The sequence below is a fragment of the Devosia crocina genome (genome assembly GCF_900116545.1).
In the GTDB taxonomy this organism is placed as follows: Bacteria; Pseudomonadota; Alphaproteobacteria; order Rhizobiales; family Devosiaceae; genus Devosia; species Devosia crocina.
The window spans coordinates 508,720-564,107 of sequence record NZ_FPCK01000003.1; the positions used below are offsets into that span (position 1 = coordinate 508,720).

General features: G+C 62.6%; 55 protein-coding genes and 2 tRNA genes (2 of these 57 only partly in view). 21 read left to right on the forward strand and 36 right to left on the reverse strand.

Features of this window, described 5'->3' with window-relative positions:
* The 3 genes from BM364_RS15675 to tsaB form a co-directional block, all read right to left on the reverse strand.
* Window positions 1-242, reverse strand: the 5' portion of a protein-coding gene (locus BM364_RS15675) for a Fur family transcriptional regulator (RefSeq protein WP_244542915.1). Its footprint begins 157 nt before the window's first position; the window shows 242 of its 399 coding nt (coding positions 1-242); it begins with the start codon at window positions 240-242; the stop codon falls past the left edge of the window.
* Between the two features lie 87 nt (window positions 243-329).
* The gene (gene rimI, locus BM364_RS15680; RefSeq protein ID WP_092426191.1) at window positions 330-809 is read right to left on the reverse strand and encodes a ribosomal protein S18-alanine N-acetyltransferase; all 480 of its coding nucleotides are present in this window, start codon (window positions 807-809) and stop codon (window positions 330-332) included.
* On the reverse strand, window positions 809-1,420 hold the full coding sequence (gene tsaB / locus BM364_RS15685; protein ID WP_092426192.1) for a tRNA (adenosine(37)-N6)-threonylcarbamoyltransferase complex dimerization subunit type 1 TsaB: 612 nt from the start codon (window positions 1,418-1,420) through the stop codon (window positions 809-811). Before tsaB ends, rimI begins: the two co-directional genes overlap by 1 nt.
* A 127-nt stretch (window positions 1,421-1,547) precedes the next feature.
* On the opposite strand from tsaB, the gene lnt reads away from it, so the two are divergent.
* Window positions 1,548-3,179: an apolipoprotein N-acyltransferase gene (gene lnt / locus BM364_RS15690; protein WP_092426194.1), complete on the forward strand. Its 1,632-nt coding sequence runs from the start codon at window positions 1,548-1,550 to the stop codon at window positions 3,177-3,179.
* Window positions 3,180-3,220: 41 nt separating this feature from the next.
* Here the strand turns inward: lnt and BM364_RS15695 are convergent, their stop codons facing one another.
* Complete coding sequence (locus BM364_RS15695; protein WP_092426195.1) at window positions 3,221-3,424, reverse strand: CsbD family protein; 204 nt, start codon at window positions 3,422-3,424, stop codon at window positions 3,221-3,223.
* A 157-nt stretch (window positions 3,425-3,581) separates the two neighbouring features.
* On the opposite strand from BM364_RS15695, the gene BM364_RS15700 reads away from it, so the two are divergent.
* Window positions 3,582-3,773, forward strand: a complete 192-nt coding sequence (locus tag BM364_RS15700; RefSeq protein ID WP_092426197.1) for a hypothetical protein — start codon at window positions 3,582-3,584, stop codon at window positions 3,771-3,773.
* A gap of 56 nt (window positions 3,774-3,829) precedes the next feature.
* Here the strand turns inward: BM364_RS15700 and BM364_RS15705 are convergent.
* Both BM364_RS15705 and BM364_RS15710 read right to left on the reverse strand, forming a co-directional pair.
* Window positions 3,830-3,914, reverse strand: a tRNA-Leu gene (locus tag BM364_RS15705).
* A 56-nt stretch (window positions 3,915-3,970) separates the two neighbouring features.
* On the reverse strand, window positions 3,971-4,333 hold the full coding sequence (locus tag BM364_RS15710; RefSeq protein ID WP_092426199.1) for a GFA family protein: 363 nt from the start codon (window positions 4,331-4,333) through the stop codon (window positions 3,971-3,973).
* Between the two features lie 142 nt (window positions 4,334-4,475).
* On the opposite strand from BM364_RS15710, the gene BM364_RS15715 reads away from it, so the two are divergent.
* The 3 genes from BM364_RS15715 (at window position 4,476) to BM364_RS15725 (ending at window position 7,233) form a co-directional block, all read left to right on the forward strand.
* Window positions 4,476-5,474 carry a complex I NDUFA9 subunit family protein gene (locus BM364_RS15715; protein WP_092426200.1) on the forward strand — a complete coding sequence of 333 codons (999 nt, stop codon included), beginning with the start codon at window positions 4,476-4,478 and terminating at the stop codon, window positions 5,472-5,474.
* 64 nt (window positions 5,475-5,538) lie between these two features.
* Window positions 5,539-6,732, forward strand: a complete 1,194-nt coding sequence (locus BM364_RS15720; RefSeq protein WP_092426202.1) for a class I SAM-dependent RNA methyltransferase — start codon at window positions 5,539-5,541, stop codon at window positions 6,730-6,732.
* A 108-nt stretch (window positions 6,733-6,840) separates the two neighbouring features.
* Window positions 6,841-7,233, forward strand: coding sequence for a hypothetical protein (locus BM364_RS15725; protein ID WP_092426203.1), 393 nt, complete (start codon window positions 6,841-6,843; stop codon window positions 7,231-7,233).
* Window positions 7,234-7,279: 46 nt separating this feature from the next.
* Here BM364_RS15725 and BM364_RS15730 read toward each other — a convergent pair whose 3' ends face one another.
* The 4 genes from BM364_RS15730 to BM364_RS15750 form a co-directional block, all read right to left on the reverse strand.
* A complete protein-coding gene (locus BM364_RS15730; RefSeq protein WP_092426206.1) occupies window positions 7,280-8,104 on the reverse strand; it encodes a sugar phosphate isomerase/epimerase family protein in 825 nt (274 codons plus the stop codon).
* Entirely contained in the window at window positions 8,101-9,270 is a 1,170-nt protein-coding gene (locus BM364_RS15735; protein ID WP_092426207.1) for a dihydrodipicolinate synthase family protein, read from the reverse strand. The genes BM364_RS15730 and BM364_RS15735 overlap by 4 nt, the downstream gene beginning before the upstream one ends.
* 251 nt (window positions 9,271-9,521) lie before the next feature.
* On the reverse strand, window positions 9,522-10,673 hold the full coding sequence (locus BM364_RS15745) for a Gfo/Idh/MocA family protein (protein ID WP_092426210.1): 1,152 nt from the start codon (window positions 10,671-10,673) through the stop codon (window positions 9,522-9,524).
* Between the two features lie 89 nt (window positions 10,674-10,762).
* Complete coding sequence (locus BM364_RS15750; RefSeq protein ID WP_092426212.1) at window positions 10,763-11,509, reverse strand: sulfite exporter TauE/SafE family protein; 747 nt, start codon at window positions 11,507-11,509, stop codon at window positions 10,763-10,765.
* Window positions 11,510-11,729: 220 nt separating this feature from the next.
* On the opposite strand from BM364_RS15750, the gene BM364_RS15755 reads away from it, so the two are divergent.
* Genes BM364_RS15755 through BM364_RS15770 form a run of 4 tightly spaced genes read left to right on the forward strand, consistent with a single transcriptional unit; the run spans window position 11,730 to window position 15,563 of the window.
* Window positions 11,730-12,779 carry a Bug family tripartite tricarboxylate transporter substrate binding protein gene (locus BM364_RS15755; protein ID WP_092426213.1) on the forward strand — a complete coding sequence of 350 codons (1,050 nt, stop codon included), beginning with the start codon at window positions 11,730-11,732 and terminating at the stop codon, window positions 12,777-12,779.
* A gap of 54 nt (window positions 12,780-12,833) precedes the next feature.
* Entirely contained in the window at window positions 12,834-13,388 is a 555-nt protein-coding gene (locus BM364_RS15760; RefSeq protein ID WP_092426215.1) for a tripartite tricarboxylate transporter TctB family protein, read from the forward strand.
* 11 nt (window positions 13,389-13,399) lie between these two features.
* On the forward strand, window positions 13,400-14,920 hold the full coding sequence (locus BM364_RS15765) for a tripartite tricarboxylate transporter permease (RefSeq protein WP_092426216.1): 1,521 nt from the start codon (window positions 13,400-13,402) through the stop codon (window positions 14,918-14,920).
* Window positions 14,895-15,563, forward strand: a complete 669-nt coding sequence (locus BM364_RS15770) for a TetR/AcrR family transcriptional regulator (RefSeq protein ID WP_175528635.1) — start codon at window positions 14,895-14,897, stop codon at window positions 15,561-15,563. Before BM364_RS15765 ends, BM364_RS15770 begins: the two co-directional genes overlap by 26 nt.
* Window positions 15,564-15,716: 153 nt before the next feature.
* Here BM364_RS15770 and BM364_RS15775 read toward each other — a convergent pair whose 3' ends face one another.
* The 4 genes from BM364_RS15775 to BM364_RS15790 form a co-directional block, all read right to left on the reverse strand.
* Window positions 15,717-16,412 (reverse strand): PadR family transcriptional regulator, encoded by a 696-nt coding sequence (locus BM364_RS15775; RefSeq protein ID WP_092426220.1) that lies wholly within the window; start codon window positions 16,410-16,412, stop codon window positions 15,717-15,719.
* Between the two features lie 143 nt (window positions 16,413-16,555).
* On the reverse strand, window positions 16,556-17,347 hold the full coding sequence (locus BM364_RS15780; protein WP_092426221.1) for a substrate-binding periplasmic protein: 792 nt from the start codon (window positions 17,345-17,347) through the stop codon (window positions 16,556-16,558).
* Window positions 17,348-17,432: 85 nt separating this feature from the next.
* A complete protein-coding gene (locus BM364_RS15785) occupies window positions 17,433-17,723 on the reverse strand; it encodes an Rdx family protein (protein ID WP_092426223.1) in 291 nt (96 codons plus the stop codon).
* Between the two features lie 20 nt (window positions 17,724-17,743).
* On the reverse strand, window positions 17,744-20,440 hold the full coding sequence (locus BM364_RS15790; protein WP_092426225.1) for a transglycosylase domain-containing protein: 2,697 nt from the start codon (window positions 20,438-20,440) through the stop codon (window positions 17,744-17,746).
* A 322-nt stretch (window positions 20,441-20,762) separates the two neighbouring features.
* Here BM364_RS15790 and BM364_RS15795 point away from each other — a divergent pair, with 322 nt between their 5' ends.
* The gene (locus BM364_RS15795) at window positions 20,763-21,113 is read left to right on the forward strand and encodes a hypothetical protein (protein ID WP_092426227.1); all 351 of its coding nucleotides are present in this window, start codon (window positions 20,763-20,765) and stop codon (window positions 21,111-21,113) included.
* A gap of 62 nt (window positions 21,114-21,175) precedes the next feature.
* A complete protein-coding gene (locus tag BM364_RS15800; RefSeq protein ID WP_092426229.1) occupies window positions 21,176-21,697 on the forward strand; it encodes a hypothetical protein in 522 nt (173 codons plus the stop codon).
* A gap of 37 nt (window positions 21,698-21,734) precedes the next feature.
* On the opposite strand, the gene BM364_RS15805 is transcribed toward BM364_RS15800, so the two are convergent.
* The 8 genes from BM364_RS15805 to mutM all read right to left on the reverse strand — a co-directional run bounded on the left by BM364_RS15805 (window position 21,735) and on the right by mutM (window position 32,529).
* A complete protein-coding gene (locus tag BM364_RS15805) occupies window positions 21,735-22,757 on the reverse strand; it encodes an LLM class flavin-dependent oxidoreductase (protein WP_092426231.1) in 1,023 nt (340 codons plus the stop codon).
* Between the two features lie 143 nt (window positions 22,758-22,900).
* Window positions 22,901-25,354, reverse strand: a complete 2,454-nt coding sequence (gene gyrB, locus BM364_RS15810; protein WP_092426232.1) for a DNA topoisomerase (ATP-hydrolyzing) subunit B — start codon at window positions 25,352-25,354, stop codon at window positions 22,901-22,903.
* Between the two features lie 248 nt (window positions 25,355-25,602).
* Window positions 25,603-26,715, reverse strand: coding sequence for a DNA replication/repair protein RecF (recF, locus tag BM364_RS15815; protein ID WP_092426234.1), 1,113 nt, complete (start codon window positions 26,713-26,715; stop codon window positions 25,603-25,605).
* A gap of 165 nt (window positions 26,716-26,880) precedes the next feature.
* On the reverse strand, window positions 26,881-28,005 hold the full coding sequence (dnaN, locus tag BM364_RS15820) for a DNA polymerase III subunit beta (RefSeq protein WP_092426235.1): 1,125 nt from the start codon (window positions 28,003-28,005) through the stop codon (window positions 26,881-26,883).
* 117 nt (window positions 28,006-28,122) lie between these two features.
* A complete protein-coding gene (locus tag BM364_RS15825) occupies window positions 28,123-28,500 on the reverse strand; it encodes a hypothetical protein (RefSeq protein WP_139232606.1) in 378 nt (125 codons plus the stop codon).
* 193 nt (window positions 28,501-28,693) lie between these two features.
* The gene (gene dnaA / locus BM364_RS15830) at window positions 28,694-30,166 is read right to left on the reverse strand and encodes a chromosomal replication initiator protein DnaA (protein WP_092426238.1); all 1,473 of its coding nucleotides are present in this window, start codon (window positions 30,164-30,166) and stop codon (window positions 28,694-28,696) included.
* A gap of 905 nt (window positions 30,167-31,071) precedes the next feature.
* Window positions 31,072-31,338, reverse strand: a complete 267-nt coding sequence (gene rpsT / locus BM364_RS15835; RefSeq protein WP_092426240.1) for a 30S ribosomal protein S20 — start codon at window positions 31,336-31,338, stop codon at window positions 31,072-31,074.
* 303 nt (window positions 31,339-31,641) lie between these two features.
* Window positions 31,642-32,529 (reverse strand): bifunctional DNA-formamidopyrimidine glycosylase/DNA-(apurinic or apyrimidinic site) lyase, encoded by an 888-nt coding sequence (mutM, locus tag BM364_RS15840; protein WP_092426402.1) that lies wholly within the window; start codon window positions 32,527-32,529, stop codon window positions 31,642-31,644.
* Window positions 32,530-32,643: 114 nt separating this feature from the next.
* On the opposite strand from mutM, the gene ubiE reads away from it, so the two are divergent.
* The 5 genes from ubiE (at window position 32,644) to BM364_RS15865 (ending at window position 36,970) form a co-directional block, all read left to right on the forward strand.
* On the forward strand, window positions 32,644-33,408 hold the full coding sequence (gene ubiE / locus BM364_RS15845) for a bifunctional demethylmenaquinone methyltransferase/2-methoxy-6-polyprenyl-1,4-benzoquinol methylase UbiE (RefSeq protein WP_092426242.1): 765 nt from the start codon (window positions 32,644-32,646) through the stop codon (window positions 33,406-33,408).
* Complete coding sequence (ubiB, locus tag BM364_RS15850) at window positions 33,405-34,955, forward strand: 2-polyprenylphenol 6-hydroxylase (protein ID WP_425284906.1); 1,551 nt, start codon at window positions 33,405-33,407, stop codon at window positions 34,953-34,955. Before ubiE ends, ubiB begins: the two co-directional genes overlap by 4 nt.
* A 223-nt stretch (window positions 34,956-35,178) precedes the next feature.
* On the forward strand, window positions 35,179-35,781 hold the full coding sequence (locus BM364_RS15855; protein ID WP_092426246.1) for a hypothetical protein: 603 nt from the start codon (window positions 35,179-35,181) through the stop codon (window positions 35,779-35,781).
* Window positions 35,778-36,236 carry a dUTP diphosphatase gene (gene dut / locus BM364_RS15860; RefSeq protein ID WP_092426248.1) on the forward strand — a complete coding sequence of 153 codons (459 nt, stop codon included), beginning with the start codon at window positions 35,778-35,780 and terminating at the stop codon, window positions 36,234-36,236. Before BM364_RS15855 ends, dut begins: the two co-directional genes overlap by 4 nt.
* A 2-nt stretch (window positions 36,237-36,238) precedes the next feature.
* Window positions 36,239-36,970: a HesA/MoeB/ThiF family protein gene (locus BM364_RS15865; RefSeq protein WP_092426250.1), complete on the forward strand. Its 732-nt coding sequence runs from the start codon at window positions 36,239-36,241 to the stop codon at window positions 36,968-36,970.
* Window positions 36,971-37,159: 189 nt separating this feature from the next.
* Here BM364_RS15865 and infC read toward each other — a convergent pair whose 3' ends face one another.
* On the reverse strand, window positions 37,160-37,696 hold the full coding sequence (gene infC, locus BM364_RS15870) for a translation initiation factor IF-3 (protein ID WP_175528642.1): 537 nt from the start codon (window positions 37,694-37,696) through the stop codon (window positions 37,160-37,162).
* A 165-nt stretch (window positions 37,697-37,861) separates the two neighbouring features.
* Between infC and BM364_RS15875 the strand changes: the two genes are divergently transcribed.
* Complete coding sequence (locus BM364_RS15875) at window positions 37,862-38,629, forward strand: alpha/beta hydrolase (RefSeq protein ID WP_092426252.1); 768 nt, start codon at window positions 37,862-37,864, stop codon at window positions 38,627-38,629.
* Between the two features lie 11 nt (window positions 38,630-38,640).
* Here the strand turns inward: BM364_RS15875 and BM364_RS15880 are convergent, their stop codons facing one another.
* Genes BM364_RS15880 through BM364_RS15890 form a run of 3 tightly spaced genes read right to left on the reverse strand, consistent with a single transcriptional unit; the run spans window position 38,641 to window position 40,868 of the window.
* Entirely contained in the window at window positions 38,641-39,291 is a 651-nt protein-coding gene (locus tag BM364_RS15880; protein WP_092426253.1) for a GNAT family N-acetyltransferase, read from the reverse strand.
* Window positions 39,288-40,157 (reverse strand): NAD-dependent epimerase/dehydratase family protein, encoded by an 870-nt coding sequence (locus BM364_RS15885; protein WP_092426255.1) that lies wholly within the window; start codon window positions 40,155-40,157, stop codon window positions 39,288-39,290. Before BM364_RS15885 ends, BM364_RS15880 begins: the two co-directional genes overlap by 4 nt.
* Before the next feature lie 33 nt (window positions 40,158-40,190).
* Window positions 40,191-40,868, reverse strand: coding sequence for a glutathione S-transferase family protein (locus tag BM364_RS15890; protein ID WP_175528636.1), 678 nt, complete (start codon window positions 40,866-40,868; stop codon window positions 40,191-40,193).
* Between the two features lie 108 nt (window positions 40,869-40,976).
* Here BM364_RS15890 and BM364_RS15895 point away from each other — a divergent pair, with 108 nt between their 5' ends.
* Window positions 40,977-41,789: an undecaprenyl-diphosphate phosphatase gene (locus BM364_RS15895; RefSeq protein WP_092426258.1), complete on the forward strand. Its 813-nt coding sequence runs from the start codon at window positions 40,977-40,979 to the stop codon at window positions 41,787-41,789.
* Between the two features lie 56 nt (window positions 41,790-41,845).
* Here the strand turns inward: BM364_RS15895 and BM364_RS15900 are convergent, their stop codons facing one another.
* From BM364_RS15900 to BM364_RS15925, 6 genes are all read right to left on the reverse strand, one after another.
* The gene (locus BM364_RS15900) at window positions 41,846-42,478 is read right to left on the reverse strand and encodes a LolA family protein (protein WP_092426260.1); all 633 of its coding nucleotides are present in this window, start codon (window positions 42,476-42,478) and stop codon (window positions 41,846-41,848) included.
* A 301-nt stretch (window positions 42,479-42,779) separates the two neighbouring features.
* On the reverse strand, window positions 42,780-45,350 hold the full coding sequence (locus BM364_RS15905; protein WP_483088808.1) for a DNA translocase FtsK: 2,571 nt from the start codon (window positions 45,348-45,350) through the stop codon (window positions 42,780-42,782).
* Between the two features lie 440 nt (window positions 45,351-45,790).
* On the reverse strand, window positions 45,791-47,170 hold the full coding sequence (locus tag BM364_RS15910; protein WP_092426262.1) for an ammonium transporter: 1,380 nt from the start codon (window positions 47,168-47,170) through the stop codon (window positions 45,791-45,793).
* A gap of 21 nt (window positions 47,171-47,191) precedes the next feature.
* A complete protein-coding gene (locus BM364_RS15915; protein ID WP_092426264.1) occupies window positions 47,192-47,530 on the reverse strand; it encodes a P-II family nitrogen regulator in 339 nt (112 codons plus the stop codon).
* Window positions 47,531-47,842: 312 nt separating this feature from the next.
* Complete coding sequence (locus tag BM364_RS15920) at window positions 47,843-49,225, reverse strand: ammonium transporter family protein (protein ID WP_092426266.1); 1,383 nt, start codon at window positions 49,223-49,225, stop codon at window positions 47,843-47,845.
* A 22-nt stretch (window positions 49,226-49,247) separates the two neighbouring features.
* Window positions 49,248-49,586: a P-II family nitrogen regulator gene (locus BM364_RS15925; protein WP_092426268.1), complete on the reverse strand. Its 339-nt coding sequence runs from the start codon at window positions 49,584-49,586 to the stop codon at window positions 49,248-49,250.
* A gap of 279 nt (window positions 49,587-49,865) precedes the next feature.
* Between BM364_RS15925 and BM364_RS15930 the strand changes: the two genes are divergently transcribed.
* Entirely contained in the window at window positions 49,866-51,080 is a 1,215-nt protein-coding gene (locus tag BM364_RS15930) for an FAD-dependent monooxygenase (protein ID WP_092426270.1), read from the forward strand.
* 10 nt (window positions 51,081-51,090) lie between these two features.
* Here BM364_RS15930 and BM364_RS15935 read toward each other — a convergent pair whose 3' ends face one another.
* Genes BM364_RS15935 through BM364_RS15945 form a run of 3 tightly spaced genes read right to left on the reverse strand, consistent with a single transcriptional unit; the run spans window position 51,091 to window position 52,948 of the window.
* Window positions 51,091-51,324: a Trm112 family protein gene (locus tag BM364_RS15935; protein ID WP_092426272.1), complete on the reverse strand. Its 234-nt coding sequence runs from the start codon at window positions 51,322-51,324 to the stop codon at window positions 51,091-51,093.
* On the reverse strand, window positions 51,324-51,989 hold the full coding sequence (locus tag BM364_RS15940; RefSeq protein WP_092426274.1) for an LON peptidase substrate-binding domain-containing protein: 666 nt from the start codon (window positions 51,987-51,989) through the stop codon (window positions 51,324-51,326). The genes BM364_RS15935 and BM364_RS15940 overlap by 1 nt, the downstream gene beginning before the upstream one ends.
* 14 nt (window positions 51,990-52,003) lie before the next feature.
* Window positions 52,004-52,948, reverse strand: coding sequence for a thioredoxin family protein (locus BM364_RS15945; RefSeq protein WP_092426276.1), 945 nt, complete (start codon window positions 52,946-52,948; stop codon window positions 52,004-52,006).
* Between the two features lie 194 nt (window positions 52,949-53,142).
* Here BM364_RS15945 and BM364_RS15950 point away from each other — a divergent pair.
* Window positions 53,143-53,217, forward strand: a tRNA-Gly gene (locus BM364_RS15950).
* A gap of 180 nt (window positions 53,218-53,397) precedes the next feature.
* A complete protein-coding gene (locus BM364_RS15955) occupies window positions 53,398-53,742 on the forward strand; it encodes a hypothetical protein (RefSeq protein WP_139232607.1) in 345 nt (114 codons plus the stop codon).
* Between the two features lie 56 nt (window positions 53,743-53,798).
* Here BM364_RS15955 and BM364_RS15960 read toward each other — a convergent pair whose 3' ends face one another.
* Window positions 53,799-55,388, reverse strand: partial view of a putative bifunctional diguanylate cyclase/phosphodiesterase gene (locus BM364_RS15960; protein ID WP_092426280.1) — the 3' portion only. Its footprint extends 951 nt past the window's final position; the window shows 1,590 of its 2,541 coding nt (coding positions 952-2,541); its start codon lies off the right edge, out of view; it ends in the stop codon at window positions 53,799-53,801.

Genomic DNA, 55,388 nt, shown 5'->3' on the forward strand with positions numbered 1-55,388 from the left:
ATATCGATCAGGTGATCGTGATGCTCGTCCGGAATGAGTTCGAACCGGGCGCGGCCATCCTTGAAATCGTGCTTGGTGACGAGCCCGGCCTCTTCGAAGAGGTTGACCGTGCGATAAACGGTCGACAGCGAAATGCGGTTATCGATGGCCGAAGCGCGCCGGTAGAGCTCCTCGACATCGGGATGGTCCGAGCTTTCCTCGATCACCCGGGCAATGACCCGCCTTTGATCGGTCATGCGCATGCCGCGCGCAACGCAGGCTTCTTCCAGGGTTGGTTCGGATGGCGCCTTGCTCAAGCCCATTCTCCGTGCTGACTGGTGGATCCGGGGTTAGCCAAGATCGCGCGACATGACAAGCGCGGTGGCTGCCGTGCCGTCGGGTCGTGCATAATAGCCCTTGCGGGCCGATATGGTGGCAAAGCCGAGCCGCCTATAAAGAGCGATGGCCGCAAGGTTCTGCTCGTCCACCTCGAGAAACATTTTGCGCGCTGCAGACAGCATCAGATCGGCGAACACTGCCTGCATCAGGGCGCGTCCCACGCCCTTGCCGCGCCATTTCGGATCGACCGCAATGGTGAGCAATTCGCTTTCATCCGCCACCAGCCGGATCAGGGCAAAGCCGGCAATCCGCCGCTTCGCATCGCATGCGATATAGGCCGGGGTTGCGCCGTCCCCCAAAAACGCGACGAAATCGGCTACGGGCCAGCCACGGTAAAAGCTCTGCGCATGAAGCTGGGCGAGGCGCGCCGCGTCCCCCGTTTCCGCCGGCTCGATATGGAGCCCCTGCGGGGCCATCCAGAGCTTGTCCATCACACCCGTCTCGGCACGCGGGCCGCATCCTGCGGCTTGGCGTCGGCATCGCGGATATAGGCGGCATGGGGCGGAAAGTTTTGAGGATCGGCAGCCGCTGCAAAGCGCACGAGCGGCTCCATGGCCACGAATGGCTCCTCGACCAGCTGCGCGCCCTCAGGCACTAGCGCCTGCGCCTGCGCCATGGGCAGGAGCTGGGGCGGCGTTGTCGCGCTGCCGGGCGCTGAAAACGTCTGGATATAGGCTTCGCCCCGCCGCGCATCGAGCAGAACCGCAATCGGCCCTGTGCCCGTGCCAAGCGACAAGGCAAAAAGGCTCGGAATGCCCAGAACCGGCAGCTTGCGCGCAAGCCCCAGGCCGCGCGCCGCCGAAAGGCCGATCCGCAGGCCGGTGAACGAGCCCGGCCCGGTGGTCACCGCGATCCGCTGGAGATCGCCATAGCCAAGTCCGTTGCGGGCAAGCAGTGTGCCGAGCCGATCAAAAAGAATTTCGGCATGGCCGGTGGCGATGTCGTCAATGGACTGATCTATCCGTCCGTCACGGCATAACAGCGCCAGCTGCAGGCGCGGAGCGGCGGTATCGATGGCAAGGGTGATAGGCGGAGCGGACATGGATTTGTCCTATCCTTGCGGGGCTGCCAAGTCCACTGCGCAAAGAGCGGCCGCTCCCGTGCTTGACGCCCCACAGCCTGGGCGCGACCTTGCCCGCCATGTTCCGTGATTCGCTCAAGCTGTTTTCATGATCCGTCCGGTAACCTGGCTGGCCGAAACTGCCATGCTCAGCCACGGCTGGCGGCGCTTTGCCATGGTGTTCGTCGCCGGGCTCGTCGCCGGCTTCTCCGTTCCGCCGTTTTTCGTCTTGCCGGCGCTCTTTGTGGCCATGCCGGTCTGGGTCTGGGCGCTCGATGGCGCCGAGCGGCACCGGCATTGGCTCAGGCGGATGTTCGGTCCGGCCTTCGGCATTGGCTTCGGGTTCGGCTGGGGCTATTTCATTGTCGCCTTCCACTGGCTGGGCGCAGCCTTTTTCGTCGATGGCGGCTGGGTGCTCTGGGCCATGCCTTTTGCCATCGCCGCGCTTGCGGCATTGGTCGCCCTCTTCTGGGGTCTTGCCAGTGCTCTGGCGCATTTCTTCTGGAGCCATGGTTCGGCCCGCATCATCACGCTCAGCGCCGCCATTGCCCTGGCCGAATTTGCCCGCGGACACTTGTTCTCCGGGTTTCCGTTCGATCTCCTGGGCTATGCGCTGACCGGCACGGACGAGATGATGCAGCTGGCTTCGGTGATCGGGGTCTACGGCCTCACCTTCCTTGCCCCGCTCCTTGCCATGACGCCGGCCCTGATCTGGCCCGCCGACGATCGGCCGGCAAGCGCGCGGCTCGCCCCCTTTTTTCTCGCCCTCGCCGTGATTGCCGGGCAATTGGGCTATGGCTGGAACCGGCTGGCCGGCACCGTCTCGACCGAACGCCAGGACGTCTCGTTCCGCCTCGTCCAGCCTATGGTCTATGAGCATGCCGATTTCGGCAATGTCGATCCGGCAGCGCTCGTGGACCGCCTGCTGATGCTCTCGGACATGCGGATGGACCCCACCGACCAGGGTCTGGCCGACATCACCCATCTCGTCTGGCCCGAATCGAGCCTGCCCTTTTTCCTTGAAACCTATCCCGAGGGGCTCGCCCGCATTGCCCGCATACTGCCCGAAGGCGCGACCCTGCTTGCCGGGGTGCCGCGCCAGCTCTATGGGCTCGATGGTGAAACCCCGGCCGGCGCTCCCTATAATTCGGTGGTCGCGATCAACACCGAGGGCGAAATCTTTGCCAGCTACGACAAGTCCCATCTCGTCCCCTTTGGCGAATATCTGCCGTTTCAGGAGTTCTTTTCCCGCCTAGGCATCCAGCAATTCGTGCCCGGCTCGGCCGGCTGGTCGCACGGGGACGAGCGCCGCCGGCTGATGGGCATGCCCGGCGCGCCGGCTATGCTGGTCCTGGTCTGCTACGAAATCATCTTTTCCGGAGATCTGGGCAATGTCGGAGACGCTCAGTTCATCCTCAACCTGACCAACGACGCCTGGTTCGATGGCTCGCTCGGTCCGGCTCAGCACGCCCATCACGCAAGGTTGCGAGCCGTTGAAGAGGGGATGAGCCTCTTGCGCGCCGCCAATACTGGGCTCACCTTTGCCACCGACCCCTTGGGGCGGATCACTGCCCAGCTGGTGCCGGGGCAGATGGCGGCGCTCGATGTGCGTCCGCACCAGCGCCTCGCTCCCACCATCTTCGCCCAGATCCGGCACTACCCGCTCGCCATCGCCATCATCGCGGGCATCCTGATCGGCTTTGTCGCCTCCCGCCGTGGGCGCCGGCGCTTGCCCGAATAAAAGAAGCCCCGCATTGCGGGGCTTTCGGGGGCAATCCCGTCTTACCAGGTCTGGCGATCGTACCAGGTATCGACGTCTTTGGTGACTTCGTCCTTGGCCTTGCCATAGCGCTCCTGGATCTTGCCTTCCAGCTGGTCGCGCTTGCCGTTGATCTGGGTCAGATCATCGTCGGTGAGCTTGCCCCACTGTTCCTTGATCTTGCCCGACATCTGCTTCCAGTTGCCTTCGACGCGGTTCCAATCCATTTCGGATCTCCTCGATTAATCTATGTAAGGATAATTCGCGAAAGAAGGCCCGGTTCCGTCCTCCGGCGCTGACCCCCGTTAGACAAGGCGAAACGGGAGGCCTCGGTCCCCGTTGCAAGGGGCATTAACGAGGCGCCAAAACAGCGGAAGCAGACAAATGAACCGGAACGTCATCGTGGCAGTGGTGGTGGTGATTGCAGTGATCGCCTTTGCCAGCTTCATGTTCACCAATATCAACCAGGCCCCCGACGGAGGCATGGGCAACACGCAGCAGGATAACATCTCAGCCGACACGCCCGAAGTGGGCGATCAGGTCGGCAATAATGACGGCGCCGTCACCCAGCCCTAGCTGTCACAAACGCAAAGGCCCCGTGACAGCTAAGTCACGGGGCCTTTGAGAGAAATTGGTGCCCAGAAAAGGACTCGAACCTTCACGCCTTGCGGCACACGGACCTGAACCGTGCGCGTCTACCAATTCCGCCATCTGGGCGACGGGCGAGTAACTAGGGCCCGGGCCGGGCAATGTCAACGCTCTTGTGACGGTTTTTAGAAGTTTGCACCGTCCCAATGCTTTATCGCGCCGTGATCGACAGGCGGCGGGTTCTCGAGGCAATTCACATTGATCATGTACATCCTGTTGCCCTTGCCATCGCTGCCCTGCGCGAAGCTTTCTATTCCGCACGTCCGGCAAAACAGATGATCGATCATTTCGGTGTTGAACCGATAGGTGGTCAGATGGTCCGCCCCTGCCTCCAGCGTAAAGTCCGCCTCGGAAACCGATTGCATGATCCAGCCCAGTCGCCGGCAGCGCGAACAATTGCAATCGCCCATGCCCTCGAGATCGGTGCGCGCCGTAAATCGCACGGCACCACAATGGCAATGACCCGAATAAAGCTGTTTGTCCGGCATGACATTCTCCTTGATAGGAACAAAAGAAGAACATGCGTAGCCAAGAGTCAAGCCTCTCCCGATCACGATATGCTCGACAGCACCAGCCGTGCTGGGCTAGAAGCGAACCAACCTAGTGCCCCTGCCTGCCGGAGTCCCCAACATGGATCGCAACTCGCCCAAACTCGTCACGGTTTTCGGCGGCTCCGGTTTCCTCGGCACCAATCTCGCCCAGGCCTTGGCGCGCAAGGGTCATCGCGTGCGCCTCGCCGTGCGCCGGCCCGATCTTGCCCATGACGCGCGCATGCTGGGCAATGTCGGCCAGATCGTGCCGATTCAGGCCAATGTCCGCAACGAGGCTTCCGTTGTGCGGGCCGTCGCCGGTGCCGACATCGTCATCAATCTTGTGGGCGTTGGTTCACAGGCCGGTGCGCAGACCTTCCAGAACGTGCATGTCGCCGGCGCTGCGGCCATCGCGCGCGCGGCCAAGGCCGCCGGCGCTTCGGCGCTGGTTCATGTCTCCGCGCTTGGCGTTGACCGCGCCAGCGAAGTCAGTGCCTATGCCGCCAGCAAGCTTGCTGGCGAGGGCGCCGTTCTCGATGCCTTCCCTGAAGCGGTGATCCTGCGTCCCTCGCTGATGTTCGGCCAAGGCGATGGCTTCTTCAATCTCATGGGCACCCTGGCGCGCCTCTTCCCCGTGATGCCGCTGATCGGCGGCGACACTCGTTTCCAGCCGGTTTATGTGGGCGATGTCTCCGAGGCCATCGTTGCGGCAGCCGAAGGCGCGGTCAAGACCGGCAGGGTCTACGAGCTGGGTGGGCCTGATACCGAAACGCATCGCGACCTGCTCTCGCGCATCCTGCGCGAAACTGGCCGCAAGCGCCCGCTCCTGCCGCTTTCTGCGGGCGTTGCCAAGCTTCTTGCGCTTCCCTTTGCCATCCTGCCCATCAAGCCGCTCATCACCGCCGATCAGGTCGAACTGCTCGGTGTCGACAATGTGGTGTCCGATCTCGCTGTCAAGGAAAAGCGCACGCTTGCCGCTTTCGGCATCACGCCCACCGGCATGGACAAGATCCTTCCTCAATATATGTGGCGCTTCCGCAAGCATGGCCAGTTCGACCGACCCGATGGGGAAAGCGATTCCGGCTCTGTTGCAGCCTGACGCCTCTTTGATTGGCAAAATTGGCCAAAGCGTTTAGGTCCGGGGCAGCAAGCCCCGGAACATCATGACTGTTACCACCACCATTTCGAGCCTTGGCCATAGGGGCGAGGGCATTGCCCACCTCGAGGGCCAGCGTGTCTTTGTGCCCTTCGCCCTTCCGGGTGAGCGCGTCGCCATCACCCTCGAAAAGGACCGCGGCACCCTTGTCGACGTGCTCGACCCCGCCCCTGAGCGGGCAGTGCCCTTTTGCCCCCATTTCGGTATCTGCGGCGGCTGCCAGCTTCAGCACATTGCGCCCGATGCCTACCGGGCTTTCAAGACCAGCCTCGTGGAAATGCCGCTCCAACAGGCCGGGCTCGAGGCCAAACTTGAGCGCTTCATTTCCGCGGGCGGGGCGGGTCGCCGGCGTGCGACACTCCATGCGCGCAAGGATGCGGCCGGCTATATGCGGGCCCGCAGCCACGAGCTGCTCGACCTCGATGTTTGTCCCATTCTCGTGCCGGCGCTTAAGCCCGCGCCCGCCATTGCGCGGGCGATCGGAGCGGTGCTGGGCGAGTGCGACGTCAGTTTCACCGCCACCGATACCGGCATCGATGTCGCAGTGCGCAGCGCCATCAAGGGCGCGAAGGGCGACCGCCTCGTGCCGCTTGCCAACCAGTTTCGCCTTGCCCGGCTCGCCTTCAATGGAGAGATGCTTTTTCTCGCGCAAATGCCGCGCGTCACCATGGGCAAGGCCAGTGTGGAACTGCCCACCAGCTCTTTTCTCCAGGCAACGGCCGAGGCCGAAGCGGTGCTCGGCGCCTATGTTCAGGAACAGGTCGGCAAAGCCAAATCGGTCGCCGACCTTTTCTGCGGCATCGGCCCATTTGCCCTGCGCCTTGCCGAACAGCGTCGGGTCCTCGCCTTTGACAGCGACAAGGCTGGCATAGCTGCGCTCGACAAGGCGCGTCGCTTCACCAAGGGCATTCGCGAAGTGACCGCCAAATCGCGTGACCTCTTCCGCGATCCCCTCACCCGGTTCGAGCTGAGCTTTGATGCGGTCGTGCTCGATCCGCCGCGCGCCGGCGCCGAGGCCCAGGTGCGCGAATTGGCCAAGTCAAAGGTCGGCACGGTGGTCATGGTGGCGTGCGACGCCCGCACTTTTGCGCGCGATGCCGCGATCCTGGTGTCTGCCGGATACACTCTGAGCGATCTCGTTGCGGTCGACCAGTTCACCCAATCCACGCATATCGAAATTGCTGCCACATTTCGCCGCTAGGGTTGATGAGTTCGGCACGCAACCTTGGCTGGAGCGCTGCGTTGCCATTTCATCATGCAAATAGAGAGCGACTTCGCTGGGCGGACGTTGTCGCGTGGAGTATTGACTATGCATACCATGAAAATGACCCTGGCCATTGGCGCCCTCTGTGCTGCCGCAGCCCTTCCCGTTGTCGCAGCTCCGGGCGCCGCTAATCCCAACGGGACCTTTGTCGACAGCTACGGTACATCCTTCGAATTCTCCCTGTGCGGCGATGGTACCGCCCTTTGCGGCGTTCTGACCAATCTCGAAGGCCAGTCCGCAACCGAGGAAAACCTCGCTTATGTCGGCCAGCAGGTGATGCAGGCTGAGCAGGTTGCCCCCAATGAATGGAAGGGCGCCCTTGATGCAGGTGGCATCAGCGCTGAGGCCACCATCACCATGACAGGCCCCGATACGATCGACATCCAAGGGTGCCGCGCCGCCATTCTCTGCCAGACCCTGACCTATACCCGCGCCTGATTGCGGTGACAAAAAAACCCCGGGCTATCGGCCCGGGGTTTTTGTTTCAGCAAACGGTGGCGACTCGGTCCTTGATCACGGCAAGCACTTCATCGCCCGGGCGCTTCCACCAATTGTCCTGGGAAAAGATCTCGACCTCCTGCGGGCCGAAGAAGCCGGCATCCTCGATCATCTTGCGGATGGCGGGAAGGTCGATAACCCCGTCTCCCATCATGCCGCGGTCGAGCAACATGTCCTTGGTCGGCACGAGCCAGTCGCAGATGTGGTGAGCAAAGATGCGCTTCATGCGGCCGGCGCGCGCGATGGCTTGCGCGAGCTTGGGATCCCACCAGACGTGGTAGACGTCGATAGCAACGCCAACAGTTTCCCCCAGATCCTCGCAGATATCGAGCGCCTGATCGATCGTGTTTACGCAAGCGCGGTCGGCCGCATACATCGGGTGCAGGGGCTCGATGGCGATCTTGACGCCCGAGGCCTTGGCATGGGGCAGCATGGCAGCGATCCCGTCGCTGACCATTTTTCGCGCGCCCGGCAGGTCCTTCGAAGAGCCGGGGAGGCCGCCGACCACAAGCACGAGGCAATCGGCACTAAGCGCCGCAGCCTCGTCGATGGCGCGCAGATTGTCGTCAATCTGCTTCTGCCGGCCTTCGGCGGTTTCGGCCGGAAACATGCCGCCGCGGCAGACGCCGGTCACCTGCAGCTTGTTTTCCCGCACGATGCGCGCCGCTTCATCAAGCCCGATGGCCGCGATCTGGTCGCGCCAGGGGGAGATGGCGGTGATGCCGGCCTTGAGGCACCCGTCGACGGCTTCGGCAAAACCCCATTGCTGGCGGGTCGTGGCGAGATTGAGCGAGATTTTCCGTTCGGTCATGCTGGCACTCCATTGACCTGCAACACGGCCTTCATGCGCGCCGTGGCGAGGTCCGGATCGGCCAGAACACGCGCCTTGTCGGCAAGGCGGAAAAGTTCGCTCAGATGCTGGACCGAACGGGTCGACTGCTGGCCGCCGATCATCTGGAAATGGTCCTGGAGGCCATTGAGATAGGCGAGGAAGACGACGCCGGTCTTGTAGAACCGGGTCGGGGCAGCAAAGATATGCCGGCTCAATGGCACGGTCGGCTCGAGGATATCGAAGAACTCTTGCGTGTTGCCGCGGCCGAGAGCGGCAAGGCCCGCCGAAGCTGCCGGCGCGATGGCATCGAAAATGCCAAGCAGGGCGTGGGAATAGCCTTGATCATCGCCCGCGATCAGTTCGGCATAGTTGAAATCGTCGCCGGTATACATTTTGACGTTTGCCGGCAGGCGGCGGCGCATGGCGATTTCCTTCTCGGCGGAGAGGAGAGAAATCTTGATGCCGTCGACCTTTTCGGCATTGGCGGCAATGACGTCGAGGCAGACATCCATGGCCTTGTCATGGTCGATATCGCCCCAATAGCCCTGAAGCGCCGGATCGAACATTTCGCCCAGCCAATGCATGATGACGGGTTGCTTGACCTGGGAAAGGACGTGCCCATAGACGCGGGCATAGTCGTCCGGCGACTTGGCAGACGCAGCAAGGGCGCGGCTCGCCATGAGAATGACACGGCCGCCTTCGCCTTCGACGAAGCCGACCTGCTCGTCATAGGCCTTGATGATGTCGTCGATGGTCACATCGGGACCGGGGGCCAGGTGATCGGTTCCGGCACCGTAAGCGATAAGGGAATCGTCGCGCGTTTGGGCTTCGGCCTGTGCGCGGCGGATCAATTCCTTGGCCTCTGTCCAGGTCAGGCCCATGCCGCGCTGGGCAGTGTCCATGGCTTCGGCAACACCGAGCCCGAGATCCCACATGCGGTGTCGGAATTTCAGCGTTGTGTCCCAATCGATCGCTGGGGTGAGCCAGGGATCGTTGACGGCCAGGGGATCGGCAACGACATGCGCCGCCGAATAGGCAATGCGCGGAAAGTCAGTCGCCTCGAATTTGACGAACGGGATAGGATCACCGGTCAGCGTGTAGGGCGTGATCGAGCGGTCTGGATTGGGCAGGTTGATGGTCGGCATTTTTCTCTCCTTGCCATTCGGGCCCTGCCCTCATGGCCTTCTCCCCTAAAATCGCTCCACCGGAGCGATTTTGCCTGTGGCCGGGGCGAAGCCCCTCATCCGGCGCTGCGCGCCACCTTCTCCCCGAGCGGGAGAAGAATGGGCTGCGGCGCTGGTTCAAACTCGGTGCCCCCATTCCTCTCCCACTCGGGGAGAGGGTGGATCGGCCGGAGGCCGAGACGGGTGAGGGGGTGTTTCCCGTCAGGCGCTGATCAAAATTCCAGCTTTGGCACATCAAGCCAGCGGCGTTCTTCCCAGCTCTTCAAACCGAGTTCGGCCAGCTGCACGCCCTTGGCGCCGGCTTCGAGGCCATAGGGCCATGGAGCGTCTTCGGCGACGTGGCGCAGGAACATCTCCCACTGGACCTTGAAGCCATTATCGGCCGGCCAGTTGTCCGGAACCTCTTCCCAATCGTTGAAGAAGTTCATGGTCTGGGGCTGGTCTGGGTTCCAGACGGGCTTGGGCGTATTGACGCGGTGCTGGGTCCAGCACTTGTGAAGGCCGGCCACGGCCGAGCCATGGGTGCCATCGACATGGAAGGTCACGAGATCGTCGCGGCGCACGCGGGTCGTCCAGCTCGAATTGATCTGGGCGATTACCCCGCCCTCGAGTTCGAACGTGGCATAGGCCGCATCATCGGTGTCGGCCTTGTAGCGCTTGCCGTTCTCGTCGACACGCTCGGGAATGTGGGTGGCACCAAGGCACGAGACGGCCTGCACCTCGCCAAAGAGATTGTCGAGCACATAGCGCCAGTGGCAGAGCATATCGAGAATGATGCCGCCGCCATCGGCCTTGCGATAGTTCCAGGATGGACGCTGCGCCTTCTGCCAGTCGCCTTCGAAGACCCAATAGCCGAACTCGCCACGCACCGACAGGATATCGCCGAAGAAGCCGGAATCTTTGAGCATCTTGATCTTCATGAGACCGGGCAGAAACAGCTTGTCCTGCACCACGCCATGCTTGAGACCGGAAGCGCGGGCCGTCTTTGCCAGGTTCACCGCGACGTCGAGGTCGTCTGAAGTCGGCTTTTCGCAGTAAACGTTCTTGCCTGCAGCGAGTGCCTTTTCGAGAAGGCCGGCGCGCATCAGCGTGGTGCCGGCGTCGAAAAAGATCGTGTCGTCGGGATTGGCAAGAGCTGCGTCGAGGTCCGAACTCCAGCGCGCGATATTGTGCTTCTTGGCAAGCCGCTCGATCTTGTCGGGGTCGCGGCCAACGATGATCGGATCAACCACAAGGCGATCGCCATTCGAGAGCGTGATGCCACCCTGGTCGCGAATCGCCAGGATCGAGCGCACCAGATGCTGGTTGTAGCCCATGCGTCCGGTGACGCCATGCATGATGATGCCGATGCGTTGTTCTGCCATATGCTCCTCCGTCCGCCCCTTCGCGGTGTAACTGATTAGTTACTTACTACACATGAGGCAGAGCGGGCGTCAAGCGGGCTGATGCGGCGTTAGATCCCGATCACCATCTTGAGACCCATGAGACCGAGGAAAATCAGGATCATCCGGTCGAAAGCCTTGCGGCTCAATTTTCCTGCCAGCATCTGCCCCACGGGCATGAAAACCAGGATCGGTATCATGGCAATGATCGCCTCGAGCACCCATTCCCACTCCATGATTCCGGCAAGGATCAGCGAAGGCAGCTGCACGAGACCCAAGACCAGAAACATGGCGGAAACCGCATAGACATGCACTTGGCGATCGAGGCCCATGGCGTGGATGAATGTCACCCCGATCGGTGCTGAAATGCCTGTTGCCCCTTGGCAGACTCCACTGCCGAAGCCGGTAAAAGGTCCCATTCGCCGGGCTGCTCGGGGTCCCACGGTCACATGAGGCCGGGCGATTTTGATCACGAAGTAAACCAGCAGCAGGATCCCGAGCGAGAGCACCAGCGCACGCTCGGAGAGATTGGCGAGCAACACTGTGCCGAGCACCACACCAAGTCCTCCGGCCACCAGGAACCAAGGCATGAAGCGCATGCTCTCCTCCCGGGCGGCGGCGCGGAACTGCCATATCTGCATGCTGTTGGTCAGCACCTGGGTGATCGCCATGATCCCCACCGCGTGCTGGAGGCCGAAAGCAGTGGTGAGCACGGGAAGCGCCACGAGCGGCAGCCCCATGCCTGTTGCGCCCTTGACGATCGCTCCGGCGGCCAGGGCCAACCCCATCACGAGCCAACGCGTCAGATCGAAATCCATTCTGCCCCTCCATCCGCACGATCCGGTTCCCCTTCGGATCCGGCGTCCAGCGATACAGCGCAAGTGGCTCGGGTTAAACCGCTTTCTTTCCCGCTGAGCTGCCCCAACTCCTCACCGCCTAGTTACTTCTGGCTTGACAGTCTCGCAGCCGCGCCGCAGTCTCACCCCCGTGCCGAGGGTCCAGCAGAGGATCCCGGCGCCGCACAAGGGAGGATGGACGATGCACAAATTGCGTTTCGTCCTGGCAACGGGAGCATCGCTCCTGGTGTTGGGATCTACTTTGACTATCGCTCAGGATGCTGCCGCCGAATGGAAGCCCGACCGGCCGATCAACCTGATCGTGCCATGGGGTGCCGGCGGCTCCACCGATCAGGTCACCCGCGTCACCGCGCCGATCCTTGCCGAAGCGCTCGGGGTCGATGTGGTCGTGGTCAACCAGCCGGGTGCCTCGGGCGCCATCGGAACGCAGGAAGTGCTCAACGCCCCGCGTGACGGCTATACCTGGACCGCCAACGCCATTGCCAACAACGCGACCTATTCGGTGTCCGGCCTCTTGCCCGATACCGATATCGACGATTGGCACATCTACCTTTCGGTCGCCAATGTGCCGGTGGTTTCCGTGCCGGCCGACAGCGAGTTCGAGGATTTCGGACAGCTTCTCGAAGCGTTCAAGACGCGCGGTGCTCAGATCAGCGTTGCTACGGCTGGCGTGACCTCCTCGGGTGGCACCGCGATCGCTTCGCTTAGCGGCGCTGCCGATAATTTCGACTACAACATGATCACCTATGATGGCGGCGGGCCGGCGGCCATCGCCACCGCATCGGGCGAAGCCATGGTCACGACCCAGCTCGCCGTGGAACAGACTGAATTGATCCGCGGTGGCCGCCTCAAGGCGCTGGCCGTGCTTTCCGACCAGCCGCTGGTGCTCGAAGGCGTCGACCCCATCCCGCCGGTCACCCAGTGGCTGCCGGAAAAGGACCTCGCGCCCGATTATTTCGGCATCTTCATCCCGCGGGGCGTGCCCGACGAGGTGATCGCCACAATGGACCGTATCTGGGCCGAAGAGGTGATGAACTCCGAGGCGCTCCAGACCTATGCCGAAACGTTTGGTGCCGTTTTCGCGCCGTCCTTCGGCGCCGAGGCGCGGGCCAATGCCATGCCCGTCGTGATTCTCGAGGCCTGTTCTTCGGTCACCCGTGGCGAGGCGGTCAACGACCCATCGACTATCGGCATCGACTGCGAAACGCTTACCGAAGTCGCAGCACAATAAAGCGATGGGGCTGTCCGGCATGCCGGACAGCCCGTTTAACCCTCTGGATACGCCATGACAGATCTGCCCCAGTCGCCTCAGGTGCCCACACCCACCGATGACGACGCCAATCCCGCCATGATCAAGGCAGACCTCCTGGCAGGCCTGATCTTCATTGTTCTCGGTGTCGCCGTCTTTTATGGCGCCTGGACCATGGACCGGCTCGAAGTCCGGCGCATCCAGCCACTGACCATTCCGGGTCTTGTGCCGGGCATGTTGAGCCTGGCGCTCACCGTCTGCGGCGTCGTTCTGACCCTGCGCTCGCTTCGCCAATCCATGCCCGGTGATTGGCAGTTCCTGGGCCAGGCCATTCTGTCGGGCGCCACAGGACGGGCCATGGTCGTGATGGCGCTTGCTCTCGTTTATACTCTGGGACTCGTCGGCACGCTCCCCTTCTGGGCCGCGACCTTCCTGTTCGTCTTCGCCTTCATCATGGTGTTCGAGTGCTGGCTGGCCGAGCCGCGAAAGCCCATTCTGCCGTCGCTGCTCTGGGCCCTCGGGATTGCCGTTGTGACCTCTGCCACCGTGACGCTGGTGTTTGAACGCGTCTTTCTCGTTCGCTTGCCCTGAGGGAGACGCATATGCTCGACGGACTTTTTATGCTCGGGGCGGGTCTCGCTCACTTCCTGACCCCGCTTTCGCTTTTCAACATTGCCTGGGCGACGCTGCTGGGCATCGTCATCGGCGCCCTGCCGGGCCTAACCGCAACCATGGGCGTGGCGCTGCTTGTCACCCTTACCTACAAGATGGCGCCCGATCAGGCGATCCTGTGTCTGATGTGCGTTTATTCCGGCGCCATTTATGGCGGCAGCCGCACGGCCATTCTGCTGGCCATTCCCGGCACGCCTGCCAGTGCCGCCACAACGCTCGACGGCCATCCCTTGGCACTGCAGGGCAAGGCCGGCATGGCCATGGGCCTTGCCACCACCTCGTCGGCGCTTGGTACGCTCATTGGCATTGTCGCTCTGGCCCTGATCGCGCCGCTCCTGGCCGAAGCCGCGCTCAAGTTCGGCACCTATGAATTTTTCTGGCTCGCGCTATTCGGGGTCGTCATATCCGGTCAGCTCACGGCCATCGACGATCCCCTCAAGGGCTATATCGCCGGCATTCTGGGTCTGCTCGTCGCCATGATCGGCATGGAGACGCTCCACGCCCATCAGCGCTTCACCTTCGGCATTCCGTCCCTCGGTGGTGGCGTCGATTTGATCCCTGCCATGGTCGGCGCCTTCGGTTTTGCTGAAATTCTGGGTGTGATGAAACGCCATGCCCAGGCGCGTATCGTCTCGAGTGGGGATCGCGTCGTGCCCAAAATGGCCGATGTGATGCGCTATAAATGGACGACCCTGCGTTCGGGCATCATCGGCACCTTCGTGGGCATCGTGCCCGGCGTTGGCGAAGATGTGGGCGCCTGGGCCTCCTATGCCGCAGCCAAGCGCAAGAGCAAGGAAAGGCATCTCTTCGGCAAGGGCAGCCAGGAAGGCCTGATCGCAGCCGAAACCGGCAATTCCGCCGTTGTGCCCGGCGCCATGATCCCGACCTTGACCCTGGCTCTGCCCGGCTCGGCCGCAGCCGCGGTTCTGATCGCGGCCATGTTCATCCATGGCATTCGTCCCGGCCCGCTCCTGATGACCGAAAGCCCCGAAGTGCTTTATCAGGTCGTGGCCATTCTCTTCTTTTCGACCCTGGGCATCCTGGTGTTCGGCCTTACCCTCACCAAGCCACTGGTAAGTGTCCTCGCCGTGCCGCGCGAGCGGCTCATGGCGGTGGTTTATGTGCTTTGCGTCGTGGGCTCCTTCGCCATCACGCAGCGCATGTTCGATGTCTACGTGATGATCGCCTTCGGCATCATCGGGTTCATCCTGCGCGAGATGAAATACCCCATGGCGCCGCTGGTTCTCGGCATCATTCTAGGCGATCTGCTCGATCTCAATCTGCGGCGCGGCCTCATGCTCACCAATGGCGATCCGAGCCCGTTCTTTACCCGACCGATCAGTGCTGTTATCTGCCTCGTGATCGTCTTCACCATTCTCATGTCCATTCCGGCGGTGTCCAAACGTGTCAGAGCCCTCTTCACCCGTGGCAGCAGCCAGGCGACCGGCTGAGGCCCCGGCGGCAAGGCGGCCCAGGAATTCGGCCAAGACCAAGGCCTCCATCCTCGCCGCTGGCCGGGTGGAGTTCGCCGATCGCGGGTTCGAGGGCGCGCGGGTGGATGCGATTGCTGAGCGGGCAGGGGCCAACAAGCGCCTGCTCTACCACTATTTCGGCAACAAGGAGGATCTCTATCGCGCGGTCCTGCTCGATGCCTACCAGGAGATCCGCAGGGGTGAGCGGGCGCTAAGCCTTGATCAATACGATCCCGTCCAGGCCATGGACCGGCTGGTGCGCTTCACCTTCCGCCACTTTCTGGCCAATCCATGGTTTCCGCGCCTCCTGGGCACGGAAAACATCGAGAATGCGCGTTTTCTCAAAACCATGCCCGATATCAAGGCGCTGCACTCCCCTCTGGTCGGGCAGATCGCCGCCATCATCGAGCGGGGCAACACAGCCGGCATTTTCCGGCGCGACGTCGATCCGGTTCAGCTCTATATTTCGGTCGCAGCGCTCGGTTTTTTCTACGTTTCGAACACCGCCACCCTGTCGGTGATCTTCGAGCGCGATCTGTCGAGCGTCGCCATGGTGCAGGAGCGCGAAGCCCATGCCGTACAGATGGTGCTTGATTATCTCCGCACCAAGCCGGGAGCGTGAAGGCTCGTCTTTCCCTTCGCCGGTTTGGAGAGAAGGTGGCGCGAAGCGCCCGATGAGGCATTTTGCGGGGCGGTCGAAAGGCTTGGCCCCACATCTTTTTCGCACCGAAAAGAGAGGAAGAAGGAGCCGGTACCGTTCGGCTCCCTCCAGGCGTCAAAGATCCACATCATCCTCCCCGAGTGCGTCCACCTCGGCTGCGGCGCGGCGCAGGATTTCCGCTGCCCGGCGCTGATGCTCCTCCGAGCCGTGGCGGGCCTTCTTGATCGCCTGTTTCAGCGCCTTGCGCGCCTCGTCGAGCTCGGGCGCCGCATCCTGCATGGGCCGGTCCGCTTCATAGGTGCGATGAGGCGCGGCATCGGCGTCCTCCGGGCGTCCGCCAAACGGCCAGTCGGCTTTGACGAATTCGCGGAAGCGATTGAACTGGTCGCCCGTGCGCGCCAGGAAATCAAGCGTGCCGGCCACCGCGTCGCGGTTTTCGCCCAAGTGCGTCCGTCCCTCGTCGGTGATCGTATAAAGCTTCTTGTTGCCCTCGGCCGAAGAGGTCACATAACCCGCCTCTTCGAGGTAGGTCAGCGCTGGATAAACGATGCCCGGGCTGGGCGAATAAACGCCATTGGAGCGCTCTTCGATGGCCTTGATCAGGTCATAGCCGTGCCGGGGCTGCTGATCGATGAGATAAAGCGCAACCAGGCGCACATCGCCTGCCGCCAGCATGCGGCCGACGCGGATATTTCCGCCCCACTGCCCCAGATCGTCCTCGGAAAAATTCTGCTGGAACTTGCCCCAGCCGCGCCGCGCCATCTGCTCGAAGCGCCGCCAATTGGGTTCGCCATTACGCCAGTATGACATGATGTGTCTCCGCTATGTTTTCGCCCTTGTGCTTAGGTCGGATCATCCGGAGACTGTTTCAAGATATATCTTGTGAAAGTTTTGACCGTAGCTGGGCCTCCTCTCAAGGAGAAGGCGCGGCCTAGCTATTGAGCTCCACGGGCCTATTCGCCGCCATACTGAAAGAACCAGTAGTCGATCCGCTCTGCCAGCCAGCCATCCGCTTCCATTTCGGCGAGTGCCGCATTGAAGGGCTCGACGAGGTCCGAACCCGGTGTCAGGATAAAGCCGAGCGGATCGGCCTTGATCGGCTCGCCCACCTGCTTGAAGGCCCCGGGATCTGCGCCGATATAGCCGGCGGAAGCAGCCTGATCGGCGATCACTGCATCGACATCGCCCGATTTGACGGCCTGCACGGCAGCACCGAAATTATTGAAGGTCCGCACCCTCGGATTGGCTTCGTCGCCGTCGAGCACGTCATATACAGCGGTATAAAAGGATGAAGTCCCCGCCTGCGCGCCGAACAGGAGCTCTGGGTTTTCGCCAAAGCTTTCCTTGCTGTCGAACCGGTCCTCATCGGCCCGAACCAGGAAATATTGTTCGACCGTGATGAAAGGTTCGGTGAAGTCGATCTGCTGGGCCCGCTCGGCGGTGATGGTGATCCCGTCCGCTCCGATATCGAACTGTCCGGTGCGCACCGATTCGATCATCACGTCCCAGGCCACCAGGTTCCAGTTGACCTCCGCATTGAGCCGCCGCGCCGCCTCGTTGATCACGTCATATTCGAGCCCGATCCCCTCATTGGTTTCCGGATCGGCAAAGTTGAGCGGATAATAGGCATTTTCGGTCACCGCCTCGATGGTGCGGCCACCGAGATCGGGCAGGCCCTGTGCCAGCACAGGCTGCGCCAGCGTCAGGCCGGCCAAGGCAAGAGCAACGGAAATCTTCATCGTCATCGCGTCCCCAAAACGAGCAAGGTCCTTCGTCTGGAGATTATTGCGCTTTACGCCTGGGTGAAAAGGGGCTTTCGACCCCGCACGATCATACCCGGTCGATATGCCCAAGGCTCCGCTCCGGATCGATGCGGTCCCGCACCATCTGCTTGAGCACGCGGCTATCGGGAAATCCGCCGTCGCGCTTGCGCTCCCAGACGAGGTCGCCATCGAGCCTGATCTCGAAAATCCCGCCCGTGCCGGGCACCAGCGTCACAGAGGCCAGCTCGAGCGAAAAGGTCGAGAGCAGTTCCTGAGCCATCCAGGCCGATCGCAGCATCCAGTTGCACTGGGTACAATAGGTGATGGTCACATGAGGCTTGGCCGGGGCCTGGTTCATCGCCGCTCCTTGTCGGGGGCTCAGCCCCCGAACAGCAGATCCATCAGCGTGCGTTGCGAGTTCTGGTTCTGGTAGTTCGGCTGCTGGCCCATATCGGCGGGTGGAGCGAACTGACCATTTCCCTGCGGCTGGATCGGCTGACCCTGCTGCATCTGCTGACCCTGGCTGGCCGGCGCACTCGGCACCCACACCTGCTGGCCGGTGGCGGGGTCGACCACGAGCGTCATCGGCATGCCGGTCTCGGGATCGATGGGAGCCGAATTGTCGAAGCCGTTTTCGAGCCCCTGTTGCTGTTGCTGCTGCTGGAGCGGGAAGCCGGTCACCGGGTCGATGGCCTGGCCCTGCCCATCGTAGGCGGTTTGCCCAAACCCTTGATCCACCGGCATGCCGGTCGTCTGGTCGAACATCTGCCCGGTCTGGATCGGGGGATTGGTATTGCCCTCTGGGGTAATCGGCTGCAGGCCTTGCATGGGCTGCCCGGTCGCCGGATCGATGGCGATAACCTGCCCGGTCGCCGGATCGGTTACGGTCTGCACCGGCTGGCCCGTGCCGCCATCGACATATTGCACCTGCGGCTGGCCGGTCGCGGGATCGATCACGGGCTGCCCGGTATTAGGGTCGATCAACTGCTGGGCCACGAGCTGGCCCTGGTAGGAGCCGCCCGGAATAGGCGTGGGCGAACGCCCTTCCAGCGCCTTGGTCATGAACTGGGACCAGATCGAGGCCGGCACATTGCCGCCCGAGAGCCTTGTGCCCTTGTTGTCGTCATTGCCCAGCCACACCCCCGTCACCATGGCCGAGGTATAGCCGACAAACAGGGCATCGCGCGATTCCTGCGAGGTACCGGTCTTGCCCCCCATGTCCCAGCCGCCGATCTGCGCGCCGCGCCCGGTGCCCACCTCGACGGCGGTTTCGAGCATGTCGTTCATTTCGGCCAGCACATTTGGATCGATCACGCGGCCGGGCCCGGCATCGGAGGCTTCATAGAGCACGTTGCCCTTCACGTCCTCGATCTTGGTGATCACATTGGGAATGACGCCCATGCCGCCATTGGCAAAGGGTGCATAGGCACTGGTCAATTCGAGCAGGTTCACTTCTTGTGTGCCAAGCGCAATGGACGGCACCGGAGTCATTGCCGAGGAAATGCCCATGCGCGTCGCCACATCGATCACCGCCTGCGGTGTCACATCGATGGCAAGGCGCCCGGCAATGGTGTTGAGCGAATAGGCAAGACCCTGGCGCAGCGTCACCGTGCCGGCATATTTGCCGGTCGAGTTGCGCGGGCTCCAGCCATTGTATTCGAACTGGGCGTCTTCGGCGAGCGTATCGGGCGTATAGCCCTTTTCCATGGCCGCCATGTAGACGAAGGGCTTGAAGGTCGAGCCCGGCTGGCGTTTGGCCGTCACGGCGCGGTTGAACTGGCTGGCCTGATAGTCGACGCCACCCACCATGGCGCGCACGGTGCCGTCCACATCCATGGCCACGAGCGCGCCCTGGCTGAAGCCGCGATTGGCACCCTCATTGGCCACGGCTTCGCGCACGATGAACTCGGCGTCCTTCTGCATTTTCCAGTCTATCGTGGTCTGGACCACCACGTCATCACCGATTTCCCCGATATAGGAGGTCATCAGGCTCTCGACCCAGTCCGCGACATAGGATTCCGAACCCGCCACTACGGTACGCACGCTCGATTGATCCGGGTCGATCTGGGCGGCATTGGCCTCTTCGCGGGTGATGTAGCCTTCCTGCGCCATGGCATTGAGCACCAGGCGCTGGCGCTCGATGGCGCGCTGCGGATTGGCCTTGGGGTTGTAGGCCGAAGGCGCGGGCAGGATACCCACCAGCATGGCGGCCTGGCCAAGCGAGAGATTGCGCGCCGAAACGCCGAAATAGGTCTGGGCCGCCGCTTCGATCCCGGTCGCGCCGGCGCCGAAATAGACGCGGTTCATGTAGAGTTCGAGGATTTCCTCTTTGGTGAAATTCTGCTCGAGCCAAACCGCGAGAATTGCTTCCTGCACCTTGCGGCCCAGAGTTTGGTCAGGCGTGAGAAAGAGGTTCTTGGCGACCTGCTGGGTGATGGTGGACGCACCACGCGTCACCCCACGCGCCTGGATGGATTCCACGGCAACCGCCATCAGGCCGATGGGATCAACGCCGAAATGGGTCATGAAGCGCCGGTCTTCCGAGGCGATAAAGGCGGCCGGCACGAATTGGGGCAGTTCGCGGAAGGTCACGGCTTCGCCGCCGGTCTGGCCGCGATTGGAGATCAGGCTGCCATCGGCGGCAAGAATGCGGATATTGGGCGGCCGGTCGGGAATGGCCCAGCTATTGGACGAAGGCAGCTGCGCCCCGTAGTAAACGATGACGGCAATGGCTGCGAGACCGCCCCAGAGACAGGCAACGAAACCCCACCACAACAGCCCCATGAGAAAGCCGCCCGAGCGAGAGCGGCGCTTTTTGGGGCGTGCAGCCTCGGCCTTGCCGCGGCGGGGCTGCTTTTCCCCGCGCGGCGGCTTCTTGCCCCGGGGCGGTTTGCCGCCACTGCCATTGCCGCTGCCGCCGATTGGTCCGCCCGAGCGTTCGTCATCGACAAATCCGCCCACGGCCTGCCCCAGGCTTGGTTCCACGCGTTGTCCCTTGCCGGCGCGTGCCTGTGGCTTGCTTGCCCTTTGGGGCTGGCCACCAACGCGATCATCGGCCGAAATGCGGAAGTCCATCGAGCATACCTGGTCTTGGGGGTCTCAACCCGCTTCTATCCTGTTCTTTCCATCTGGGAAACAAAAGGTAAGCGGGAGGTTAAAGTCCTGTCGCGCGCTATGTGGAAGGGCTCACCCGTTTCTGCTGCGTCCTGCGTTCGGATAGGGCGCTTTTCCCCCGCAAATGTGGCCGGTTTATGGGAATTTGCACTGCTTCCCGCCAGGTGTTTCGCCGCCGCCACAGCGTCCCTGGCTGCACCGGTTCGGCACAGTCAGGCTTAGGCGTGACAGCGGCAGCCTGCGGGATTACTCTTGATCCGCCAGAGGCACGGGGAGGTCAGCCATGCCACGCTTTCTTGCCGTCTATACCATGCCGCCCGAAAACCTCGCGCAGTTCCGCGCCCTCCCCAAGGAGAAGCAGGACGCCATCGATGCGGTTGGCGTAAAGCTCTGGGGCGAATGGGAAACCCAGCATTCCCCGAGCTTTGCCGATGCCGGCGGCATGGTCGGCAAGACCCTGCGCGTGTCGGCGCAAGGCACTGCCCCGGCCAGCAACACGATCTGCGGCTATGTCGTGGTGCGCGCCGGCACGATTGAAGAGGCTGCCGAGATTTTCCGCAACCACCCCCATTTCGCGCTTTTCCCCGGCGACGCCGTCGACATCATGCCGCTGGTCACCGGCCCCCCGGATTGACTTTCCCGGCAGCGTCTCCATCTGCCTTGCCTCTGCCATCGCGTGCAGTCACAACTGCGTGCATGCGCATCGCTCTCGCCGTCTTTCTCTGTCTTGCCGTCAATCTCGTGCCCGCGCGCGCCGGATCGGTCGACACCGCCTTTTCCGGCGCCATCGGACAGTTCGAGGCGGCCTTTCCCCATCTTCCGGCCGAACTCTTTGGCGTTGATACCGCCACCTATCGCGATGCCCTGACCTTGCGCCGCTTCGCCTCCGCCCATTGGGGCAGTCCGGTCGCGCTGCGGGTCGAAGAGGGGACCGCGGCAAACCCCTCTTGCGCCCGTTTTGCCGCTTTTGTGCGCCTGCCGCCGCAAAGTGGCGAGGTTTCGCTTGTGCTCTGTCCGCAATTTCATACACCCGGCGCCGATGCCCTGCGCACTCTGACCGTGCTCCACGAACTCGTCCATGTCGTTGCCGGGCCCGATGAGTGCCGCGCCATGGCCTTTGCCGCCCAGGTCGAACATCTGGCGACGGGCCAGTTCACCGACGTTGCGCGCTACTGGAACGCCAATGGATGTGGCAGATCTGGGTTCGCCCTGCCGTAGCAGCAACGGTGAGGGGCTTTCCTTCAGCCGCGAAAAGTTACCGCCACCCGAGCCCCGGCGCCACATGGGTGAGAATGCTCTCGATCACATGCGCGTTGTAGTCGACGCCAAGCTGGTTGGGCACGGTCAGCAACAGCGTATCGGCTTCCGCAATCGCCTCGTCGCGCCGCAATTGCTCGATCAGCTTGTCCGGCTCTCCGGTATAGCCGCGACCGAACACGGCGCGCTTTTCCGGTTCGATATAGCCGAACTGGTCCTGCTCGGGCCGTCCGGCACCAAAGAACATCCGGTCCTGATCATTGACGAGGGCGAAGATCGAGCGGCTCACCGATACACGTGGGGTGTGGCCATGCCCGGCTTCCGCCCACGCAGCCCGATAAGCGCGGATCTGTTCGGCCTGCTGCACATGGAACGGCTTGCCGCTCTCGTCGAATTTCAAGGTCGAGGATTGCAGATGCATGCCCATCTTGGCGGCCCAGACCGCCGTCGCATCGCTCGCTGCGCCCCACCAGATGCGCTCGCGCAACCCCTCCGAATGAGGCTCGAGCCGCAACATGCCGGGCGGATTGGGAAACATCGGCTGCGGATTGGGCTGGGCGAAACCTTTGCCCTTCAACACCTCGAGAAACACTTCGGCATGCTGACGCGCCATGTCCTGGTCGGTCTTGCCCTCTTCGGGCTGAAAACCGAAATAGCGCCAGCCATCGATCACCTGTTCGGGCGAACCGCGCGAAATCCCCAGCTGCAGGCGCCCGCCCGCGATCAGGTCCGCCGCGCCGGCGTCTTCGGCCATATAGAGCGGGTTTTCATAGCGCATGTCGATCACGGCGGTGCCAAGTTCGATGGTTTTGGTCTTGGCGCCGGCCGCTGCGAGCAGCGGAAAGGGCGAAGCGAGCTGGCGGGCAAAATGGTGCACGCGGAAATAGGCGCCATCGGCGCCCAGCTCCTCGGCCGCCACGGCCAGATCGATCGATTGCAACAGCGCATCGCCGGCCGAGCGCGTGCCCGATTGCGGCGAGGGATTCCAGTGCCCAAAGGACAAAAAGCCGATCTTCTTCATGGCGCGCCTTGCTCCGTTCGTGTCTCCCGATAGCTATGTCGTCAATCGCAAACGAAAAAGCCAGCCCGCCGGAACGGACTGGCTCTGATCAGCGAACGATGAACCACCATCCAGATGTTCCACCGTCACCAGCCGGTTAAAGCCTATACGTCGAGATTGCTCACGTTGAGCGCATTGTCCTGGATGAAATCGCGGCGCGGCTCGACGAGGTCGCCCATCAGGGCGGTAAAGATCTGGTCGGCTTCGTCGGTCTGGTCGATTTCGACGCGCAGCAAGGTTCTGGCATTGGGATCAAGCGTTGTTTCCCACAGCTGCTCGGCATTCATTTCGCCAAGGCCTTTATAGCGCTGCAGGCTCACGCCCTTGCGGCCGGCATCGGTCACCGCCTTGAAGAGCGATGTGGGTCCGAAAATATTGATCGTGTCGTTCTTGCGCTTGAGCACCGGCACGCCGCCGAACAATTCGTCGAGCCGCCCCGCCAATTGCCGCAGCTTGCGCGCATCGGCCGATTGTAGCAGCGCCCGATCGATCTGATGCGTTTCGGCCACCCCGCGCACCGTACGCGAAAAGGCGAGGGCCTCCTCGTCGGTCACCGCGCCGGTCCAGCCGCGTTCGAGTTCATCGGAAATTCGGTCGAGCCGGCTGGCGACGCGCTGAAGCGTTTCGGCGCTCTTCTCCGGGTCGGACATACCGTCCGGATCGAGCCCGCCGACGATGGCGGCCTGTTCGACCAGATTGCGGTTGTAGCGGGTGTTGAGGTTCTTGATGGCGTAGTCGATGTCGCGAGCCTGCTGCAGAATGGCAAGCAGGTCGGGTCCGGCATGCTCGACCCCGTCGCGTGTCGTGAACACGGCTTCGTCGAGCCCGGCATCGATCAGGTAATCCTCGAGCGCCCGCTCGTCCTTGAGATATTGCTCGGAGCGGCCCCGGGTCGCCTTATACAGCGGGGGCTGGGCGATATAGATATGGCCGCGCTCGATCAGTTCCGGCGTCTGCCGGTAAAAGAAGGTGAGCAGCAGCGTGCGGATATGGGCGCCGTCGACATCGGCGTCCGTCATGATGATGATCTTGTGGTAGCGCAGCTTGTCGGCGTTGAACTCTTCGCGGCCAATGCCGGTGCCGAGCGCGGTGATCAGCGTGCCGACCTGGTCCGAAGAGATCATGCGATCAAAGCGCGCGCGCTCGACATTGAGGATCTTGCCGCGCAGCGGCAACACGGCCTGGTTGGAGCGGTCGCGCCCCTGCTTGGCCGAACCACCGGCCGAATCGCCCTCGACGATGAAGATCTCGCTCTTTGCCGGATCGCGTTCCTGGCAGTCGGCCAGCTTGCCGGGCAGGGACGAGATTTCGAGTGCGCCCTTGCGCCGGGTCAGCTCGCGCGCCTTGCGCGCGGCTTCGCGGGCAGCGGCAGCTTCAACCACCTTGCCCACGATGGTCTTGGCTTCGTTTGGATGCTCCTCGAACCACTGGCCGAGCTTTTCGTTGACGATGTTCTCGACCACCGGCCGGACTTCTGAGGACACGAGCTTGTCCTTGGTCTGGCTCGAAAATTTCGGGTCCGGCACCTTGACCGACAGCACGCAGGTCAGACCTTCGCGCGTGTCGTCGCCCGAAAGTTCCACCTTCTCTTTCTTGGCGATGCCCGAGGAGGTCGCATAGCCGGTGACCTGGCGCGTCAAGGCACCGCGAAGACCGGCAAGATGCGTGCCGCCATCGCGCTGAGGAATGTTGTTGGTGAAGCACAGCACGTTTTCATGGTAGCTGTCGTTCCACTGCAGCGCCACTTCGACGGTAATGCCGTCCTTTTCCGAACGCATGACGATCGGAGTTTCGATCACCGGCGCCTTGGACTTGTCGAGATAGCGCACGAAGGCCTCCAGCCCACCTTCGTAGAAGAGCTCCACTTCGACCGGCTCGGGATGGCGATGGTCGCGCAGGAGAATGCGCACGCCCGAATTGAGAAAGGCGAGTTCGCGCAGGCGATGCTCAAGCGTCTTGAAGTCGAACTCCACCATGGTGAAGGTCTGGGGGCTCGGCAGGAAGGTGATCTCGGAGCCCGACCGGCCCTCATAGGTGCCCGGCTTCTTGTCCTCGACGTAATTCCCGATCACCGCGAGCGGGGCATCGGCCACGCCATGGGTGAAGCTCATCTCGTGGATCTTGCCATTGCGGCGGATATTGAGCTTGAGAAACACCGAGAGCGCGTTGACGACGGACACGCCGACGCCATGCAGACCCCCGGAAACCTTATAGGAATTCTGGTCGAACTTTCCGCCGGCATGGAGCTGGGTCATGATGACCTCGGCTGCCGAAACGCCTTCGGATCTGTGGATGTCGGTCGGAATGCCGCGGCCATTGTCGTTGACCGAGCAGGAGCCATCGGCATTCAGCGTCACCGTCACGAGATCGGCGTGACCGGCCAGCGCCTCGTCGATGGCATTGTCGACGACTTCGTAGACCATGTGATGCAGGCCCGAACCGTCATCCGTATCCCCGATATACATGCCCGGGCGCTTGCGCACGGCATCGAGGCCCTTGAGCACCTTGATGCTGTCGGCGCCATATTCGTTCGGGGTCGGATTTTCGCTGTCGCTCATGGGGTCCGAATCAGTCTCTTTCAACTTGGATTTGTTCTACCGGAATGGGGTGCAATCCCCAAGAAAATTGCCGGTTTTCGTGGCTTTTGCTGGGCATAAGGCGGCGCTCGGGACCATTCTTCTCCCTCTCGGGAAGAAGGTGGCGCGCAGCGCCGGATGAGGGGTGGTCTCGTGCCTGAAAGGCACCCTCAGCGGTCTTGCCCTGCAGGCGATCGACATTCTCCCCGTGGGGGAGGAGAATAGAAAGGCTAGTCCAATCCCACGCGGCCGTCGCGCACCACGAAGCGTTGTGCCCGATCTTCGAGCGCCTCGAACAGCACGGGGTCGGTGCCGGTCAGAAAGCACTGTGTTTCGAGCCCGTCGAGGGCCCCGAACAGTGCCCGGCGCCGGTCGGGATCGAGATGGGCGGCGATTTCGTCGAGCAACAGAAACGGCACGATGCCGGTCCTGATGCGCACAAGCCGCGCATGGGCCAGAATGAGTCCGATCAGCAGCGCCTTCTGCTCGCCGGTCGACCCCAGGGCCGCCGGCATGCGCTTTTGCCGATGGACCACGTCGAGATCGACCCGGTGTGGACCAGATGTGGTGCGTCCAGCCGCCCGATCAAGGCCTCGGCCCGCATGCCAGCGTTCCGCCAGCAGCGCTTCGAGGTCGGCCGAGGTCCTGGCCTCCAACCCATCCCCGAAAAGCGGGGTCAGCGACAATTGGGCAGCAGGGAAACTGCTGTCCTCAAGGCTCTCGATGATCAGCGCCTGGAGATGGGAAAGGCTGTCGGCGCGATTGAGGTGGATCGAGGCGCCGAGTTCGGCCATCTGGCTTTCGATCGCTCCGAGCCAGCGCAGGTCCCCGCCCTCTTCAAGCAGCTTGTTGCGCTGGCGCATGGCTTTTTCATAGTCGGATACGGCCGAAGAGTGCGAGGGGATCAGTGTCGTCACCAGCCGGTCAAGAAACCGCCGCCGCTCGCCTGCTGGACCGGAAAAAAGCCCGTCCATGGATGGGGTGAGCCAAAGGACGCGCAGATAATCGCTCATCGCCTCGATCGAACGGGCATTGGCGCCATTGACCCGCACGCGCCGCCCACCATCAGGCAGGGCGCCGGTGCCGATATCGGCCGGTCCCGCATCGGTCTCGATCGTGGCGGCCACGGCCCAGGTCGTGTCCGAGCCATGGCTTTGGAGGGTTTCAAAACTCGCCCCCCGCAGCCCGCGCCCGGGTGAGAGTACGGACACCGCTTCAAGCAGGTTCGTCTTGCCCGAGCCATTGGCCCCAGTCAGCACGACATGGCGCTCATCGAGATCGAGCGCCGCGGAGGCATAATTGCGGAAGGCGGTAAGGCGCAGGCGGGAGATGTGGCGGATCATTCTGAAGACCCCTCACCCTGACCCTCTCCCCAGAGGGGCGAGGGGACGATGGAGCCGAGAAACTGAGCCAAGCACCAGACCTTACCTCGCCCCATCGGGGAGAGGTCGGCGCGCCAGCGCCGGGTGAGGGGTTGCGGTATCAAGGCTGGCGCTAAAGTGCGAAGGTTACACGCGCATCGGCATCAGCACGTAAAGCGCGTTTGCCTCGCCGCCCTCTTCCTTAACCAGCGTCGGGGAATTGGCGTCATTGAACAGGAACACCGCGCTTTCCGAGCGGATCTGGCCGATGATGTCTAGCAGATACCGGGCATTAAAGCCGATCTCAAAGCTTTCGATGTCGAAGTCGACGGCGAGCTCTTCGCTGGCCGTGCCGTGGTCGGGATTGGTGACGGAAAGCTCGAGCAGGCCATCGCGGGCCTGGAGCTTGACGGCCTTGCCGCCGCGATCCGAGGCGATGGTCGAAACGCGGTCGACAGCCACCGCGAAGGCGCCACGATCGACCAGCATCTGCTTGTCGTTGTTCTTGGGCGTCACGCGATCATAGTCCGGGAAGGTGCCTTCGATCAGCTTGGAAAGAAGGACAACCGGGCCGACGGTGAAGCGGATCTTGGTGTCGGACACTTCCACATGTACATCGCCATCGACGCCATCGAGGAGCTTTTGAACCTCGCCCACGGTCTTTTTGGGCACGATGATGCCGCTCATGCCGGTCGCCCCTTCGGGCGCGGCGATCTCGGCGCGAGCCATGCGGTGCCCGTCGGTCGCAACAGCCCGGAACAGCGATCCGGCCTGGGAGCTTTCCACGGCGTGGAAATAGATGCCGTTGAGGTAGTAGCGCGTTTCTTCGTTGGAAATGGCGAACTGGGTCCGTTCGATCAGTTCGCGCAAGGATGCGGCGCCCACGTCGAATTCATGGGCAAAAGCGCCTGACTTGAGGTCAGGAAAACTATCGGGCGAAAGGCAGGCGAGATTGAAGCGCGAGCGGCCCGAGGTGAGAACCATGTTCTCCCCACCATCGGTTTCCAGGCGTACTTCGGCGCCATCGGCGAGCTTGCGCACGATTTCATAAAGCGTGTGCGCGGGAACTGTGGTGGTGCCAGGCGTCGACACCATGGCCGGCACCGATTCGGTCACCTCGATATCGAGATCGGTGGCGCGCAGCTCGACATGGTCTTCGCTCGCCTTGAACAGGACGTTGGCGAGGATGGGATAGGTGTTGCGCCGCTCCACCACTCGATGCACATGGCTCAGCGACTTGAGCAGATGGTTGCGTTCGAGCGTGACTTTCATATTCGGCATCAATCCCAAAAAAGCGCGGCAAACCCGGCCGGGGCCGGGCAGGGACGTTTACATTCTCGTAACGGGTTGGCAAGGCCGCGCGACATCTGATCGCGCCCAAGCTGTGGATCAGCTTTGAAAAAAGATCGTGACCGAGAAGCGCTCGTCCGGCGCTGCCCCCAGCTCCTCGAGCCCGGTAAACGGCACGCAGCGCTCGAGCGCAGCGAGCACGCTCTCGCGCAAGGAGGCGCGTTTGCTTGCGATCTTGGTGGTTTCCGCCGAAAGCACGGCCTCGCCATCGATCTCGCCATTGCCGAAAAAGACGATATCGAGCCCGAGCCGGAACCCCTCCTCGCCCTGCGGCACCATCCAGCAGGCCATCAGCTGCTGCTGTACGCGAATGGCGATGGCCTGGGTCTGTTTGACGTATTCGTCTTGCGTCACTGGCTGGGCCAGAACCGGCGCGGACAAGAAAAGCGTGAGAAGGAGGGTTGAAGCTCGGATCATGGCCCGCTCGTGCTTTGCCTCAGGGGCAAGATTGCGGCGGACACGAAGTTTGGCCAAAACTTTCCCCACCTGCGACGCAAGCACCACAGCATCCCCCGGTCTGGACGCTGACCGGCGCCGCAAATGGGGGTCCAACGCCTCCGCCCCATAGAGGAAGACCGGAAGGTGACGGTTCACCCTCCGGGCCAAAACCCTATTCTTCGAGCATGCGCTTCAAAAGTTCGATTTCCTGGCCGAGTTCGAGATCGTCCTTGATCATCTGCTCGACCTTGCGCACCGAATGGAGAACCGTCGTGTGATCGCGACCACCAAAGCGCCGGCCGATTTCGGGCAGCGAGCGCGAGGTCAGCGCCTTGGCCAGATACATCGCGATCTGGCGCGGGCGCACCACGTCGCGGCTGCGGCGGGCCGAGAGCAGTTCGTTGCGCGGCACCTTGTAGTGGCGCGAGACGATCTTGAGGATGTCCTCGATGCGCACGCGCTTGGCGTCGCGCGCCCGGATCAGGTCGGCCAGCGTCTTTTCGGCCAGCGGCACGGTGATCAGTTCGCCGGTCAGCTGGTTGGCGGCCACGAGCCGGTTGACGGCGCCGTCGAGATCGCGGCCATGGCTCGTCACAGCGCGAGCGACATAGTCGATCACCGGGGTGGGGAAGTGCATCCCGAAGCGCGAGGTCGCCTGGTCGGCGCGGCGCTGCACGATGGCGCGGCGCAGGTCCATGTCGAAGGTCGAGATCGGCACCACAAGCCCGCCCGACAGGCGCGAGCGCACGCGCTCGTCGAGCATTTCGAGATCGCGTGGCGGTGCGTCACCGGCCACCACCACCTGCTTGGCCCCGGTCAGGAGGGCGCCCAGCGTATGGCCGAATTCGGTGGCCGACTTGCCCTGGAGAAACTGCATGTCGTCGATCAGCAACAGGTCGACCTTGCGCAGCCACTCCTTGAAGCCGAGCGCGGACTGGCGCTGCACGGCGGTAATGAAGTGGTACATGAAGTGGTCGGCCGTCAGATAGACGATGTTCTTGGTCGCATCCGCCTGGCTCACCGCATGGGCGATGGCGTTCAGGAGGTGCGATTTGCCGAGGCCGACGGTGGAATGGATATAGACCGGGTTGAAGGTGACTGTGTTGTTGATCGCGGCATTGGCGATCTGCTTGGCCACGCCAAAAGCCATTTCATTGGCCTCGCCCGACACGAAGGTGTCGAAGGTCATGCGCTGGTCGATGGCGCTGCCGGCAAGCGCATCTCCCTTGGCCGGTTCGCGCACGAGGCGCGCCACGGGGGCCGGGCCGGCAGAGGCTTCGGCCGCAATGGCCGGGCTGGGCACGGGCTTGGCGGCCGGCGCTTCTTCCGCCGGTTCGGCAACGGCGGCGACGGGCGCGGTAGCAAGGCGCGGGCGGGCCTGGCCATTGACGCGCATTGTCACCTGGACGCGGGCGGCATCGGGCACGTCATGACGGAACGCTTCAAGAATGCGGTCTGCATAGTTGGACTGCACCCAGGAGCAGAGGAACCGAGTGGGGGCGGACAGATGCACCATGTCGTCCACCAGTTCCTCGAGCTCGAGCCGGGCGAACCAGGAGGCGAACACGTCCTCGCCCACCTCGGTCTTGAGCCGTGCCCGCACGCGCGCCCAGAGTTCACGCGGAGATTGGGAAGAATCAGTCATGGCAGTCGCATCGCTAAGGGTGAGAGAAGAGGAGGAGGATGCGTCGGCCACGGCCCAATCATCCCTCCCTGCGACAGCCTGTCTTGTCATTTGTCCTGAAGCCCTGTTTTGAATTCTGTCCGGTTGGCCCGCACGCCACCAGACCTGTGTTGCCCAGCCGGCGCTCGTGCTTGGGACACGAGACAAACGGCCACCTGTTGCCCTTTCCGCCGGAAGGGGCAGTGTCTGCGCCGCTTGCGCGCGGCGCCCTGTTCAATCTGCTGCTAGCGCTCCGTCAGCTGGCCATCGTCCTGGTCAACCGTGTCCGGCGCGGCTTGCCGCGCCAACATCGTGCTGTTTTAATGGTCATAACCAGCCCTTGCTGTTCCGGCTTCTTCAGCCGATACAGCTCCCATACTTGTCTCGTCGTGAACGGATCGGCACCGTCCAAAGGCCGTTTTCGGCCCTCGTTTTCCGTGCTGACCAGATCACTTTAGGGGGTTGGTTTTAGGCCCGCAACAGGTGAATCGCTGAAATAGGGTCTTGACTCCGAGGCAGAGTTTTTACCCTCCGGCGAGGGCTGTTTTGCCCTTTCCACAAGAGCCTGTGACTCAAAGCAGAATCGATTTTTCGCTCAGTTGAGAAGTGGTGAAAAAATTGTTCTCCGCCCCTGATTCCCCGGCTTTTATGCCGTGCTGGTCGCGGTTTACCTTTGCGTTGATAACTTAGCTAAGCGCTTGGCCGGGCAGCGCTTTCCTTCTTCGTTCAGGGCCGTTGCGGACCTGCGGCTTCCGTCATTTGTCTGATACATGACAAAGCGGCGACGAAAAAGCGTACCCAGAATCGGACAAAGAAAAAGGGCTCCTTGCGGAGCCCCTCTCATTGGTTTCCGCGTCTGCCTTTCAAGGCGCCGCGGCGATCCCGTCTCAGGCCTGGAGAGCCTTGACGCGGCTGTTGAGGCGGCTGACCTTGCGGGCCGCCAGATTGGCATGAACGATGCCCTTGGTCGCAGCGCGATTGATCTCGGGCTCGGCAGCCTTGAGGGCAGCGAAAGCCACGGCGTGATCGCCGGCGGTGATTGCTTCTTCGACCTTGCGGATAAAGGTGCGCACACGGCTGCGGCGCGACTTGTTGATCGCGGTGCGCGCTGCGATCTTGCGGGTCGCCTTCTTGGCTGACGGCGTATTGGCCATTTCGGTCCTCTTTAATCGTCCGGCCGGCAGGTCAAAAGCCGCTTTTGGCGCCCCAACCAACCGGGATGAAATGAAAGCGGCGGCCCACTGCCGCCAAGTCGGTGGGTCTATAGGGGAAAGGGGCGGAGGCGTCAACAGGCCCGGTGGCCGGGCTGCCATTTTGTTGGCGGGAGCACGTTGGCCGTGCCGAGTCACGCGCCTTTAAAAACAAGGCCCCCTCACCCGCCGGCTCTGCCGTCGGCCTCTCCCCCAAAGGGAGAGGTCGGGCCAGAGACCCGGGTGAGGGGGCCTTGCGAGTTATGACTAAGGCCTCTTCTGGCAAACCGGACAATAAAACGTCGACCGCCCCGATTGCACGATCCGCGCCACGCTGCCCGTGCAAAGCGGGGTCGGGCACGGCTCCCCTTCCCGGTCATAGACCGCGAACCGGTGCTGGAAATAGCCCGACCCGCCCTCGGCATTGCGAAAATCCCTCAGCGTTGAGCCGCCCACTTCGATCGCCTCGATCAGCACCTCGCGCACCGCATAGGCAAGATCCTCCAGCGCCTTCTTGGGCTTTTCTGCCTTGGTGAGAAGACTCCGTGCCTCGACAGTCGGCAAAATATGGGCGCGATGGAGCGCTTCGGCGACATAGATGTTGCCAAGGCCCGCCACCACGCGCTGGTCGAGCAGCGCGGCCTTGATCGGCGCCTTCTTGCCCCGGAAGGCCGCCGCCATTTCCTCTGCGTTGAAATCATTGCCGAGCGGCTCGGGCCCGAGCCCCCGCAAATAGGGCGAGCTTTCCGGGTCCTCGAACAGGTCGATGAACCCGAACCTACGCGGATCGGCATAGATGAGGTGGCTTGCCCCATGTTCGGGGTGGGTGATGGAGAACACCAGATGGTCGTGCTTGGGTTCGGTGCCGGGTTCATAATAGCGCGGCGGCTTGTCGATCCCATGTTCGGCAAAGCGCCAGGAACCGGTCATGCCCAGATGACTGAGAATCGTCCTGCCATTGTCGAGCGCAATGAGCAGATACTTTGCCCGCCGCCCCACATGGGTCACCCTCGCCCCGGTTACCTTTTCGCCAAGCCCCTCGGGAAAGGGGAAGCGCAGGTCGGGGCGGCGCAACTCGACCCTGTCGATCCGCGCACCCTCGAGCCATGGCGCGAGCCCGCGTCGGACGGTTTCCACCTCGGGCAGTTCGGGCACTTGCAACTCCTTCACCCTGCGCCTCTTTGCGCCATGGGCTTTTGACACCGCCTTATATATGGTGCCGCCAATCCAATTTGGATCCGTCATTAGACCAGCAAAGAGGCGTGAGCCATGACCGAGGCGCGCGAAACCACCCATTTCGGCGAACAGACCGTCGCCCTCGAAGACAAGCAGGGCCTCGTCAACAAGGTGTTCCATGATGTGGCAGACCGCTACGATCTCATGAACGACCTGATGAGTTTTGGCATCCATCGCCTCTGGAAGGATGCCATGGTCGCCGACCTTGCCCCGCCCCGCTCGGGCAGCCGCGCCTATCGCGTGCTCGACATGGCTGGCGGCACCGGTGACGTCGCCGAGCGCATCGTCAATGCATCCCATGGCTATGCCGAGGTCGTGGTTTCCGACATCAATTCGGACATGCTGCGGGTCGGCGCCGAGCGCGCCCGCACCTGGCGCTATCCGGCCCAGGCGAGCTTTGTCGAGGCAAATGCCGAAGAACTGCCTTTCCCGGACAGCTCCTTTGACGCCTATACGATCGCCTTCGGCATTCGCAACGTGCCGCGCATCCAAACCGCGCTTGCGGAAGCCCATCGCGTCCTCAAGCGTGGCGGGCGCATTCTCGTGCTCGAATTCTCCCAGGTCGACGTGCCGGGGTTCGACGCGGTCTATAAAAGCTTCTCCGACTCGATGATTCCGCCCATGGGCCGCGCCGTCACCGGCGACGCCCAGCCCTATCAATATCTCGTCGAATCGATCCGCAAGTTTCCCGATCCCGCCCGGTTCGATGCCATGCTTGCCACGGCTGGCTTCAAGCGCGTCAAGCACACGGCCTTCTCGGGCAATATCGCGACCCTCTTCTCGGGCTGGAAGATTTGATGGGTCCTGCCTCCTATTTCCGCCTCTTCCACGCTGGCTGGGTGCTGGCGCGGGAGGGAGCCTTTTCGGTCCTGCCTGCCGAATCCCTTCCCCCCATGATGAAACTCGGCATCCGGCTCGTGCGCCTGGTCGAGCGTCCCAGCGTGCGCAAGACCGGCCGTGTCGACCGGCTCAATGCCGCGCTCAACAAGTTGGGCCCGAGTTACGTCAAGTTCGGCCAGACGCTCGCGACCCGCCCCGATATCGTGGGGCCCCAGGCCGCAGCAGATCTGTCCGGGCTTCAGGACCGCATGCCGCCCTTTGATCCCGCGCTCGTGCCGGGCATCCTCTCGCTCGCCCTTGGCTCCAAGGCCGCTCAACTGACCGAGATCAGTCCGCCGGTCGCAGCCGCTTCCATTGCTCAGGTCCATAAGGCGAGCCTCAGCGTCCCAGGCATACCCCCCAAGACCGTGGCGGTCAAAATGCTGCGCCCGGGCGTTTCCGAGCGCTTTCACGCCGACACCAATGCGCTTTATGCCGGCGCGCGCCTTGCCGAAATCTTTGCCCCCTCGAGCCGGCGTCTCAAACCCAATGAAGTGGTCAAGACCCTTGATCATTCCATGCGTATCGAGCTCGACCTCAGGCTCGAAGCCGCCGCCATTTCGGAAATGGCGGAAAACATCAAGGACGACACCGGCTTCGTCATTCCTGAGGTGCAGTGGGATCAGGTGGCGCAAAACGTGCTCACCACCACCTGGGTCGATGGCATTCCGATTCGCGATCACGCCGCACTCGATGCGGCAGGGGTCGACCGCAAGGCGTTGGCCTCAAAAATCCTTCAGGGTTTCCTGCGCCACGCCATTCGCGACGGCTTTTTCCATGCCGACATGCATCCGGGCAATCTCTTTGCTGATCGCCTGACCGGCGATGTCATCGCTGTCGACTTCGGCATCATGGGGCGCCTCAGCATCCGCGAGCGGCGCTTTCTCGCCGACATTCTTTACGGCTTCATCACCCGCAATTACCGGCTCGTCGCCCAGCGCCATTTCGACATCGGCTATGTGCCCAAGCATCAGTCGGTCGATGATTTCACGCTCGCCATCCGATCCATCGGCGAGCCGCTCCATGGCCGCACCGCCGCAGATATTTCCATGGCCAAGGTCCTTGGCCAGCTCTTCACCATCACCGAACTCTTTCAGATGCAGACCCGGCCCGAACTGGTGCTTTTGCAAAAGTCGATGGTGCTGGTCGAGGGCGTCGCGCGCAATCTCGATCCGGACCTCGACATCTGGACCGTTGCCGAACCGGTGGTTGCCGAATGGCTCCGGCGCGAGGAGGGGCCCGTGGGACGGCTCGAAGATCTGGCCGGTCACGTCACGCGCATGAGCGAAGCGCTCGGCCGCGTGCCGACCCTGATCGCCGAAGCCGAATTGGCGCTCGCCGAACACCGGCTCATGATGTCGCGCCCACCCAATCGCCCGCTCCAGGCCGCGATCCTGGCCGTCCTCGGCGCCGCCTTCGTTGTCCTGGTCCTCGGCGCCTGGCGACTTCTTGCCATGTCGTATTAGTGTCTCCACACCACCCCTGGCGCTTCCCCTCTCCCCTCAGGGGAGAGGGTCAGGGTGAGGGGTTCAGAATTCGGTTTAATCTAAAGCTCTCAACGCCTCAATCCTACCCTTCGGGCCACCTTCGCCTTTCAGGGGGGTAGGTAAAGAACTAGCTTTTCTTGCCCCCGAGCGGCCAAGACCATAGATTGCCGCCACCGGGCTCGCGCCCCTTTTGGAGAACAGCATGGGTATCAAGGCGATCGCCAAAGTCGCGACGGCGCTGCTTGTTGGCGCCACCCTCGGCGGCTGCATCGATGCCACGCTTGAGGTGGAAGTCACGAGCGACACCTCTGCCCGGGCAACCCTGACCCAGGTGATGGGGACCGATTTTTACGCCATGACCAAGTCCGGCACCGGCAGCGGGGAGACCGGCGTCGAGGGCTTTTGTGCCGAGGGCGATCTGACTGAACACGAGGATGGCAGCGCCACCTGCACCATCGTGCAGGAAGGCACGTTCGAAGAGCTGATCACCATCAGCGAGGGCGAGGATGCCCTTCGCTTCGCCTCGCCCGCTCCCGGCCTTGTCCGCGTCGCCCTGCCGAGCGGCGAGCTCCTGGGCGATATCGGCGCCAATAGCGATCTCGATAGCGAAACCCGGCAGATGGTCGAAACCTTTTTTGCCGGCCATACCGTCACCCTACGCATTTCGGGTGGAGAAATCACCGAAACCAACATGACCATCGCTGCCGATGGCCAAAGCGCCCAAACCGTTCTGCCCTTTGTCGATCTGATCAGCGGCGAGGCCGATCTTCCTGCCGAATTCTTTGCCATTGTCCGTGCCCAATGACCTCTTCCGTTTCCATTTCCCTGCAATGGCTCGCCCATGGCGCCGGCCTTCCGCTTCCCCATGTGCAAACCGCGCTTTCGGCGGGTGCCGATCTCTGTGCGGCCGTGCCAGAGGGTGAGCCGCTGGTGCTGGCGCCCGGCGCGCGGGCCCTCGTCCCCTGCGGCTTCGCCATGGCCCTCCCGCCCGGCTACGAAGCGCAGGTGCGCCCGCGCTCCGGCCTTGCCGCCAAGCACGGCATCACCGTTCTCAATGCGCCCGGCACCATCGACGCCGATTATCGCGGCGAGGTCAAAGTGATCCTGGTCAATCTGGGCACCGAGCCATTCGCAATCGCCCGGGGCGAACGCGTGGCGCAGATGATCGTCGCTCCCGTCGTGCAACCGGTCTTCGCGGTCGTTGAAACGCTGGATGAAACCGAACGCGGCACGGGCGGCTTCGGCTCGACGGGCCGCTAGCCTTGGCCGCCGCGCCGCCCCTCACGCCGGACGAGACGCGCCGCTATGGCCGCCATCTCGTGCTCAAGGGATTCGGCGGCGCCGCCCAGCAAAAGCTCAGGGCATCGCGCATGCTGGTCATCGGCGCCGGTGGTCTTGGGAGCCCGGCGATCGCCTACCTTGCGGCGGCTGGCGTCGGGCATCTTGGCATCGTCGATCCCGACACGGTTTCCCTGTCCAATCTCCAGCGCCAGATCGTCCACAACACTGCCGGCATCGCCGAGAACAAGGCCGAAAGCGCCGCCGCCTTTGCCCACTCGCTCAACCCCCACGTAACCCTCGAAGCGCACACCACCGCGCTGACCGCCGAAAACGCCACTTCTCTTTTCAGCGCCGTTGATCTCGTTCTTGATGGCTCGGACAATCTCCTCACCCGCCGCACGGTTGCGGCAACAGCCGAAGCGGCCAGTATTCCCCTCGTATCCGGCGCCGTCTCGATGTTCTCCGGTCAGGTCACGGTTTTTGCCCCCCATCTCGGCGGCCCCCGCCACGACGCGCTCTTTTCGCCAGATGCGGACGACGCGAGCCTTCCCTCCTGCGAACTCAACGGCATTCTCGGACCCGTCACCGGCGTCATCGGCACCCTCATGGCCATGGAAGCCATAAAACTTGTCACCGGCGTGGGCACCCCGCTGATCGGCCGGGTCCTGCTCTATGACGGCCGCGACGCCCGCTTCGAGGAAATCACCTACTAGCCGCCGTGCCTTCCCATTGTGGCCAAGACCTCCCGATGATACGCCAACACAGAGGCAAACGCGATCTGCCCCTCCCCCTTCTGGAGGGGGAGGCTAGGAGGGGGTAAAAGGCATTCTCCAAACCCACGCCCCAGAACAAAAAAGGCGGGTCCATCGACCCGCCTTCTTCAATTCCAAAACGCTGTCGCCTTATTTGGGCGCCAGCACCATGACCATCTGCCGGCCTTCCGAGCGCGGCTGGCTTTCGACCTTGGCGATCGCGTCCATCTGCTCCTTGACCTTGACCAGAAGCTGCATGCCGATGTCCTGGTGGGCCATTTCGCGGCCGCGGAAACGCATCGTCACCTTGACCCGGTCGCCATCGCCCAGAAACCGCTGCACAGCCTTCATCTTGGTTTCGTAGTCATGGGTATCGATGTTCGGCCGGAGCTGAACTTCCTTGACTTCGATAACCTTCTGCTTCTTGCGCGCTTCGGCCGCCTTTTTCTGGGCGGCATATTTGTAGCGTCCAAGATCGAGCATCTTGGCAACCGGCGGGTTGGAGTTCGCCGCGATGATCACCAGGTCGAGCCCGGCTTCCTGCGCTTCGGTCAGCGCATCACGCGTTCGAACGACACCGCGGTTTTCGCCTTCGGCATCGATAAGCTGGATGTCGGGGCTGGTAATGTCCTCATTGGCAAGCGGCCCATCTTTCTGGGGCGCCGTGGGTCTCATTGGACGACGAATGGCAAGCGTTCCTTGTGCTGTTCATGCCTGGGGGTGAATTGCGCCATAAAATCGTGTTACCGACCTGTAAAGTCAACTGGCCGTCTTGCGGTTTTTCCAGCTGTTGCCTTCCGGCTACGGCGGCTTGTGTGACAGCAAAACGACAAGACAAGGCCTCGGTTCCCGTTGACTTCCCAAGTCCTGCAAACGCTTAGCCTCGGCAAGGGCGCCGAAAACCGCACCATTGCCTACCTCCAGCGGCCCGGCCGGGCGCCTGGGCTTTTCTGGCTCAATGGTTTTCGATCGGTAATGAGTGGCGCCAAGGCGAGCGCTCTTGATGCCCTGGGCGCCCGGGAGGGGCTTGCGGTTACCCGATTCGATTATTCAGGTCATGGCCAGTCGGGAGGACTCTTCGAAGATGGTACCGTTTCGCGCTGGCTCGAAGAAGCCATCGCCGTCTTTGCAAGAACCGTGGGACCACAGATCGTCATCGGCTCCTCGATGGGCGGCTGGCTCGCCCTGCTGCTCGCCCGGCATCTGCACCGGAAAGGAGCCGCCCCGCTCAAGGGTCTCGTGCTCATCGCCCCTGCGGTCGACGCCACGCGCGACTTGATTCTGGCCCGCTTTTCAGCCGCCGAACGCGCTGAGCTGGCGCGCCGCGGCTATCTCGAACGCCAAAGTGCCTATGGCGATGGCGCCTATCGCTATACGAAACGCCTTCTTGAGGATGGCGACAACCACCTTCTTTTCGGTAGCGTCATCGAAACCGGCTGTGCGGTCCATATCCTCCAGGGCGGAGAGGACCCCGACGTGCCGCCCGCCCACGCCCAGAAGCTACTGACCCACCTTCTTCACGATCCCGCCACCCTGACCATGATCCCCGATGGCGATCACCGGCTGAGCCGCCCAGGCGACCTCGACCGTCTCACGCGCATCGTTCTGGGCATGGTCTGAACGGCGGCAGCTCAGCGTGTCTGCAGTTTCGTCTTCTGCTGCCCCGCGCCGTCGAAATTGGCCGGGTCAAGCCACCGCTCATATTCCGCCCGCAGATCCGGCCATTCGCTATCGAGAATCGAGAACCACGCCGTGTCCCGGCTCTCGCCCTTGACGATCATGTCATTGCGGAACACCCCTTCGTGCCGGAAGCCGAAGCGTCTTGCCGCTGCCGCCGATGGCTCGTTCCTGGTGTTGCACTTCCATTCGAGCCGCCGATAGCCCAGCGCATCGAAGGCGTGTTGGGCAAAAAGGAAAAAAGCCTCGGTCGAGAGCCTGCTGCGTGCCATGGGCAAGCCCCAATAGATCGCGCCGATCTCGACCGAGCCATGTTCGGGCCGGATGCGCATCCAGGCCTGCTGTCCGACGACGCGACCAGTGGCCTTGTCGATCACCGCTACATAGCGATCCGGCCCCATATTTGCGGCGACGATCCGCTCTTCCATGTCGGCAAGCGAAGCCGGTGCCTCGCGGGGCAGGTAGCGATAGCGCTCAGCCCCACCCTCCATGGTGCTCACCGCGAAAAGATCGGGCGCATGCCCTGGCTCGAACGGTTCGAGCCCCACATAGCGTCCATCGAGCACCACCCGCTCGGGCGCGGAAATGGCCGGTTTCACGTTCATCCCCGTGCCTCCCAGATCGCGTCGAGCCCCGAGCGATAATCGGGATAAAGCAGCTCAATCCCCAGCGCATCCTTGATCGCCCGGTTCGAAACGCGTTTGTTGTCAGCATAAAAGCTGCGGGCCATCGGCGTCATTTCCGCCTCTTCGAAGTTTACCTCGGGCGGTGGCGCGATGCCCATCTTGCCGGCGGCATAGGTGATCAGATCCTGCGGAGGACCGGGCTCGTCATCGGCAAGGTTGAAGATGCCATCGAGCCGCCGCTCCGCCGCCAGCGCCGTTATCCGTCCGATATCGGCGGCGTGGATGCGGTTGAACACCTGACCCTGCTTGACCACCCGCCGCGCCGTGCCGTCGGCCAGTTTGTCGAAGCTCGAACGGCCAGGCCCATAAATGCCGGCAAGCCGCAATATGGTAAGCGGCACGCCACGTTGGCGCGCATAGTCAATCCATTCCCGCTCGGCCGCCACCCGGTGCCGCGAACGGTCGTTGCGCGGATCGAGCGCCGCCCCTTCATCGATCCAGGCGCCCCCGAAATCCCCATAGACACCCACCGTGGAATAATAGCAGAGCCATTGGAGATCCGGCATCGCATCGAGATCGCGCCGGTGGTGGCGCAAAGCCACATCGCCCTCCCGATCCGGAGCGATCGAGACCACCACATGGCTGGCCGTGCTTAAGGCTGGTCCCACTTCGGGCCCGGGTTCCGCTCCACTGAATTGAAGAGCATTTGTGCCACCAATCGACAGCACTTGCGCTTTTTCGGGGCCCCGAACGGTTCCCGAGATGCTAGCAAATCCACCGCGTCTGCGCATGAATTCGACACTCGCAAGCGAGGAATATCCCAGCCCGAAAAAGAAGACGCGCATCACTTGTCCCCGGTCCCAATCCGCCCGAAATCCCTAGAAATCGAGGTCCGCATAGCCCTTGCTGGGCTGCATGGCAACGACCCGGTCGTTGAGCAGCGTGCGGAAGGCGGGGCGGGATTTAAGGCGCGAATACCAGTCCCGTGTTTCCGCCGATTTGGTCCAGTCGATATCGCCCATATAGTCGAGGGTCGACAGATGCGCGGCCAGCGCGAAGTCGGCCAGGGTCATCTCGTCCCCCGCCAGCCAGCGGCGGCTCGCCAGCAACCAGTTGAAATACAACAAATGTTCGGCAAGGTTTGCCTTTGCCGCGCGCAACACCGAAGGCTCGGGCGTTGCCCCCTTCATGTCCCGCTTGGCAATTTTTTCTTCGACCAGGTAGCGCGTCACCTCGTCGTTGAACTTGACCAGCATCCATTCCACCAGCCGCCACATTTCGGCGCGCTCCAGCGGATCGGCCGGCACCAGCCCGCCTACGGTCTCGAGCGTATAGATATCCTCCACCGCATGCACTGCGGCGAGAATACCGATCACCGGCATGTCGCTTTCTGTCACCAAAATGGGCAGCGTCGCCGCCGGATTGAGCTCGAGCAGGTGTTCCTCGCGCAACCAGGGCCGGATTTCCTCGAGGTCGAGCGGCACGCCATATTCGGCACACATCAGCCGGATCAACCGGGAAGCAGGATCGAGAGGATGATGCACGAGCGTTGGCATGAAATGACTCTGAGATGACGCTGGGCCGCAGCATTGCTCTTGCTTGGCGCCAAAAGCGAACATGGCTAGAAAGGAGCAACTGACCCGAAAGACGAGTTAGGGGATCAAATGAACGCCGATCAAGGTCTTTTTGTGCCCCTGGTGCTCGGAATTCTCGAAGGGCTTACCGAATTCATACCGGTCAGCTCCACCGGCCACCTGCTGCTGGCCGGGCATTTCTTCGGCCTTACCCAGCCGGCCACCTTTATCGTGCTGATCCAGCTCGGCGCCATTCTGGCCATCGTTACGGTCTATTTCGCCCGTCTTGCGCTTCTCCTGCGCGATGCACTGGCCGGCCGTAAGCAGGCCTGGCACTTCGCACTTTCGGTGGTTCTCGCCTGTGTGCCGGCTGTGCTTGCCGGCGTTCTCCTGCGCGATTTCATTCAGGGCGATCTCTGGGAGTCGGCCGCACTGATCTGCTGGACCCTTCTTGCCGGGGGCATCGTGCTCCTTGTGGTCGATCGCCTCAAGCTTGAGCCAAGATACGACGATATCTACACCTTTCCCTGGCGGCTCGCTCTGATTGTCGGGCTTTTCCAAATGCTTTCGCTGGTGCCGGGCGTGTCTCGCTCCGGTTCGACCGTAGTCGGCGGCATGCTGTTCGGCGCCACCAAGCGCGCCGCCGCCGAGTTCACCTTTTTTATCGCCCTGCCCATCATGGTCGGCGCCTTTGGCTACGATCTCTACAAAAGCCGCGACCTGATCGATGCCTCGATCGCTCTCGATGTCGCCGTCGGCTTTGCCGTCGCGTTCCTTGCGGGCGCGCTGGTCGTGCGCTACCTCCTCGGCTTCGTCAGCCGCTACGGCTTCGCCCCCTTTGCCTGGTGGCGCATCGCAGTGGGTTTCTGCGGCCTGATCAGCATCTACGCCTTCGGCCGCTGAAGACGGGCCCATCTTCACCTCTCCCTCTGGGGGAGAGGTTGGGCCGAAGGCCCGGGTCAGCGCGCGGCGGGATCGACCCCACGATAGGTCGCTGGAATCGAAAAATACGAACGCGGAATATCGACGCCCTTTTCGACGTCGTAGAGCGAGAAGGTCAGTTCCGCTCCGCTCGGCTCGACAAGGCTCCACTGGGAGAGATCCTTGGTCTCGACATCAAAGATCAGCGACACCTGCACGGTGCCGGCCACCGTCTCATCCACCACGGTGATGGCCATATAGCCGTCCGAGGTGGTGACATCGAGTACATTGGCATTGAGCAGGTTGATCTGCTCTCCCAGAAACTGCCGCAGCGGGATCGTGTCCTGGGGATAGGCGTAATAGGTCTCGTCCTGCCGGTTGAGCACATAAAAGCCCCGTCCAACCGACACGATTTCTTCGCGGCTCGGCGGATTGTAGCGGAAGCGCACCTTGTCCGGCCGTTCGAGGAAAAACGTGCCCTCCGTCCGTCCGCCATTGGTGTCGATCTGCAAGAACCGGCCGACCATGGTGCGGATGGCTGAATTATGAGCGTTGATTTCGCCGATCAGCTGCTGCTCTTCGGGGGTAAGCGTTCGCCCTTGCGCAAGGACCGGCAAAACGGGGGCCAGAGCAAAAGCGGCACCGAGCAGAAGAGCATGGCGGCGAATCATCGGCGGGATATCCTCGCGAGGGTTTTGGGGTCTAAACTAACCTAGGAAGCAATTGCGGCAAGAGCGGGAAGGTTCCCGCGCGGTGTCGGGTTCCGGAGCATCTTTGCTGAAGCGGTTTTCTGGACATCTCTTCTGTCCACCGTCGTTGAAAGGGTGCGCAGGGGCTCAGCCTGAGGCCCCCCGAAGGGCAGCCCAATCCCTTGCCTGTCCTCCGCAGCGCCGGGGACCCGGGGATAAGTTTCTCGCTTCAAACAAAAACCCCGGCGCAAGGCCGGGGTTTTCAAAGGCTTAGCGACGCTTTTCAGTAGCCGTCGGCATTGTTGCCGACGAGGATTTCCCGCTTGCCCGCGTGGTTGGCCGGGCTGATCACGCCTTCGCGCTCCATGCGCTCGATCAAGGTTGCGGCCTTGTTGTAGCCGATCGCGAGACGGCGCTGGACATAGGAGGTCGAGGCCTTCTTGTCGGTCAGAACCACATGCACCGCCTTGTCGTAGAGCTCGTCGCCCGAACCGGCATAGTCGTCGCCGCCCGAGGCGCCGCCATCCATGCCACCTTCATCCTCTTCCTCGGTGACCGAATCGAGATAGTCCGGCGCGCCTTGGCTCTTGAGGTGGTTGACGACGCTTTCGACCTCGTTGTCAGAGACAAAGGCGCCATGGAGGCGCTTGGTGCGGCCGCCGGATGCCATGTAGAGCATGTCGCCATTGCCGAGCAGCTGTTCGGCGCCCTGCTCGCCCAGAATGGTGCGGGAGTCGATCTTGGACGTCACCATGAACGAGATACGGGTGGGGAAATTGGCCTTGATCGTGCCGGTGATCACGTCCACCGATGGGCGCTGGGTTGCTGTGATCATGTGAATGCCGGCGGCACGCGCCATCTGCGCCAGGCGTTGGATGGCGCCTTCGATTTCCTTGCCCGCGACCATCATCAGGTCGGCCATTTCGTCGACAATAACAACGATATAGGGGAGTGGTTCGAGGTTGAACTCTTCGCTCTCGAAGATCGCTTCGCCCGTTTCGCGGTCGAACCCGGTTTGCACCGTGCGGGTGATCGTGCGGCCTTCCTTGGCGGCCTCGGTCACGCGCTGGTTGAAGCCGTCGATATTGCGGACCCCGATCTTGCTCATCTTGCGATAGCGATCTTCCATCTCGCGCACGGCCCATTTGAGCGCGACCACGGCCTTTTGCGGGTCGGTTACGACCGGAGTCAGCAGGTGCGGAATGCCGTCATAGATCGACAGTTCCAGCATCTTGGGGTCGATCATGATCATGCGGCACTGCTCGGGGCTCATCTGGTAGAGCAGCGAGAGAATGAAGGTATTGATACCCACCGACTTACCCGAACCGGTGGTACCGGCAATCAGCAGGTGCGGCATGCGCGCCAGGTCAGCGATGATCGGCTCGCCGCCAATGGTCTTGCCCAGGCAGATAGGCAGCTTGCCCTTCATCTTCTCGAAGTCGGACGAGGCCAGCATTTCCCGGAAGAACACGGTTTCGCGCGTCTGATTGGGCAATTCGATGCCGATGGCATTGCGGCCCGGCACGACGGCGACGCGGGCCGAAATCGCCGACATCGAGCGGGCGATATCGTCGGCCAGCGAAATCACGCGGCTCGACTTGATGCCCGGGGCGGGCTCAAGTTCGAAGAGGGTCACCACAGGACCGGGGCGCACATTGATGATGTCGCCCTTGACGCCGAAATCGCCGAGCACTTCCTCGAGACGGCGGGCCATTTCTTCGAGACGTTCCGGCGCATGCTCGGGCGAGGGCCCTGAGCGCTTGGGTTCGGCCAGAAGGCTCAGCGCCGGCAGCTCGAAGCCCTGCGGTTCGTCGAGAAGGCTGGGCTGAGCTTCGCGGAACACGCGCTGACCCTGGGCCGGGCGCGGGGCAGGGGCGGTGACGCGGGGTGCGGAATGGTCGACCGGAGTAAAGCGGGAATCGCCCCGCTGGGTATGATTGGCCGCGGTCTGCAACACCGGCATATCGGGCGTGAAGGGAACGGCATCGTCCTCTTCCTCGTCCGGATAATCGATCTCGGCATCGTTGTAATCGGTTTCGACATTGACGCGGCTGCGCGGCGCAGCGGCTGGCATGGCATCGAGGACCGGCTCGACCGGGGCATGGATGCGGCGCTGCGTCGGGGCCTGAACCTCGGGCACGTACGAGCCATCTTCTTCACCGAGGCCCGGCTCGATATCGTGGTCGCCCAGTTCGTCGGGTTCGACGCGCGCGGCATGGTGGGCTCGGGCCCGCCGCCAGGCGGTGCGCACCGAATAGCCCATGTGCACCAGGGCGCCGAGGGCCACTTCCACCAGCGGATTGGGCTCGGCTTCGTCTTCGTCCTCGGACGCGTTGCGCTTGGCGCTGCCGGCCTTGGCAGGCTGTGCGGCGACCGAGCTGCCAAGCCCCATGGCGACCCAAAGTGCGGCAAAAGCGGGAATGGCGATGATGATCGCAAACAGCGTCGCGGTAACCGGCTGGGGCGTATCCCCGGTGATCAGACCAGACAGATTGGTAAACAGCATGCCCGCAAGTCCGCCTAGCCCGGTGGGCAGCGGCCAGGTAGTGGGAGTGGGCGAAAAGGCAAAAACGCCGGTCGAGAGCAATACCGCCCCGATCCAGGAGAGGACACGCAGCGGCAGATGCGTGGGGCGGCGGCGCCGGGTCAGCGTCCAGCCCCACAGTGCCAGCGGCACGGTCAAGACGATGCCGCCAAGCCCGAGGAATTGAAAGACGATATCGGCAATCACTGCGCCGGGAAAACCGAGCCAGTTCTGCGCGACCTTGGTCGTTGCATAGGAAAGCGAGGGGTCATCGACCGACCAGGTGCTGAGGGAGATCAGAATGATGGCCGAAAGGCCCAGCAGCAGCATGCCGGCCGTCCGCAAGGGGATGCGGATCGAGATCACCGGTGCCGGTTTTGGCATCGCAGCGGCAGTTTTCTTGCGGGTCGCTCCACGCGGCGGCACGGGGCGGACATCATCAAGCGTCGGGACGGGATGGCTGGGCATGGCACGCATTACTGTTCCGGGGCAGCGACCCATTCGCAGGGCCCCGTATTGCCCGTCATGCTAAACGGGGGTGGTTAATCGGGTGCTAACCGAGGTCTGGCCCGGTAAACACCTTTCTTCCATCCCTCAGATGCGTGGATCCGCGGGAGCTGAGCTGCCCTTCAGTAAAATCGGGAAAATGCTTCCCCGTGGAGTGCGGCCTGCCTTGTGCGTGGGAAGCCTCTGTGGCGGGCCAAGAGGAAGCAGGCCGCACGCCACGGGAAAGAGACGGCGCCGTGGCGCCGCCTATGACCACTGAACGATCAGTTATAGGCGCGTTCGCCATGGGTCGTCAGATCAAGGCCGTCGCTTTCGCCGGCCTCGCTGACCCGCGCCCCGCCGAAGATCGCCTTGACGATCAGCATGGCAACAAGAGCCACGACGCCGGACCAGACGATAGCAATGATCACACCTGTCAGCTGCACCATGAACTGACCGGTAATCGAATAGGCAGCGGCATCGCCCAACGGATAGCCTCCAAGGCCCGGCGCTGCCACGATGGCCGTGCCGAGCGCCCCAACGATGCCGCCCACGCCGTGAATGCCGAAGACGTCGAGCGAATCGTCATATTTCAGCATCGGCTTGAGGGTGACGACGGCCCAGAGACAAACGATGCCGGCAATGGCACCGAGCACGATCGCCCCACCCACACCGGCAAAGCCCGCCGCTGGCGTAATAGCCACGAGACCGGCAACGGCTCCCGAAACGGCGCCCAGCGCCGAGGCGTGGCCGCGGGTAATGCGTTCCCCGAGGGCCCAGGCCAGGGCACCGGCCGCCGGAGCCAGAACCGTGTTGATCAGCGCCACGGCCGCGAGGGCATTGGCTTCCAGATTCGAGCCGGCATTGAAGCCAAACCAGCCGAACCAGAGGAGCCCGGCACCGACATAGGTGAGAACCAGGTTATGCGGCGGGATCGGCTCTCGCATGAAGCCCATGCGTGGCCCAAGGACAATGGCGGCGACAAGCGCAGCGACGCCGGAATTGATGTGCACCACGGTGCCGCCGGCAAAGTCATAGGCGCCCATGCCAAACAAAAGGCCCGGACCCGACCACACCATGTGCGCCATGGGCACGTAAGAGAAGGTGAACCAGATGGCGAGGAACGCCATCAACGCGCCGAACTTCATGCGTTCGGCGATGCCGCCCACGATCAGGGTCGAGGTGATGCAGGCGAAAGTGAGCTGGAAGACAACAAAGACCAGTTCGGGCAGTTCGAAGCCCGAAGAGAAGGTCGCGGCGGTGGATTCAAGTGTCACGCCGGACAGGAAGAACTTCGAGAAATCGCCGATGAAAGCTGACAGACCACCTTCGGTAGGACCCGCAAAGGCCAAGGAATAGCCATAGGCCACCCAGAGAATGGCGATCATCGAAAAAGCGAGGAAGACTTGGGTCAGCACCGAGAGAATGTTCTTGGCGCGCACGAGGCCGCCGTAGAACAGGGCAAGGCCGGGAATGGTCATGACGATGACGACCATGGTGGAGACGAGCATCCAGGCGACGTCCCCCTTGTCGACGACGGCAGCGGCTTCTTCGACGGCTTCGGCTGCAGCGGCAACCCCGGGAGCAGCCTCCTGGGCAAGGGCTGGCAGTGCCAGCAAGAGGGAGGCCAATCCAGCACCCCCGAGCATTCTGACGAGTTTCATTCTGTGTTCTCCGGAGGACACTTAAAGAGCTGAGGCGCCGGTTTCCCCGGTGCGGATGCGGGTTACGGCCAGTAGATCAAGGATGAAAATCTTGCCATCGCCGATCCGGCCAGTCTGGGCGGAGTCGCGGATGGCGCTGCTCACCGCATCGGCAAGGGCATCGTCGACGGCGATTTCGAGCTTGAGCTTGGGCAGGAAGTGCACGGCATATTCGGTGCCGCGATAGATCTCCGAGTGACCCTTCTGACGTCCGTAGCCCTTCACCTCCGTCACGGTCATGCCGTGCACGTCGAGCGAATTGAGCGCCTGCCGAACCTCTTCGAGCCGGGACGGCTTGATGATGGCAACCACCAGTTTCATTTGACCCCCTTGTCGCCCTTCGGCGCGATTGGAATGAAAAGGGAGAGTCAAACCGCATGCCAAATCAGGATGCAGGGAAATATCTAAGCTTATCAGTGAGCTAGTTCGATCGCACGCAAAGCGGCGCGGAATGTCGCAGCAGTTTGCGCAATCCTTGAGCAGTTATCGTCAAGGCTGCCGGATATTTCGGCAGCGCTTGCAATGGGTGTGCAGCCCCGTTTGCGTGGGAAGCCTCTGTGGCGGGCCAAGAGGGTGGGGCTGCACGCCCAATGCAAGGGAGCCGGCCGGGCAGGGCCCGGCCGGCACATTCGGTCACTTGAACTCGGGATAGGCTTCGATGCCGATTTCGGCGGCGTCGAGCCCCAGTTCCTCGTCTTCGGCACTCGGACGCAGCCCCATTGTTGCCTTGAGGATGAACCAAAGAACGAAGCTGACGACGAAGACGAAAACCCCGACGATCAGGATGGACAGGAGCTGACTACCAAGATTGGCATCGCCGTTGGTGAAGACCACCGCGATCGTGCCCCAGATGCCGGCAAGCAGGTGAACCGGAATGGCGCCGACCACATCGTCGATCTTGAGCCGGTCGAGCAGCGGCACGGACAGGACGACGATCACGCCACCGACGGCACCGATCAGCGTGGCTGTGCCAAGGCCCGGCGTCAGCGGTTCGGCCGTGACCGAGACGAGCCCGGCAAGAGCGCCGTTGATCACGAAGGTCAGGTCGAACTTCTTGTAGATGACGCCCGACAGGATCAGCGCGGCGAGGGCCCCGCCGGCAGCACCGGCATTGGTGTTGGCCATGATGCGGCCGACATCGGCGATATCGCCCACCGAGCCCATGGCCAGCTGGGAAGCGCCGTTGAAGCCGAACCAGCCCAGCCACAGGATGAACATGCCCAGAGTGGCAAGCGGCATGGAAGAGCCGGGCATCGGATTGACCGTGCCATCGGCATTGTACTTGCCCTTGCGCGCACCGAGCAGGATGGCACCGGCCAAGGCAGCCCAGCCGCCAACCGAGTGCACCACCGTCGAACCAGCGAAGTCCAGGAAGCCGAGCTGGGTATCGAGGAACCCGCCACCCCACTTCCAGGAGGCCTGGATGGGATAGATAAGGCCGGTCAGGGCGACGGTGAAGATCAGGAACGGCACGAGCTTAATGCGTTCAGCCAGCGTGCCCGAAACGATAGATGCGGCCGTGGCGCAGAACATGATCTGGAAGAAGAAGTCCGAACTCGTGGCGGCATAGGAGAAATCGTCTGCCGTATCGGCCGTGATCCCGACCGCTTCGAGAATGGCGATGCCGAAGGCGCCGAGATAGCCACCGCCCTCATCGGTTCCGATGGACCAGTTTCCGAGTGGATACATGAGGTTGTAGCCGATCAGGTAATACATGAAGCAGGCGACCGAGAAGAGCGAGATGTTCTTCAACAGCTGCATCGACGTATTCTTGGTACGCACCATGCCCGCTTCGACCATGGCAAAGCCGGCGGCCATGAAGAAGACCAGGATGCCGCCCAGAACCATGAGCAACGAATTGAGGATGAAGACGACGTCGGCAGAAACGCCTTCGCTGACGCTAGCGGCTGCTTCGGCCGGCGCGGCGGCGTCTTGGGCAAAGGCTGGCAAAGCCAGCATGAGCGAAGCCAGCGCAATGCTGCCGGCGCGGTGAAGGGGAGTCTTGAACCCTGACATTGTTGTTCTCCTTGCGGCTCGGTTAAAGCGCCGAAGCGCCGGTTTCACCGGTGCGGATGCGGGTGACAGCCAGCAGATCGAGGACGAAGATCTTGCCGTCGCCGATGCGTCCGGTCTGAGCCGAATCGCGAATGGCATTGCTCACGGCATCGGCAATGGCGTCATCGACGGCGATTTCGAGCTTGAGCTTGGGCAGGAAGTGCACGGCATATTCGGTGCCGCGATAGATTTCGGAATGCCCCTTCTGGCGTCCATAACCCTTCACTTCCGTGACGGTCATCCCATGCACATCGAGGGAATTGAGGGCCTGCCTCACTTCCTCGAGACGCGAGGGTTTGATGACGGCAACCACCAGCTTCATAAGATCCCCTTTCACTGCTTCTGCCTGTTCTGCAGCTCAGTTACACTCAAGAGCCGTGCCAGACAGAGCGTTAGGCCGTAAAAAAGCCGGATTTCCGGGCGCTTTGATCCGCTGGCACCGGACACAATTGGAGCTCTTTTGCCAGGCGCTCAGTTCAACTGATGATCTATTGTGCAGTGAGCAAAATTTTGCCCAATAGATTGTCAATCAGCGTTGCGTCATCCGGCCCTCTTGCCGCCTCTTTGAGCGCAGGGGAGAATGGGACAAAAAGGAGTCTCGATGACCAAGCCCCAGACGCAATCGTTCGACGTGATCATCGTTGGGGGTGGGCCTGTGGGGATGACGCTGGCCCTGGCCTTAAGCCAGTCGCTGCGTGGCATTCGCCTGGGCCTGGTCGACCGGCGGCCGCTTTCCGTGCCGCGAGACAATCGCGCCTCGGCCATAGCGGCCGGTGTGCGCCGCGTCTTCGAGGCGCTCGGCGTCTGGTCCGACATGGAGTCGCAATCCCAGCCGATCCGGTCCATGCGCATCACCGATTCGGGCAGCGGCGACATAGCCCGCCCGCTTTTCCTTGAGTTCGGTGGCGATGTCGCGCCCGGCGAGCCCTTCGCCCATATGGTGCCGAACCAGGCCAGCGGCGCGGCGCTGCTCGCAGCGATTCAGGATGCCGTGGAGGTGATTGCGCCTGCCGAGATCCTCGATTGGAGCGAAGGACGTTTGAGCCTTGCCGATGGGCAGGAATTGACCAGTCCGCTGATCATCGCCGCCGATGGCGCGCAATCGGCTCTCCGCCGTCAGGCTGGTATCACCACTGTGGGGCACGCCTATGGGCAAACGGGGCTCGTCGCCACCATTGCTCATGATCTGCCCCATGATGGCATCGCCTACGAGCATTTCCGCCCCGCGGGCCCCTTTGCGAGCCTGCCGCTGCCGGGCAATCGCTCTTCCCTGGTGTGGACCGAAACAGAGGAAGCCGCGCAACGCTATCTTGCCCTGCCGGCGGAGGCGCTCGCCGCGGAAATCGAGACCGTGATGGGCTCAACTTTGGGCGCCGTTACGCTTGAAGACAAATTGATGGGCTTCCCCCTGCGTCTGCAGATTGCCCGATCCTTTATCGGTCCGCGCCTCGCGCTGGTTGGGGACGCAGCCCACGTCGTCCATCCCATTGCTGGACAAGGCCTCAATCTCGGGCTCAAGGACGTTGCCGCGCTGGCCGAAGTGATCGTCGATGCGGTGCGGCTCGGCCTCGACCATGGGGGCGCCGAGGTGCTGGAGCGCTACCAGGCCTGGCGCCGGCTCGACACGGCCGGGATGGCCATGGTCACCGATGGGATGAACCGGCTCTTTTCCAACGATATCGCTCCGGTGCGTGCGCTACGCGATTTTGGGCTTGGTCTGGTGGACCGCACCGGCCCGGTCAAATCGGCCATGATCCGTGCTGCCGCCGGCCTCACCCAGGGCGGGCCGAAACTGCTTAGCGGTCTGCCGATCTAGGGGGGCGGGTTCAGCTTCCCCGCCTTGTCAGTGCCTGCACTTCCTCGGGCTCGACATTGCGTGCTTCGTCAAGGGCAAGCAACGGCACGCCCTTGACGATGGGAAAGGCAAGGCGCGCGGCAACTGAGATAAGTTCCTTGCCCTCGGCGCCAAGCGTCAGCCGGGTCTTGGTGAGCGGGCAGACCAGCATCTCAAGCACGTGCCGGTCGACCTTATGGCGCGGATCCTCTTGTGCAACCGGCATCAGTTGAGCGGAACGCCGCCCGCGCCCCCACGAGCCATCTCGTATTCGGTCATGGCGATCAGCGTTTCCGCCCGATCATGCAGGGTCCTAGCTTCCAGCAAAACCTGCTTTTCCGCCGGCCCATAGGGCGCGACCATGGCGCAGAAATTAACAAGATCGGCCGTGCCGGTCTGCTCGATCTCTTCCCAATTGAGTTCGATACTGGCGAACTCGGCATAGTCGCGCATCATCTTGACGAAACGCGACCGGTCGACGGCCTCTTCGCCATGGTTGCGGATGAAGTCGTCTGCATAATCGGCGCTGGAGATTTCCGCTTCACGGAACGGGTGCGCCCCGCTGACTTCCTGTCCAAGAACGAAGCGCGAGACTCCTTCAAGAATGATGAAATAGCGCCCGTCGCCGCTTTCCTCGAAGTGGGTGAGCCGCCCCAGGCATCCCACGCGATGGAGTGCCGCCTGCCCCTGCGGGCTTTCCTCGGTCTTGTCCTCGGGCTGAACGAGACCGATCAACCGGTCCGTTGCCAGCGCCCGATCGACCATTTCGAGATAGCGCGGTTCGAAGATATTGAGCGGGCGATGGGCAAAAGGCAGCAACAGCGCGCCGGTCAGGGGAAAGATCGGAACCGTGGCTGGCAGTTGGGAAGGAGAGGTGGGGCGACGGGGCATGAACGCTCCGGGCTTTACGAGAAAAGAGCAGCGGAGAGGAGACGGCGGCCTTTCAGCGTCGCTGGCTCCTTCGGCCCCCAGGCCTCGAAGAACTCAAGCAGCTTCTTGCGCGCGCCATCTTCGTTCCAGGTGCGGTCGCGCTTGAAAATAGCGACCAGGGCTTCGGCCGCTTCAACGCGCTTGCCTTCGGCATTGAGCACGACGGCGAGGTCGAACCGGGCCTGGTGATCGTCAGGATTGGCAGCAATCGCAGCTTCCAGTGCTGCCGATTCGGACAGCCCGGCAGCTTCGTCCTTGAGGCGGATCGTGTTGGCAATGGCGCCATAGGCTTCGCCCTTGCGCTTGTCTTCGGGCACCATGTCGAGCGTGGTGCGCGCTTGTTCGAATTCGCCCGCCTCGACATAGATGCGCGCCAGCCCGATGAGAGCAACGTCGTTGTCCGGCGCGTGCTGGAGCACCATGCCGAAAATCTGCGCGGCCTGGCCGAGATCGCCCGCAGCGATAGCCTCGTCGGCTACCTTGAGCGCTTCGGCGATCTGGGCCTCGAGCGAATCGGCGGCGGGGGCCGCCGGAGGAGCCGCTGCAATCACGCGTTCGGCAAAGCGGCGCACTTCGCCTTCGGGCATCGCACCCATGAAGCCATCAACCGGACGGCCCCCCGCGAAGGCAAAGACGGCGGGAATCGACTGCACGCCCAGCTGACCGGCAACGCCGGGATGCTCGTCGATATTGATTTTGACGAGCTTGATGGCGCCGGCCTTTTCCCGGATCACTTTTTCAAGCGCAGGGGTCAATTGCCGGCAGGGGCCGCACCAGGGGGCCCAGAAATCGACCAGAACGGGCACATCGCGCGAGGCTTCAAGCACATCGGTGCGGAATGCAGCATCCGAGGATTCGCTGATCAGGCCATCGGGAGCTGCGGGGTTGGCACCTGCGGCGCCATTAGCAGAAATCGACATCAAAACTCTCGCAAACGGGCAAAAACAGAGCAGTTGCGGGCCTTTTTGCGCCCGCGGGAACCGGCATGCAAGCCTTACTTCCCACAGCCTTTCAACAAGATGACATGAAAGCGCAAAACTGGGGTTGCATTCGCTTCGCCGATTAGGCATATAGCGCCTCGTCGACGCGCTGCAAGGCGCCGGCGACACGGAGCGCGGGTGTAGCTCAGGGGTAGAGCATAACCTTGCCAAGGTTAGGGTCGTGGGTTCGAATCCCATCGCCCGCTCCAATTATCAAGGGCTGGCAAGCTTTTGATGACAAAGGGTCCTTCGGGACCCTTTTTGTTTTTCCGCTCAATGATCTACGCAATCTCCGCAGTTGTGCGCAGAAAAGCGGAAAGCGGATGCGAACGCTCTTCCTGCAAGCTGGCACTCTGACTTGAGCCGGCCTATGCCGGGGAAGAGGGGCAATGACGTCCTATGTCCGGGTGAGCGCTGAACAGATTCCCTCGGGCGCTACGGCGTTATTGCTGTTCGTGCACCAAGACCGGCTATGTGCCGGCGTGATGAAGCGCCGATGCGATGGACGGCTCGAGCGTCTCGTTCCCGATGATCCTCGGCCCGAAGATCTGGTTCTGGGTATCTGCCGGCTGATGGCGGATATGGGGCCGGAAGACGATCTCCTGGTCGTGCTCGAACCCATGGCCTATTGGCCCGAAGCCTTTCCTCGCCTTCGCGGCCCCGGCAGGTCCAAGCCCCCGCCACGCATCGGGGATACCTGGTCACCCACAGACGCAAACTCAGCCGAGCGCTAGGACGTGGCCGGATCCCTTCCCGAAAGGGCGCGATCGGCCGCTCCAGGGCTGCCGATCTAGTTTTGACCCTTGTCCATAAGCCTGATCCGCTCAAGCGTGTCCTGCACCTCTCCTGCAGGTACGGGCCGACCGAACAAGTAGCCCTGAATCTCGGTGCAGCCATCGGCCACCACACGGGCGAGTTGCTCGCGCGTTTCGACCCCTTCGGCTGTGGTAATCATGCCAAGGCTCGTGCCCAATCCAGCCACCGCCCGCACGATCGCGCCGTCACCCTGACTGCCGGCCACGTCTTTAACAAATGACCGGTCGATCTTGATTTTGTCGAAAGGGAAGGACCGCAGATAGCTCAGGCTTGAATAACCGGTACCGAAATCATCCATCGAAATACGCGTGCCGAGTGCCCGCAATTGGTTAAGGTGGTTGAGATTGCTGTCGCTGTCCCGCAAGAGCACCGATTCGGTGATCTCGAGTTCCAACCTCCGCGGTGCAAGCCCGGCTTCCGCCAGTGCGGAGGCCACGATCGCGGCCAGCTTTCCGCCTTTGAACTGCACGGCGGACAGATTGACCGCTACCCGGATCGTTGCCGGCCAGTTTGCGGCTTCCCGGCAGGCGGTGCGCAGCACCCATTCCCCGATGGGCACGATCAAACCTACCTGTTCGGCCACGGGAATGAACCTGTCCGGCGGCACCATGCCACGGGTCGGGTGGCGCCAGCGCAGCAAGGCTTCGAAGGCGGAAACCTCTCCGCTCTCGACTGCAACCACGGGCTGGTAATGGAGCTCGAACTCGCCCCGCACGAGCGCGGCGCGCAGATCCATCTCCAGCTCGCGCCGGGCCTGCACCTTGGCGTCCATGTCGGCCTGGAAAAAGCGCGCAACGCCGCGCCCGTCTTCCTTGGCGCGATACATGGCCATGTCGACATTTTTCAGAAGAGCATCGGCAGTTTCGCCATCGGCCGGAGCGATCGCTATGCCGACGCTGGCACCGATGATCACCTGATGCCCCTCGATCTCATAGGGCGCCGAGACAACCTTGATGATGCGTTCAGCCAGCGCATTGGCTTCGCCGACATCGCCCAGATCGGGCTGCAGCACGCAGAACTCGTCGCCCCCGAGACGCGAAACTACATCATTGTCGCGCACGGCCTCGCGCAGGCGATCCGCGACCTGACCGAGAAGGCGGTCGCCGACCGGATGCCCAAGGGTATCGTTGACGTCCTTGAAAAAATCAAGGTCAATATAGTGGATTGCGGCCGTACTGTCGCGCCGCTCGCACTGCGAGAGGGTCTTGCGCAGATGCTCGAGCAGCAGCGTGCGATTGGGCAGTCCGGTCAAGGCGTCGTGATGCGCCATATGGCTGATGCGCGCCTCGATCTTGCGCCGCTCGGTCACATCGACATAGGCCGCGATCCGCGCTGGCTTGCCATGGAAGTCGACGGCGCGCGAGTAGACCTGCACATCGATGGTCGAGCCATCCGCCCTCAGGTGCCGCCAAATGTCCCCGCTATTGGGCATGGCATGAGGATCGAGCATGGCGACGCGTGCCGAAGCGCGATCTTCGCGCGGGCGGATATCGAGCATGGAGAGGGCGAGCATGGCTTCGCGCGAATAGCCATAATGCTCGACCGTTGCTTTGTTGATGTCGAG

What these genes read in the sequence shown, in the direction of transcription:
- rimI (WP_092426191.1), bottom strand. Translation starts at nt 809, where the DNA reads ATGGACAAGCTCTGGATGGCCCCGCAGGGGCTCCATATCGAGCCGGCG.
- tsaB (WP_092426192.1), bottom strand. Translation starts at nt 1,420, where the DNA reads ATGTCCGCTCCGCCTATCACCCTTGCCATCGATACCGCCGCTCCGCGC.
- lnt (WP_092426194.1), top strand. Translation starts at nt 1,548, where the DNA reads ATGATCCGTCCGGTAACCTGGCTGGCCGAAACTGCCATGCTCAGCCAC.
- BM364_RS15695 (WP_092426195.1), bottom strand. Translation starts at nt 3,424, where the DNA reads ATGGATTGGAACCGCGTCGAAGGCAACTGGAAGCAGATGTCGGGCAAG.
- BM364_RS15700 (WP_092426197.1), top strand. Translation starts at nt 3,582, where the DNA reads ATGAACCGGAACGTCATCGTGGCAGTGGTGGTGGTGATTGCAGTGATC.
- BM364_RS15710 (WP_092426199.1), bottom strand. Translation starts at nt 4,333, where the DNA reads ATGCCGGACAAACAGCTTTATTCGGGTCATTGCCATTGTGGTGCCGTG.
- BM364_RS15715 (WP_092426200.1), top strand. Translation starts at nt 4,476, where the DNA reads ATGGATCGCAACTCGCCCAAACTCGTCACGGTTTTCGGCGGCTCCGGT.
- BM364_RS15720 (WP_092426202.1), top strand. Translation starts at nt 5,539, where the DNA reads ATGACTGTTACCACCACCATTTCGAGCCTTGGCCATAGGGGCGAGGGC.
- BM364_RS15725 (WP_092426203.1), top strand. Translation starts at nt 6,841, where the DNA reads ATGCATACCATGAAAATGACCCTGGCCATTGGCGCCCTCTGTGCTGCC.
- BM364_RS15730 (WP_092426206.1), bottom strand. Translation starts at nt 8,104, where the DNA reads ATGACCGAACGGAAAATCTCGCTCAATCTCGCCACGACCCGCCAGCAA.
- BM364_RS15735 (WP_092426207.1), bottom strand. Translation starts at nt 9,270, where the DNA reads ATGCCGACCATCAACCTGCCCAATCCAGACCGCTCGATCACGCCCTAC.
- BM364_RS15745 (WP_092426210.1), bottom strand. Translation starts at nt 10,673, where the DNA reads ATGGCAGAACAACGCATCGGCATCATCATGCATGGCGTCACCGGACGC.
- BM364_RS15750 (WP_092426212.1), bottom strand. Translation starts at nt 11,509, where the DNA reads ATGGATTTCGATCTGACGCGTTGGCTCGTGATGGGGTTGGCCCTGGCC.
- BM364_RS15755 (WP_092426213.1), top strand. Translation starts at nt 11,730, where the DNA reads ATGCACAAATTGCGTTTCGTCCTGGCAACGGGAGCATCGCTCCTGGTG.
- BM364_RS15760 (WP_092426215.1), top strand. Translation starts at nt 12,834, where the DNA reads ATGACAGATCTGCCCCAGTCGCCTCAGGTGCCCACACCCACCGATGAC.
- BM364_RS15765 (WP_092426216.1), top strand. Translation starts at nt 13,400, where the DNA reads ATGCTCGACGGACTTTTTATGCTCGGGGCGGGTCTCGCTCACTTCCTG.
- BM364_RS15775 (WP_092426220.1), bottom strand. Translation starts at nt 16,412, where the DNA reads ATGTCATACTGGCGTAATGGCGAACCCAATTGGCGGCGCTTCGAGCAG.
- BM364_RS15780 (WP_092426221.1), bottom strand. Translation starts at nt 17,347, where the DNA reads ATGACGATGAAGATTTCCGTTGCTCTTGCCTTGGCCGGCCTGACGCTG.
- BM364_RS15785 (WP_092426223.1), bottom strand. Translation starts at nt 17,723, where the DNA reads ATGAACCAGGCCCCGGCCAAGCCTCATGTGACCATCACCTATTGTACC.
- BM364_RS15790 (WP_092426225.1), bottom strand. Translation starts at nt 20,440, where the DNA reads ATGGACTTCCGCATTTCGGCCGATGATCGCGTTGGTGGCCAGCCCCAA.
- BM364_RS15795 (WP_092426227.1), top strand. Translation starts at nt 20,763, where the DNA reads ATGCCACGCTTTCTTGCCGTCTATACCATGCCGCCCGAAAACCTCGCG.
- BM364_RS15800 (WP_092426229.1), top strand. Translation starts at nt 21,176, where the DNA reads ATGCGCATCGCTCTCGCCGTCTTTCTCTGTCTTGCCGTCAATCTCGTG.
- BM364_RS15805 (WP_092426231.1), bottom strand. Translation starts at nt 22,757, where the DNA reads ATGAAGAAGATCGGCTTTTTGTCCTTTGGGCACTGGAATCCCTCGCCG.
- gyrB (WP_092426232.1), bottom strand. Translation starts at nt 25,354, where the DNA reads ATGAGCGACAGCGAAAATCCGACCCCGAACGAATATGGCGCCGACAGC.
- recF (WP_092426234.1), bottom strand. Translation starts at nt 26,715, where the DNA reads ATGATCCGCCACATCTCCCGCCTGCGCCTTACCGCCTTCCGCAATTAT.
- dnaN (WP_092426235.1), bottom strand. Translation starts at nt 28,005, where the DNA reads ATGAAAGTCACGCTCGAACGCAACCATCTGCTCAAGTCGCTGAGCCAT.
- BM364_RS15825 (WP_139232606.1), bottom strand. Translation starts at nt 28,500, where the DNA reads ATGATCCGAGCTTCAACCCTCCTTCTCACGCTTTTCTTGTCCGCGCCG.
- dnaA (WP_092426238.1), bottom strand. Translation starts at nt 30,166, where the DNA reads ATGACTGATTCTTCCCAATCTCCGCGTGAACTCTGGGCGCGCGTGCGG.
- rpsT (WP_092426240.1), bottom strand. Translation starts at nt 31,338, where the DNA reads ATGGCCAATACGCCGTCAGCCAAGAAGGCGACCCGCAAGATCGCAGCG.
- ubiE (WP_092426242.1), top strand. Translation starts at nt 32,644, where the DNA reads ATGACCGAGGCGCGCGAAACCACCCATTTCGGCGAACAGACCGTCGCC.
- BM364_RS15855 (WP_092426246.1), top strand. Translation starts at nt 35,179, where the DNA reads ATGGGTATCAAGGCGATCGCCAAAGTCGCGACGGCGCTGCTTGTTGGC.
- dut (WP_092426248.1), top strand. Translation starts at nt 35,778, where the DNA reads ATGACCTCTTCCGTTTCCATTTCCCTGCAATGGCTCGCCCATGGCGCC.
- BM364_RS15880 (WP_092426253.1), bottom strand. Translation starts at nt 39,291, where the DNA reads ATGAACGTGAAACCGGCCATTTCCGCGCCCGAGCGGGTGGTGCTCGAT.
- BM364_RS15885 (WP_092426255.1), bottom strand. Translation starts at nt 40,157, where the DNA reads ATGCGCGTCTTCTTTTTCGGGCTGGGATATTCCTCGCTTGCGAGTGTC.
- BM364_RS15890 (WP_175528636.1), bottom strand. Translation starts at nt 40,868, where the DNA reads ATGCCAACGCTCGTGCATCATCCTCTCGATCCTGCTTCCCGGTTGATC.
- BM364_RS15895 (WP_092426258.1), top strand. Translation starts at nt 40,977, where the DNA reads ATGAACGCCGATCAAGGTCTTTTTGTGCCCCTGGTGCTCGGAATTCTC.
- BM364_RS15900 (WP_092426260.1), bottom strand. Translation starts at nt 42,478, where the DNA reads ATGATTCGCCGCCATGCTCTTCTGCTCGGTGCCGCTTTTGCTCTGGCC.
- BM364_RS15905 (WP_483088808.1), bottom strand. Translation starts at nt 45,350, where the DNA reads ATGCTGCTGCTGGGCCTTTCGGCCATCATTCTGATCTCCCTCAGCACC.
- BM364_RS15910 (WP_092426262.1), bottom strand. Translation starts at nt 47,170, where the DNA reads ATGAAACTCGTCAGAATGCTCGGGGGTGCTGGATTGGCCTCCCTCTTG.
- BM364_RS15915 (WP_092426264.1), bottom strand. Translation starts at nt 47,530, where the DNA reads ATGAAACTGGTGGTTGCCATCATCAAGCCGTCCCGGCTCGAAGAGGTT.
- BM364_RS15920 (WP_092426266.1), bottom strand. Translation starts at nt 49,225, where the DNA reads ATGTCAGGGTTCAAGACTCCCCTTCACCGCGCCGGCAGCATTGCGCTG.
- BM364_RS15925 (WP_092426268.1), bottom strand. Translation starts at nt 49,586, where the DNA reads ATGAAGCTGGTGGTTGCCGTCATCAAACCCTCGCGTCTCGAGGAAGTG.
- BM364_RS15930 (WP_092426270.1), top strand. Translation starts at nt 49,866, where the DNA reads ATGACCAAGCCCCAGACGCAATCGTTCGACGTGATCATCGTTGGGGGT.
- BM364_RS15935 (WP_092426272.1), bottom strand. Translation starts at nt 51,324, where the DNA reads ATGCCGGTTGCACAAGAGGATCCGCGCCATAAGGTCGACCGGCACGTG.
- BM364_RS15940 (WP_092426274.1), bottom strand. Translation starts at nt 51,989, where the DNA reads ATGCCCCGTCGCCCCACCTCTCCTTCCCAACTGCCAGCCACGGTTCCG.
- BM364_RS15945 (WP_092426276.1), bottom strand. Translation starts at nt 52,948, where the DNA reads ATGTCGATTTCTGCTAATGGCGCCGCAGGTGCCAACCCCGCAGCTCCC.
- BM364_RS15955 (WP_139232607.1), top strand. Translation starts at nt 53,398, where the DNA reads ATGACGTCCTATGTCCGGGTGAGCGCTGAACAGATTCCCTCGGGCGCT.